51 protein-coding genes and 2 pseudogenes (1 of these 53 running past the window's edge) are annotated in these 57,671 nt (G+C 68.5%); 28 read left to right on the top strand and 25 right to left on the bottom strand.

The genetic code is table 11. The features are described 5' to 3' along the window. Positions 1-112 precede the first annotated feature (112 nt). Positions 113-1,318: an FAD-dependent monooxygenase gene (locus ACZY1G_RS27085; protein ID WP_463816532.1), complete on the top strand. Its 1,206-nt coding sequence runs from the start codon at positions 113-115 to the stop codon at positions 1,316-1,318. On the opposite strand, the gene ACZY1G_RS27090 is transcribed toward ACZY1G_RS27085, so the two are convergent. The 4 genes from ACZY1G_RS27090 to ACZY1G_RS27105 form a co-directional block, all read right to left on the bottom strand. Then, on the bottom strand, positions 1,278-2,153 hold the full coding sequence (locus tag ACZY1G_RS27090) for an HpcH/HpaI aldolase/citrate lyase family protein (RefSeq protein ID WP_463816533.1): 876 nt from the start codon (positions 2,151-2,153) through the stop codon (positions 1,278-1,280). The two genes, ACZY1G_RS27085 and ACZY1G_RS27090, sit on opposite strands and share 41 nt — an antisense overlap. A 66-nt stretch (positions 2,154-2,219) precedes the next feature. After that, positions 2,220-2,735, bottom strand: a complete 516-nt coding sequence (gene nusB / locus ACZY1G_RS27095) for a transcription antitermination factor NusB (RefSeq protein WP_463816534.1) — start codon at positions 2,733-2,735, stop codon at positions 2,220-2,222. Beyond that, positions 2,732-3,295, bottom strand: a complete 564-nt coding sequence (efp, locus tag ACZY1G_RS27100; protein WP_463816535.1) for an elongation factor P — start codon at positions 3,293-3,295, stop codon at positions 2,732-2,734. Before efp ends, nusB begins: the two co-directional genes overlap by 4 nt. A gap of 21 nt (positions 3,296-3,316) precedes the next feature. Then, on the bottom strand, positions 3,317-4,402 hold the full coding sequence (locus tag ACZY1G_RS27105) for a M24 family metallopeptidase (protein WP_463816536.1): 1,086 nt from the start codon (positions 4,400-4,402) through the stop codon (positions 3,317-3,319). A 33-nt stretch (positions 4,403-4,435) separates the two neighbouring features. On the opposite strand from ACZY1G_RS27105, the gene ACZY1G_RS27110 reads away from it, so the two are divergent. Further along, positions 4,436-5,056 carry a B-4DMT family transporter gene (locus ACZY1G_RS27110; RefSeq protein ID WP_463816537.1) on the top strand — a complete coding sequence of 207 codons (621 nt, stop codon included), beginning with the start codon at positions 4,436-4,438 and terminating at the stop codon, positions 5,054-5,056. A 15-nt stretch (positions 5,057-5,071) separates the two neighbouring features. Then, positions 5,072-5,479, top strand: a complete 408-nt coding sequence (locus ACZY1G_RS27115; RefSeq protein ID WP_463824097.1) for a hypothetical protein — start codon at positions 5,072-5,074, stop codon at positions 5,477-5,479. Here ACZY1G_RS27115 and aroB read toward each other — a convergent pair. The 9 genes and pseudogenes from aroB to ACZY1G_RS27160 form a co-directional block, all read right to left on the bottom strand. Then, positions 5,476-6,552: a 3-dehydroquinate synthase gene (aroB, locus tag ACZY1G_RS27120; RefSeq protein WP_463816539.1), complete on the bottom strand. Its 1,077-nt coding sequence runs from the start codon at positions 6,550-6,552 to the stop codon at positions 5,476-5,478. The genes ACZY1G_RS27115 and aroB overlap by 4 nt on opposite strands. A 134-nt stretch (positions 6,553-6,686) precedes the next feature. Then, positions 6,687-7,208 (bottom strand): annotated as a pseudogene (locus ACZY1G_RS27125) (shikimate kinase); the annotation flags it as partial. Then, positions 7,208-8,422 carry a chorismate synthase gene (gene aroC, locus ACZY1G_RS27130; RefSeq protein WP_463816540.1) on the bottom strand — a complete coding sequence of 405 codons (1,215 nt, stop codon included), beginning with the start codon at positions 8,420-8,422 and terminating at the stop codon, positions 7,208-7,210. The gene aroC and the pseudogene ACZY1G_RS27125, both read right to left, overlap by 1 nt. Positions 8,423-8,467: 45 nt before the next feature. Next, the gene (locus ACZY1G_RS27135) at positions 8,468-8,911 is read right to left on the bottom strand and encodes a prepilin peptidase (RefSeq protein WP_463816541.1); all 444 of its coding nucleotides are present in this window, start codon (positions 8,909-8,911) and stop codon (positions 8,468-8,470) included. Between the two features lie 9 nt (positions 8,912-8,920). After that, on the bottom strand, positions 8,921-9,757 hold the full coding sequence (locus ACZY1G_RS27140; protein WP_463824098.1) for a shikimate dehydrogenase: 837 nt from the start codon (positions 9,755-9,757) through the stop codon (positions 8,921-8,923). Beyond that, on the bottom strand, positions 9,735-10,982 hold the full coding sequence (locus tag ACZY1G_RS27145) for an endolytic transglycosylase MltG (protein ID WP_463816543.1): 1,248 nt from the start codon (positions 10,980-10,982) through the stop codon (positions 9,735-9,737). The genes ACZY1G_RS27140 and ACZY1G_RS27145 overlap by 23 nt, the downstream gene beginning before the upstream one ends. After that, complete coding sequence (gene ruvX, locus ACZY1G_RS27150) at positions 10,975-11,505, bottom strand: Holliday junction resolvase RuvX (RefSeq protein ID WP_463816544.1); 531 nt, start codon at positions 11,503-11,505, stop codon at positions 10,975-10,977. Before ruvX ends, ACZY1G_RS27145 begins: the two co-directional genes overlap by 8 nt. A 5-nt stretch (positions 11,506-11,510) precedes the next feature. Beyond that, the gene (gene alaS / locus ACZY1G_RS27155; RefSeq protein WP_463816545.1) at positions 11,511-14,207 is read right to left on the bottom strand and encodes an alanine--tRNA ligase; all 2,697 of its coding nucleotides are present in this window, start codon (positions 14,205-14,207) and stop codon (positions 11,511-11,513) included. 97 nt (positions 14,208-14,304) lie between these two features. Further along, entirely contained in the window at positions 14,305-14,694 is a 390-nt protein-coding gene (locus ACZY1G_RS27160) for a secondary thiamine-phosphate synthase enzyme YjbQ (RefSeq protein ID WP_463817158.1), read from the bottom strand. 110 nt (positions 14,695-14,804) lie between these two features. Between ACZY1G_RS27160 and ACZY1G_RS27165 the strand changes: the two genes are divergently transcribed. Then, positions 14,805-15,122 carry a GlsB/YeaQ/YmgE family stress response membrane protein gene (locus ACZY1G_RS27165; RefSeq protein WP_463816546.1) on the top strand — a complete coding sequence of 106 codons (318 nt, stop codon included), beginning with the start codon at positions 14,805-14,807 and terminating at the stop codon, positions 15,120-15,122. Positions 15,123-15,374: 252 nt separating this feature from the next. Continuing rightward, positions 15,375-15,881: an FBP domain-containing protein gene (locus ACZY1G_RS27170; protein WP_463824099.1), complete on the top strand. Its 507-nt coding sequence runs from the start codon at positions 15,375-15,377 to the stop codon at positions 15,879-15,881. A 17-nt stretch (positions 15,882-15,898) separates the two neighbouring features. On the opposite strand, the gene ACZY1G_RS27175 is transcribed toward ACZY1G_RS27170, so the two are convergent. Next, a complete protein-coding gene (locus ACZY1G_RS27175) occupies positions 15,899-17,227 on the bottom strand; it encodes a replication-associated recombination protein A (protein ID WP_463816548.1) in 1,329 nt (442 codons plus the stop codon). 9 nt (positions 17,228-17,236) lie between these two features. Next, positions 17,237-18,070: a DUF3097 domain-containing protein gene (locus ACZY1G_RS27180; protein WP_463824100.1), complete on the bottom strand. Its 834-nt coding sequence runs from the start codon at positions 18,068-18,070 to the stop codon at positions 17,237-17,239. A 49-nt stretch (positions 18,071-18,119) separates the two neighbouring features. Here ACZY1G_RS27180 and ACZY1G_RS27185 point away from each other — a divergent pair, with 49 nt between their 5' ends. Next, positions 18,120-18,740, top strand: coding sequence for a hypothetical protein (locus ACZY1G_RS27185; protein WP_463824101.1), 621 nt, complete (start codon positions 18,120-18,122; stop codon positions 18,738-18,740). Here ACZY1G_RS27185 and ACZY1G_RS27190 read toward each other — a convergent pair. Continuing rightward, a complete protein-coding gene (locus tag ACZY1G_RS27190) occupies positions 18,714-20,060 on the bottom strand; it encodes an alpha/beta hydrolase family protein (RefSeq protein WP_463816551.1) in 1,347 nt (448 codons plus the stop codon). The genes ACZY1G_RS27185 and ACZY1G_RS27190 overlap by 27 nt on opposite strands. 100 nt (positions 20,061-20,160) lie before the next feature. On the opposite strand from ACZY1G_RS27190, the gene ACZY1G_RS27195 reads away from it, so the two are divergent. Then, positions 20,161-20,787, top strand: coding sequence for a TetR/AcrR family transcriptional regulator (locus ACZY1G_RS27195; protein ID WP_463824103.1), 627 nt, complete (start codon positions 20,161-20,163; stop codon positions 20,785-20,787). A gap of 6 nt (positions 20,788-20,793) precedes the next feature. Here ACZY1G_RS27195 and ACZY1G_RS27200 read toward each other — a convergent pair whose 3' ends face one another. From ACZY1G_RS27200 to ACZY1G_RS27220, 5 genes are read right to left on the bottom strand one after another with little or no spacing between them, the layout of a single operon-like run. Continuing rightward, complete coding sequence (locus ACZY1G_RS27200; RefSeq protein WP_463816553.1) at positions 20,794-21,879, bottom strand: zinc-binding metallopeptidase family protein; 1,086 nt, start codon at positions 21,877-21,879, stop codon at positions 20,794-20,796. Then, on the bottom strand, positions 21,872-22,789 hold the full coding sequence (locus ACZY1G_RS27205; protein WP_463816554.1) for a transglutaminase family protein: 918 nt from the start codon (positions 22,787-22,789) through the stop codon (positions 21,872-21,874). Before ACZY1G_RS27205 ends, ACZY1G_RS27200 begins: the two co-directional genes overlap by 8 nt. Beyond that, positions 22,786-25,422 (bottom strand): circularly permuted type 2 ATP-grasp protein, encoded by a 2,637-nt coding sequence (locus tag ACZY1G_RS27210; protein WP_463816555.1) that lies wholly within the window; start codon positions 25,420-25,422, stop codon positions 22,786-22,788. Before ACZY1G_RS27210 ends, ACZY1G_RS27205 begins: the two co-directional genes overlap by 4 nt. Further along, a complete protein-coding gene (locus tag ACZY1G_RS27215; protein WP_463816556.1) occupies positions 25,422-28,799 on the bottom strand; it encodes a transglutaminase family protein in 3,378 nt (1,125 codons plus the stop codon). The genes ACZY1G_RS27210 and ACZY1G_RS27215 overlap by 1 nt, the downstream gene beginning before the upstream one ends. 43 nt (positions 28,800-28,842) lie before the next feature. Next, positions 28,843-29,775, bottom strand: coding sequence for a DUF389 domain-containing protein (locus ACZY1G_RS27220; protein WP_463816557.1), 933 nt, complete (start codon positions 29,773-29,775; stop codon positions 28,843-28,845). A gap of 186 nt (positions 29,776-29,961) precedes the next feature. Here ACZY1G_RS27220 and ACZY1G_RS27225 point away from each other — a divergent pair, with 186 nt between their 5' ends. The 9 genes from ACZY1G_RS27225 to ACZY1G_RS27265 all read left to right on the top strand — a co-directional run bounded on the left by ACZY1G_RS27225 (position 29,962) and on the right by ACZY1G_RS27265 (position 38,425). Beyond that, positions 29,962-30,756, top strand: a complete 795-nt coding sequence (locus tag ACZY1G_RS27225) for a DeoR/GlpR family DNA-binding transcription regulator (protein ID WP_463817160.1) — start codon at positions 29,962-29,964, stop codon at positions 30,754-30,756. After that, entirely contained in the window at positions 30,753-32,246 is a 1,494-nt protein-coding gene (locus tag ACZY1G_RS27230) for an FGGY-family carbohydrate kinase (protein WP_463816558.1), read from the top strand. The genes ACZY1G_RS27225 and ACZY1G_RS27230 overlap by 4 nt, the downstream gene beginning before the upstream one ends. A gap of 16 nt (positions 32,247-32,262) precedes the next feature. Further along, the gene (locus tag ACZY1G_RS27235) at positions 32,263-33,588 is read left to right on the top strand and encodes an ABC transporter substrate-binding protein (RefSeq protein WP_463816559.1); all 1,326 of its coding nucleotides are present in this window, start codon (positions 32,263-32,265) and stop codon (positions 33,586-33,588) included. Between the two features lie 70 nt (positions 33,589-33,658). Then, on the top strand, positions 33,659-34,522 hold the full coding sequence (locus ACZY1G_RS27240) for a carbohydrate ABC transporter permease (protein ID WP_463816560.1): 864 nt from the start codon (positions 33,659-33,661) through the stop codon (positions 34,520-34,522). After that, entirely contained in the window at positions 34,519-35,334 is an 816-nt protein-coding gene (locus tag ACZY1G_RS27245) for a carbohydrate ABC transporter permease (RefSeq protein WP_463816561.1), read from the top strand. The genes ACZY1G_RS27240 and ACZY1G_RS27245 overlap by 4 nt, the downstream gene beginning before the upstream one ends. A 10-nt stretch (positions 35,335-35,344) precedes the next feature. Continuing rightward, complete coding sequence (locus ACZY1G_RS27250) at positions 35,345-36,415, top strand: ABC transporter ATP-binding protein (RefSeq protein ID WP_463816562.1); 1,071 nt, start codon at positions 35,345-35,347, stop codon at positions 36,413-36,415. A 25-nt stretch (positions 36,416-36,440) separates the two neighbouring features. Continuing rightward, positions 36,441-37,211 carry an SDR family NAD(P)-dependent oxidoreductase gene (locus ACZY1G_RS27255; protein ID WP_463816563.1) on the top strand — a complete coding sequence of 257 codons (771 nt, stop codon included), beginning with the start codon at positions 36,441-36,443 and terminating at the stop codon, positions 37,209-37,211. 51 nt (positions 37,212-37,262) lie between these two features. Further along, entirely contained in the window at positions 37,263-38,084 is an 822-nt protein-coding gene (locus tag ACZY1G_RS27260) for a BtpA/SgcQ family protein (RefSeq protein WP_463824104.1), read from the top strand. After that, positions 38,081-38,425 carry a cupin domain-containing protein gene (locus ACZY1G_RS27265; protein ID WP_463816565.1) on the top strand — a complete coding sequence of 115 codons (345 nt, stop codon included), beginning with the start codon at positions 38,081-38,083 and terminating at the stop codon, positions 38,423-38,425. Before ACZY1G_RS27260 ends, ACZY1G_RS27265 begins: the two co-directional genes overlap by 4 nt. On the opposite strand, the gene ACZY1G_RS27270 is transcribed toward ACZY1G_RS27265, so the two are convergent. After that, on the bottom strand, positions 38,418-38,879 hold the full coding sequence (locus ACZY1G_RS27270) for a winged helix-turn-helix transcriptional regulator (RefSeq protein ID WP_463816566.1): 462 nt from the start codon (positions 38,877-38,879) through the stop codon (positions 38,418-38,420). The genes ACZY1G_RS27265 and ACZY1G_RS27270 overlap by 8 nt on opposite strands. A 95-nt stretch (positions 38,880-38,974) precedes the next feature. On the opposite strand from ACZY1G_RS27270, the gene ACZY1G_RS27275 reads away from it, so the two are divergent. Both ACZY1G_RS27275 and ACZY1G_RS27280 read left to right on the top strand, forming a co-directional pair. Then, positions 38,975-40,159: a thiolase family protein gene (locus ACZY1G_RS27275; protein ID WP_463816567.1), complete on the top strand. Its 1,185-nt coding sequence runs from the start codon at positions 38,975-38,977 to the stop codon at positions 40,157-40,159. 1 nt (position 40,160) lies between these two features. Then, complete coding sequence (locus ACZY1G_RS27280; protein ID WP_463824105.1) at positions 40,161-40,649, top strand: DUF302 domain-containing protein; 489 nt, start codon at positions 40,161-40,163, stop codon at positions 40,647-40,649. On the opposite strand, the gene ACZY1G_RS27285 is transcribed toward ACZY1G_RS27280, so the two are convergent. Further along, positions 40,639-41,031: a nitroreductase family deazaflavin-dependent oxidoreductase gene (locus ACZY1G_RS27285; protein WP_463817162.1), complete on the bottom strand. Its 393-nt coding sequence runs from the start codon at positions 41,029-41,031 to the stop codon at positions 40,639-40,641. The genes ACZY1G_RS27280 and ACZY1G_RS27285 overlap by 11 nt on opposite strands. A gap of 162 nt (positions 41,032-41,193) precedes the next feature. On the opposite strand from ACZY1G_RS27285, the gene ACZY1G_RS27290 reads away from it, so the two are divergent. Further along, a complete protein-coding gene (locus ACZY1G_RS27290; protein WP_463824106.1) occupies positions 41,194-43,788 on the top strand; it encodes a flavin-containing monooxygenase in 2,595 nt (864 codons plus the stop codon). Here the strand turns inward: ACZY1G_RS27290 and ACZY1G_RS27295 are convergent. Then, a complete protein-coding gene (locus ACZY1G_RS27295) occupies positions 43,785-44,234 on the bottom strand; it encodes a nitroreductase family deazaflavin-dependent oxidoreductase (protein WP_463824107.1) in 450 nt (149 codons plus the stop codon). The genes ACZY1G_RS27290 and ACZY1G_RS27295 overlap by 4 nt on opposite strands. Positions 44,235-44,329: 95 nt before the next feature. On the opposite strand from ACZY1G_RS27295, the gene ACZY1G_RS27300 reads away from it, so the two are divergent. The 8 genes and pseudogenes from ACZY1G_RS27300 to ACZY1G_RS27335 all read left to right on the top strand — a co-directional run bounded on the left by ACZY1G_RS27300 (position 44,330) and on the right by ACZY1G_RS27335 (position 55,574). After that, a complete protein-coding gene (locus ACZY1G_RS27300; protein ID WP_463824155.1) occupies positions 44,330-48,601 on the top strand; it encodes an AAA family ATPase in 4,272 nt (1,423 codons plus the stop codon). 54 nt (positions 48,602-48,655) lie between these two features. After that, on the top strand, positions 48,656-49,441 hold the full coding sequence (locus tag ACZY1G_RS27305; RefSeq protein ID WP_463824108.1) for a hypothetical protein: 786 nt from the start codon (positions 48,656-48,658) through the stop codon (positions 49,439-49,441). Beyond that, positions 49,438-50,622 carry a polyprenyl synthetase family protein gene (locus tag ACZY1G_RS27310; RefSeq protein ID WP_463824110.1) on the top strand — a complete coding sequence of 395 codons (1,185 nt, stop codon included), beginning with the start codon at positions 49,438-49,440 and terminating at the stop codon, positions 50,620-50,622. Before ACZY1G_RS27305 ends, ACZY1G_RS27310 begins: the two co-directional genes overlap by 4 nt. Next, positions 50,619-51,074, top strand: a complete 456-nt coding sequence (locus tag ACZY1G_RS27315) for a hypothetical protein (RefSeq protein WP_463816573.1) — start codon at positions 50,619-50,621, stop codon at positions 51,072-51,074. The genes ACZY1G_RS27310 and ACZY1G_RS27315 overlap by 4 nt, the downstream gene beginning before the upstream one ends. Then, positions 51,071-51,328 carry a hypothetical protein gene (locus tag ACZY1G_RS27320; RefSeq protein WP_463816574.1) on the top strand — a complete coding sequence of 86 codons (258 nt, stop codon included), beginning with the start codon at positions 51,071-51,073 and terminating at the stop codon, positions 51,326-51,328. The genes ACZY1G_RS27315 and ACZY1G_RS27320 overlap by 4 nt, the downstream gene beginning before the upstream one ends. Beyond that, positions 51,325-52,323 (top strand): hypothetical protein, encoded by a 999-nt coding sequence (locus ACZY1G_RS27325; RefSeq protein ID WP_463824111.1) that lies wholly within the window; start codon positions 51,325-51,327, stop codon positions 52,321-52,323. The genes ACZY1G_RS27320 and ACZY1G_RS27325 overlap by 4 nt, the downstream gene beginning before the upstream one ends. After that, the gene (locus tag ACZY1G_RS27330) at positions 52,316-52,717 is read left to right on the top strand and encodes an SCP-2 sterol transfer family protein (protein WP_463824112.1); all 402 of its coding nucleotides are present in this window, start codon (positions 52,316-52,318) and stop codon (positions 52,715-52,717) included. The genes ACZY1G_RS27325 and ACZY1G_RS27330 overlap by 8 nt, the downstream gene beginning before the upstream one ends. Next, a pseudogene (locus ACZY1G_RS27335) lies at positions 52,714-55,574 on the top strand (FAD-dependent oxidoreductase). Before ACZY1G_RS27330 ends, ACZY1G_RS27335 begins: the two are co-directional and overlap by 4 nt. A 3-nt stretch (positions 55,575-55,577) precedes the next feature. Here the strand turns inward: ACZY1G_RS27335 and aspS are convergent. Further along, positions 55,578-57,368 carry an aspartate--tRNA ligase gene (aspS, locus tag ACZY1G_RS27340; protein WP_463824157.1) on the bottom strand — a complete coding sequence of 597 codons (1,791 nt, stop codon included), beginning with the start codon at positions 57,366-57,368 and terminating at the stop codon, positions 55,578-55,580. 54 nt (positions 57,369-57,422) lie between these two features. Between aspS and ACZY1G_RS27345 the strand changes: the two genes are divergently transcribed. Continuing rightward, on the top strand, positions 57,423-57,671 hold the 5' portion of the coding sequence (locus ACZY1G_RS27345) for an SRPBCC family protein (RefSeq protein ID WP_463816577.1). 249 nt of this gene lie beyond the right edge of the window; the window shows 249 of its 498 coding nt (coding positions 1-249); its start codon is at positions 57,423-57,425; the stop codon falls past the right edge of the window.

Genomic DNA, 57,671 nt, shown 5'->3' on the forward strand with positions numbered 1-57,671 from the left:
GCCGCTACAGCGTCATCGAAGGAGGACTCAGCATCGACATCGTCGAACTGAGTACTCACCTGAAGCGCTCAGCTTGACCGTGACAGCTGCTGGCGCACAGTACATTACGGGTATGCAGAACCCCACCGTGCTGATCAACGGTGCCGGTATCGCCGGTCCATCGCTGGCGTTCTGGCTGAATCGCGCGGGCTACCGGGTGATAGTGCTCGAACTCGCGTCCGGCATCCGGCCCGGCGGCCAGACCGTGGATCTGCGGGGCACCGGCCGCGAGGTCGTCGATCGGATGGGACTGCTCGACGAGATGCGGGCAAGGGCGCTTCAACAGAGCGGCGCGGCGTGGGTGAAGCCGGATGGCAGCCGGCGGGCCGAGATGCCGGTCACCGCCTTCAGCGGCAACGGTTTGGTGTCGTCGTTGGAGATCCTGCGCGGCGACCTCGCGGCGGTGCTGTACGAGGCCACCCGCCATGACGTCGACTACCGGTTCGGCGCAACGGTCTCCGGCATCGAACAGGACGAGAGCGGGGTCATCGCAACCCTGGCCAACGGCACGCGGGTGACCGTCGATCTGGTGGTCGGCGCCGACGGGCCGCACTCGGCGGTGCGAAGAATCGCGTTCGGTCCCGAGGAGAGCTACGTTCGCCCCATCGGCGGCTATCACGCGTGGTTCTCCGCTCCCGACACTGTCGGGCTCGACGGCTGGTTCTTGCTCTACCAGGCGCCGGGCGGCCTGAACGCATCGATGCGTCCGTCGCACGACCCGGCGATTGCCAAGGCGGGGTTGGCTTTTCAGTCCGAACCGCTGGACTACGACCGCCACGACATCGACGAGCAGCGGCAGATCCTGGTCGAGCGCTTCGCCGGAGCGGGGTGGCAGTGCGATGCGCTGCTCGCCGCCGCGGGCGTCGCGGACGACTTCTACTTCGACGCGTTCGCGCAGGTAGAGATGTCTGCATGGTCGTCGGGCCGGGTCACGGTGGTCGGAGATGCCGGCTATTGCGCCTCCCCGCTGTCGGGAATGGGCACCACCCTGGCACTCGTCGGCGCCTACGTCCTGGCCGGTGAGCTCGGACCTGCCAAGCACTTCGACGCCACCCGGCTCGCCCCGGCGCTCGCGCGCTACGAGGAGGCGATGCGCCCCTTCGTCGACCGGTGCCAGGACCTGCCGCGCGGGATCGAAGGCTACGCGCCGATGCGGGAATCCGACATCGTGATCACCGCGGCGGTGATGAAGTGGTGCCAGCGGTGGCCGTTCCGGTCGATCGCCGAGAAGAAGTGGTTCACCACCGCGGATTCGATGACGCTGCCGGAGTATCGCTGAGCACGCCGAGTTTGGCGGCCAGGTCGAGGATCGCCTCGGCGCGGGCACGGGTGGGTCCGGAGCTGCCGTCGTAGTGACTGCTCGGCGCATCGAGGCGAGCCAGGGTGGCACGCGCGGCGTCGATCTCGTCGGGTGACGGGCTGAGCAACGCGTTGATCGTCCCCGTGTGGCCGGCATCCAGGCATAGCCGACCCGTCATCCCCGCAGCCTTGGTGATCTCGGTGTCTCGAGGCAGATCTGCGGCGTTGTCGCGCAGCGTGGGGCCGTCGATCGGTGCCGGCAGTCCGGCGGCCCGGCTCGCGATCACCAGGCGGGCGCGCGGATAGGCCAGCACCATCGGATCGGCGCACATGCCGGTGTCGCGGCGGAAGTCGCCGATCCCGAACGCGATTCGTGCGCACGAGCGCGCGATCTCCAGGGCGGATTCGATCCCGAGCGCGGACTCGATCAGCGCGACGACGGGCGTCCCGGCCGGCAACCGCTGCGCCGTCGAGACCACATCATGCGCGGACTCGACCTTGGCGAGCATCACTCCGTTCAGCCCCGGCGCCGCGGCCACCGCGTCCAGATCGGCGTGCCAGTCCGGTGTGCCCGCGCTGCTGATCCGCACCCAGGCCTGCCCGTCGCCGCGTAGGAACTCGGAGACCACGTGCCGGCCCGCCGGCTTGTCGGCATCGGGCAGCCCGTCCTCGATGTCGAGAACCACGACGTCGGCCTGCGACGACAGGGCACGCCAGCAGCCTGATCGCGCGGGCTCCAGCAACCAGGTCCGCGCCAACGACCAGTGTGGCCGATGGACACACTGCGCTTCAGGGAAGACCGTCACCTCTGCCATGCTCGCGGACCGGCCCGGTCAGCACCAGGTTGCGCACATTTAGTTCATGGGAGGCAATGCGAGAGTTCACCCAACCGCGCCGTCGGTGCCGTTGCTTCCGGCGCGCACTGCCGCTGCGGCCGCCCTGATCTGCGGCGTCACGAGCATGACCTGGCCGAGCACCCCGTTGACGAATCCCGGCGAATCGTCGGTCGACAGCCGCTTGGCCAGCTCGACCGCCTCGTCGACGGCGACCGGCTCGGGTACGTCCTCGGCGTGCAGCAACTCCCACACCGCAACGCGCAGGATCGCCCGGTCCACGGCGGGCAGCCGGTCCAGCGTCCAGCCCTGCAGATGCGACGAGATGAGATCGTCGATGTGAGCCCGGTGCTCGGTGACGCCACGCGCCACCGTCACCGTGTAGGGGTTCAGCGGTGCAATACCGTCTTCGTCTGCGTCGTCATCGATCCGATTCTGCGCCAACGCATTTCGCCCCTCGGCAACTTCGGCGGGGGTGATGTCGCGGGCCTCTGCCTCGAACAGCAGATCGACCGCGCGTTTGCGGGCCTGATGACGACCCCGATCACCTCGACGGTCACTCACCCATTGACCCTTCCCAGGTAATTACCGTCGCGCGAATCGACCTTCAGCTTGTCGCCGGTGTTGATGAACAGCGGCACCTGGATCTCGGCACCGGTCTCCAGCGTGGCCGGCTTGGTGCCCGCACTGGACCGGTCACCCTGCAGGCCGGGCTCGGTGTGGCTGACCAGCAGCTCCACCGTCACCGGCAGCTCCAGGTACAGGGCGGTGCCGTCATGGAACGCGATCTGCACGGGCATGCCCTCGAGCAGGAACCCCGCCAGCCGGCCGACCAGCGCCTCCGGCAGCGGGTGCTGCTCGTAGTCCTCGGAGTCCATGAACACGAAGTCCGAGCCGTCGCGGTACAGATAGGTGGCGTCACGCCGGTCGACGGTCGCGGTCTCCACCTTCACCCCGGCGTTGTAGGTCTTGTCGACCACCTTGCCCGACACCACGTTCTTGAGCTTGGTGCGCACGAAGGCAGGGCCCTTGCCGGGCTTGACGTGCTGGAACTCGACGATCTGCCACAGCTGGCCGTCGATCTGCAGGACGAGCCCATTCTTGAAGTCGGCGGTCGATGCCACGGTGGGGTGTACTCCTAGCGTCTAGAGGATCATCAGGTCCTTGCCGAACCTGGTCAGTAGTTCGGGCCCCTCCGGGGTGACCGCCAGCGTGTCCTCGATGCGGACGCCGCCGCGATCGGGCAGGTAGACACCGGGCTCGACGGTCACTGCGGAGCCAGCAAGCAGTGTACCGGCGGCTGCGCCGTTGATTCCCGGCGCTTCGTGGATCTGCAGGCCGACCCCGTGCCCGAGGCCGTGGCCGAAGTTGTCGGCATACCCCGCATCGGCGATGACCTGCCGCGATGCGGCGTCGACGGACTTGAGTGCGACGCCCGGCGCCAGCGCCTCCCGCCCCGCCTGCTGCGAGCGTGCCACCAGTCCGTAGATGTCGTGCTGCCACTGCGCGACCGGCGCCAGCACGAAGGTGCGCGTCATGTCCGAGTGGTAGCCGCCGACGAGCGCACCGAAGTCGATCTTGACGAAGTCACCGGCGGCGAGCACCGCCTCCGTCGGCCGGTGGTGCGGGATGGCCGAGTTGGTCCCGGTCGCGACGATCGTCTCGAACGACGCGCCGTCGGCACCGTGGTCGAGCATCAAGGCCTCCAGCTCATTGCGTACCTGCTTCTCAGTACGCCCGGCGCGAAGGCCGCCACGCTGCACCAGGTCGTGCAGTGCCGCGTCGGCGGCGTCGCAGGCCCGCCGCAGCAGCGCGAGCTCGCTCGCGTCCTTGACCTCGCGCAACGTCTCGATCACGCCGGCCGCGCGCACGAACTCGACCCGCTGCCCGACCGTCTCGGTCAACGTGGTGAACGCGTCGACCGTCACCACATGACTCTCGAATCCCAGCCTGCGCACCCCGGCCGCGGCCGCCCGCACTGCCAGGTGCGGCGCACAGGCACGTTCGATGACGACCTCGGCGTCCGGGGCCTGCACGGCGGCCTGCGTGCGGTAGCGGCCGTCGGTGGCCAGCACCGGCGTGTCGTCCTCGGCGAGGACCAACAGCGCCGCGTTGGAGCCGGTGAATCCGGACAGATAGCGAACGTTGACCAGGTCTGTCACCAGCATGGCGTCGAGTTCAGCCTCGGCCAGATGCTGGCGCAGCCGGTCGCGGCGGGCGGAATTGGTCACGACGGCTGACGCTACTCGCTAAGGTGAGGCCTCATGAGCAAGTGGCTGCTGCGCGGACTGGTGTTCGCCGCCCTGATGGTGATCGTCCGATTGCTGCAGGGAGCACTGATCAACACCTTCGAAACCAAGGCCGGATTGATCAGCGTCGTCCTCGTGGTGCTGTACGCAGTGGCCGTGTTCATCTGGGGTCACATCGACGGGCGCGCCGACGCCCGCGCCAACCCGGACCCGGACCGCCGCTCGGATCTCGCGATGACGTGGCTGCTGGCCGGGCTGTTCGCCGGAGTGGTCAGCGGCGCGGTCGCCTGGTTCATCGGGGTGTTCTACAAGAACCTCTACGTCGAGGGCCTGATCAACGAGCTGACCACCTTTGCCGCGTTCACCGCGCTGCTGGTCTTCCTGTTCGCGATCATCGGCGTCGGGCTGGGCCGCTGGCTCGTCGACCGCAAGGCGCCCGACGCACCGCGCCGCCGCGATGGTGACGACGACCGCGCCGACACCGACGTGTTCGCCGCGGTGCGCGACGACAGGGACGGCAGCTACGACAAGGACGACGTGCGGGACTACGACAACTCCGAGACCGAACGGCACACGTCCCCGGTCGCGGTGGCCGAGCACGACGACACCGACACGACCACACGCCGCGACAACTAGCACTCGACGCTGCGCGTGGCGCTGTTCGAGCCCGGCCCTGCCGAGCGAGCCGCCGCGCAACCGATGATCGACTGGCTCAACACGGCTCCACCGGCCGAGGTGGCGGTCGAGCTGATGGCCGCGTTCGCCGCCGGGGACGGCTCGCTGAGCCGTGACGCCGTCATCGCGTGGATCTTCCGCGATCTTCCCAAGACCCACGACAGCGGCTTCGTGAAGGTCAACACGGCAGCGTTCTATCCCGTGGCCCGCCCGGTACTCGAGGCACTGCAACTGCTCGAGCACTCCGAGCTGGTGATGTACGACAGCTGGTTCGATCAGAACTATCCGCAGCTGGCGTGGCTGGTCACCCGGCTCGGCACGCAGACGCTCGCCCGGGGAAAGGCCGCGGTGAGGCAGCGCATCGCCGACCGGACCGGCTTCTAGCGCGCCACCTCGGCGTATGCCGCCGCCAGCAGCGACGGGTCGGGCCCTTCCAGGCGACCCGGTTTGGCGAGCCCGTCGAGGACCACGAACCGCAGCACGCCCGCCCGAGTCTTCTTGTCCCCCAGCATCGATTCCATCAGCGCCGGCAGCGCGTCGGCGTCGTAACTGACCGGCAGGCCCAGCGAGGTCAGGATCGCGCGATGCCGCTCGGCGGTCGCATCGTCCAAACGTCCTGCGAGACGGCCCAATTCGGCGGCGTACACGAGCCCGACGGACACCGCGGCACCGTGGCGCCACTGGTAGCGCTCTCGCCGCTCGATCGCGTGCGCCAGGGTGTGGCCGTAATTGAGGATCTCCCTGAGCGCCGATTCCTTCTCGTCGGCGGCCACCACCTCCGCCTTGACGGCGACCGCACGCCGGATCAACTCGGGCAGGACATCGCCGCCCGGTTCCACCGACTGCTGCGGATCGGCCTCGATCATGTCGAGGATCACCGGATCGGCGATGAAACCGGCTTTCACGATCTCAGCCATTCCGGCGACGATCTCGTTGCGCGGCAGGCTGTCCAGCGTCGCCAGGTCGGCCAGCACGGCGGTCGGCTGATGGAACGCGCCGACGAGGTTCTTGCCGGCGTCGGTGTTGATCCCGGTCTTGCCACCCACCGCGGCGTCGACCATGCCGAGCAGCGTGGTGGGCACGTGCACGATGTCGATCCCGCGCAGCCATGTCGCCGCGGCGAAGCCGGCCACGTCGGTGGCGGCGCCACCGCCGAGGCTGACGATCGCGTCCTTGCGGCCGATCCCGATGCGGCCCAGCACTTCCCAGATGAAGCCGACGACCGGCAGCTCCTTGCCGCCCTCAGCGTCTGGGATCTCGATGCGGTGCGCGTCGATGCCCTTGTCGGACAGGTGAGCTCGGATCGCTTCGGCGGTCTGGGTGAGCGTCGGCTGGTGCAGGATCGCGACCTTGTGCCGACCGTCGAGGATGCGGCCGAGGTCGCCGAGCAGCCCCGTACCGATGATGACGGGATACGGCGGGTCGGTGTGGACCTCGACGGTCACCGGTTCGGTCACGGCACGTCCTTGCGTCGACACGGGGATCCTTTCCTGGCCGCCACGGCGGCGGGACTGGGCGGCGCTTCCGTCGAGGGTGCCGCCGTCAACGACATCGGGGCACGCCGCCACGACGGTCTGCGGCGGCGGCGATCGGCTCGTGCTGCAGCAGTGCTCTCCATGCGCGCGACGATGTGGCGCACCACTGCCGCCGGGTTCCGGCGGTTCGTGTTCACACGCATTGTCGCCACCTGCCGATACAGCGGAACACGCTGCGACATCAGCGTTTTGAACCTCTCGGCGCGATCGGGGCCGGCCAGCAGTGGGCGCACGGTCGAGCCGCCGGTGCGGCGCACCCCTTCGGCCGCGCTGATCTCCAGGTAGATGACCGTCTGCCCGGCCAGCGCCTCGCGCACGCCAGGCGAGGTGATCGCGCCGCCGCCGAGGGACAGCACGCCGTCGTGGGACGCCAGCGCCTCGCGGACGACTTGCTCTTCGATGCGCCGGAATTCGGGCTCGCCGTCGTTGGCGAAGATGTCGGCGATGGTGCGGCCCGTGCTCTTCTCGATCGCGACGTCGGTGTCGAGCATCTCGACCTCGAGCGCCTTCGCCAGCCGTCGGCCGATCGTGGACTTGCCCGATCCGGGCAGCCCCACGAGCACTGCCTTCGGAGCCATCAGCCCGACGCCCTGACCCCGTCGATGGCGGGCTCGCGCGCAGCCACGGCGCGCAGGTAGCTCTCGATGTTGGCGCGGGTCTCGGCCAGCGAATCGCCGCCGAACTTCTCCAGAGCGGCCCGGGCGAGCACCAGCGCCACCATCGTCTCGACGACCACGCCCGCCGCGGGCACCGCGCACACGTCGGACCGCTGGTGGATCGCCACCGCTTCCTCCCCCGTGGCCATGTCGACGGTCGCCAGCGCGCGGGGCACCGTCGAGATCGGCTTCATCGCCGCACGCACCCGGACCGGCTGCCCGTTGGTCATGCCGCCTTCCAGGCCGCCGGCCCGGTTGGTCGAGCGCATCACGCCGTCGGGGCCGGGGTACATCTCGTCGTGGGCGACGCTGCCGCGCCGGCGCGCGGTCTCGAACCCGTCGCCGATCTCCACGCCCTTGATCGCCTGGATGCCCATGACCGCGGCGGCCAGCTGGCTGTCGAGCCGGTTCTCACCACTGGTGAACGAGCCGAGGCCGATGGGAAGATTGTGGGCCACCACCTCGACCACACCGCCGAGGGTGTCGCCGTCCTTCTTGGCGGCTTCGATCTCGGCGATCATCGCCGCTTCGGCGGCCGGGTCGAACGCGCGGACCGGGCTCTCGTCGATCGCCGCGAGGTCGCTGGGCTGCGGCGGGGGCCCGTCGTACGGTGAGGAGGCACCGATGGACACGACGTGCGAGACGACTTCCACACCGAGAGCTTGGCGCAGGAACGCCCGCGCCACGGTGCCCGCGGCCACGCGGGCCGCGGTCTCGCGGGCACTGGCCCGCTCGAGGACGGGACGGGCGTCGTCGAAGCCGTACTTGAGCATGCCGGCGTAGTCCGCGTGGCCGGGCCGGGGCCGGGTCAGCGGCGCGTTACGGGCGGCGCTGTCGGCCAGCACGGCCGGATCGACCGGGTCGGCGGCCATCACGGTTTCCCATTTCGGCCATTCGGTGTTGCCGATCTCGACCGCGATCGGCCCTCCCAGCGTCAGTCCGTGCCGCAGTCCGGCCAGGATCGTCACCTGGTCCTGCTCGAACTTCATCCGGGCCCCGCGGCCATAGCCGAGACGGCGACGCGCCAGGGCGGCCGCGATGTCGGCAGAGGTCACCTCGACTCCGGCGACCATCCCCTCGACCATCGCCACCAACGCACGACCGTGGGATTCCCCTGCTGTGGTCCATCGCAACACGTGTCCCAGTTTCGCATGAGGCGGCCGAGGTCCGGAAAACGGTGATCACCCCAGCGCGGGGTCCGTCAGCACCGCCATCACCGCAGCGGCCGCGGTCAGGCACATCGCCGGCCCGTGCGGCACCGGGGTTCGCACGCCGCGCAGCGCGCGCGCCGCGCCCCACAGCCCGGTCAGCAGTGAGGCGCCGACCGCGCACAGCGCCCACGCCTGCACGCCGAACGCACCGGTCAGGCCGCCCACACCGAGGGCGAGCTTGACGTCGCCGGCGCCGAGCGCACCGGGCGCGCACAGGTGCACCGCCGCATAGATGCCGGCCAGCGACAGTGCGCCGAGCAGTGCACCCGAACCGTGGCCGGACAGCGCGGCCGCCGTCAGGATCACCGCCGCGCCGGGCAGCGTGAGCAGGTTCGGCAGGCGATGACACCGCAGGTCGTAGGCGCTCAACGCGATCAGCCAGCCCGACACCACGACGACCGCCGCCTCCCCCACCCGTCGAGGCTATGCGCCGAGAAGGACCGCCCTCATCACCTCTTTGGGGGCGGGCAACCCGGTGAATAGTTCCACCTGGGTGAACGCTTGGTTGAGCAGCATGTGCAGTCCGCTGATCACGCGGCCGCCCCGCGCGGCGACCGCTGCGGCCAGCGGCGTCGGCCACGGCTCGTAGATCGCGTCGAGCAGCACCGGCGCGCCCGCCAGCACGTCGGCATACGGCGCCACGACGTCGGCGGGAATCGTGTTCACCAGCACCTGCGCATCGGCGACAACCCCGGTCAGAGACGCTCCCTGCAGGTCACAGAAGTCGGCGGGGACGCCGCTGCGCCGCGCCACCTCGAGCACGCCGGCGGCTCTGTCGGCGCTGCGCGCGACGACGGTGACGTGGCTCGTACCGAGCGCGGCCAGGCCGGCCACGGCCGCCGGCGCCGTACCCCCCGAGCCGATCACGACGGCGCGCTCGGTGCGCGCCACGTCGGCCAGCGCGCCGATGACACCGTCGACGTCGGTGTTGTCGGCATGCCATCCGGCCCGGGACCTCACCAGCGTGTTGGCCGACCCCACCAGCCGGGCCCGCTCAGTCGCCTCGTCGGCGAACCGCAGCGCGGCGAACTTGCCGGGCATCGTGACCGACACACCGACCCACTCCGGCCCGAAGGCAGACACCATGGCCGGCAGCTGCTCACCGGTGCACTCGATGCGCTGGTAGGTCCAACCGTCGAGACCGAGCGCACGGTAGGCCGCCAGGTGCAGCTGCGGGGACCGCGAGTGGGCGATCGGCGAACCCAGCACGGCCGCCCGGCGAGCGGAACCCACCCTCTCAGCGGGCCGAGTCGAGCACACCGTTGCGGCGCGCCAACTCGATGTTGGCCAGGTGCTGCTCGTACTCGCGGGTGAACAGCGTGGTGCCCTGCATGTCGATCGTCACGAAGTACAGCCAGTCTCCCGGCGCGGGCTGTTCGGCCGCGGTCAGCGCGGGGCCGCCGGGCGAGCAGATCGGGGTGGCCGGCAGCCCGGGCCGCACGTAGGTGTTCCACGGCGTGGCCTGGGCCCGGTCCCCGTCGGTGGTGGCCACCTCGATGCGGTCGAGGGCGAAGTTGACCGTGGAGTCGAACTCGAGGGTGCGGTTCTCGGCGAGCCGGTTGTAGATGACGCGCGCCACCTTGGAGAAGTCCTGCGGTTTGGCTTCGCGCTGCACCAGCGAGGCGACCGTGAGGATCTGATAGGGCGACATGTTGAGGCTGGTGGCGGTCGTGAGCAGTCCGCTCTGCTCGTACTGCCCGGCGCTGCTGGTGATCAGCGTCGACAGGATCTCCTGCGGAGTCGCCGACGGGTCGATGTTCCACGTACCTGGCGCGATCAGGCCCTCGAGACGCCGGTGGTCGGCGCCCATCGCGGTCACCGGCCCCACCGCCCACTGGGGCACTCCCAGTGCCGCCGGGGCCGCAGTGCCCGCGATGTCCCGCAGATCCGCGGCCGAGACGCAGCGCTGGTTGTCGTCGAGGTCCACGCAGGTGGCCTTCGAGATCAGCGTGAAGATGCCGTCGGTGACCGCGTTGGTCTTGACGTCCGACACGTCGTCGAGCTGACGGCCTTCCGGGATCACCAGCTTGCCGACACGATTGGCGGGGTCGGCGAGCCGCGTCACCGCGCTCGACGCGGGGATCTCGGTACGCACCTTGTAGAAGCCCGGCTGGATCGCGGCGATCGCGTCGTTGCCGTCGGCGGCGTCGACGAACGCCTTGACGGTGGCGACGACCTTGTTGTCGAGCAATGTCTTACCGATGGCCGTCGTGGAGTCACCGTCGTGGATCTGGATGACGACGTCGTTGACGCCGCTGCCGGTGTAGTCGCTGTCGGCGTTACCGAACAGCGAGTTCCACATCCGCGATCCGAGGAGCACCGCGACGACCGCGACGACGACGACGACCGACACGGCGGTCACCGCGGCCACTCGCCGCCGGCGGCGCAGCCGGTTCTCGCGCGCACGCTGTCGGCGGGTCATCCGCTGCCGCGGCGGCCCCACCGCCAGCGGTTCGGCCCGGTCGCCGTGCCAGTCGTCAGCCATCCCTGGCCTCTCCTTGTGGGGACAGCGCCGCCCGCCGCTGGTCCAGCCAGTTCTGCAGAATCCCCACCGCCGCAGCTTGATCGATGACAGCCCGCTGGCCGCGGGCCCGGACCCCGGCCTCGCGCAGCGCGCGCTGCGCGGTCAGGGTGGTGAAGCGTTCGTCGACGAAGCGGATCGGCACCGGGGAGATCCGCTCGGCCAGCTCGTCGGCGACCTCGACCGCGTCGCGCGCCGAGGAACCGGCCCGGTCGGCCAGCGTGCGCGGGAGACCGACCACGACCTCGACGGCCTGGTACTCGTCGACGAGCCCGGCCAGTCGCTTGACGTGGCGGTTGCCGCGCCGGTCTCGGGGCACCGTCTCCACGGGGGTCGCCAGCATGGCGTCGGGATCGCTCACCGCCACCCCGATGCGCACGGAACCGACGTCCACCCCGAGCCGGCGGCCGCGTCCCGGATCCGGCGCCGCGGCCGGGTCACCGGGTCGGTCCGGTGCACGGTCGGCGTCGTTCGAGGCGTCGGGCACTCTGGTCAGCTCCGGCCGATCTCCGCGCGCAGCGCCGCGAGTGCTGCGTCGATGCCCGCAGCGCCCCGACCGGAGCCCTGCGCGAGGTCGGCTTTGCCGCCGCCGCGGCCGTTGACCGCGGCGCCCACAACGGTGACGAGATCGTTCGCCCGAAGTCCGAGGTCCTGCGCGGCCGGATTGACGGCCACGACGAACGGGACCGCGTCGTCTTCTCCTTCGGCGATCAGTGCGACGACGGCCGGATCGCTACCGAGCTTGCCGCGGATGTCCCCGACGAGGGACCGCAGATCGCCCGCCGAGATCCCACCGGCCATCCGCTGCGCCACGAGCCGCACCTTACCGACCTGTTCGGCGCCCGCGGCCGCGTTCACCGCCGCGGCACGCGCGCTGGCCAACCGCAATCGGTCGAGTTCCTTCTCGGCGGCCCGGAGCCGCTCCACCAGCGTCGCGACGCGGGCAGGCACCTCTTCCGAGGGCACCTTCAGCGTCGAGGCCAGCCCCGCCATCAGCGCGCGTTCCTTGGCGAGATGCCGGAAGGAGTCCAGCCCGACGTAGGCCTCGACGCGGCGCACACCGGAGCCGACCGACGACTCGCCGAGGATCGTCACCGGCCCGATCTGCGCCGAGCGTCCGACGTGCGTGCCGCCGCACAGCTCCAGCGAGAACGGCCCGCCGATCTCGACCACGCGGACTTCGTCCGGGTAGGACTCGCCGAACATCGCCATCGCGCCCATCGCTTTGGCCTTCTCCAACTTCTCGGTGAAGGTGTGCACCTCGAAGTCGGCTTGCACCGCCTCGTTGGTGACCTCCTCGACCTGGGTCCGCTGCTCATCGCTCAGGGCGCCCTGGAAGTTGAAGTCGAACCGCAGATAGCCGGGCCGGTTGAGGGAGCCGGCCTGAACAGCGTTGGGGCCCAGCACCTGTCGCAGCGCCGCATGCACCATGTGGGTGCCGGAGTGGCCCTGGGTCGCGCCGCGGCGCCACTGAGGGTCCACGGACGCGGTCACGGTGTCGCCCTCGACGAACTCGCCTGATTCGACGTTGATGCGGTGCGCCCACAGCGTTTTGGCGATCTTCTGCACGTCGGTGACCGCGGCCTTCGCGGCCTCCGACGAGCCGGTTCCACTGATATGGCCCTCGTCGGCGATCTGACCGCCCGACTCGGCGTAGAAGGGGCTGCGGTCCAGGATCAGTTCGACCCGCTCCTGCGCGCCCTCGCGCCCGGTGTGCGATACCACCGGCACCCGCTTACCGTCGACGAAGATGCCGAGAATTCTTGCCTCACTGGTCAATTCGTCGAAGCCAGTGAATTCGGTGGGTCCGGCGTCGACGAGCTCGCGGTACGCGCTCAGGTCGGTGTGGGCGTGCTTTCGCGCGGCCGCGTCGGCCTTGGCCCGCTGGCGCTGCTCGGTCATCAGACCGCGGAAGCCCTCTTCGTCGACGCTCAGGCCCGCCTCGGCGGCCATCTCCAACGTCAGCTCGAACGGGAAGCCGTAGGTGTCGTGCAGGGTGAACGCATCGGTGCCGGACAACACGGTGGCGCCGGCCGCCCGCGTCGATTGCGCCGCGTCGTCGAAGAGCTTCGAGCCGGAGGCCAGCGTGCGGTTGAACGCCGCCTCTTCGGCGACGGCGATGCGTGAGATGCGGTCGAAATCGTTGACCAGCTCCGGATATGACGGTCCGGTGGCATCACGCACGGTCGCCATCAGATCGGCCATGAACGCGTCCTCGATGCCGAGCAGCTTGGCGGCCCGGATGATACGGCGCAGCAGTCGACGCAGCACGTAGCCGCGGCCCTCGTTGCCGGGGCTGACCCCGTCGCCGATGATGATCGCCGCGGTGCGGCTGTGGTCGGCGATGATGCGGTAGCGGACGTCGTCGGTGTGGTTGCCCTGCCCGTAGCCACGCGGCGCGCGGGCGGCCATCAGGTCGATCGCCGGACGCAGCAGGTCGGTCTCGTAGACGTTGTCCACGCCCTGCAGAAGGCACGCCACCCGCTCGATACCCATGCCGGTGTCGATGTTCTTGCGCGGCAGCGGGCCGAGGATCTCGAAGTTCTCCTTCGAGGTGCCCTCACCGCGCTCGTTCTGCATGAACACGAGATTCCAGATCTCGATGTAGCGGTCCTCGTTGGCCTCCGGGCCGCCCTCGATGCCGTACTCCGGGCCGCGGTCGTAGTAGATCTCCGAGGACGGTCCGCACGGACCGGGGATGCCCATCGACCAGTAGTTGTCGGCCATGCCGCGCCGCTGGATCCGCTCGAGAGGCAGGCCGGCCACCTCCTGCCAGTAACCGATCGCTTCGTCGTCGTCGAGATAAACCGTGGCCCAGAGCTTTTCCGGATCGAACCCGTAGCCGCCCTGCTCGACCGGGTTGGTCAGCAGCGACCAGGCGAACTCGATGGCGCCCTTCTTGAAGTAGTCGCCGAAGCTGAAGTTGCCCGCCATCTGGAAGAAGGTGTTGTGCCGGGTGGTGATGCCCACCTCGTCGATGTCCGGGGTGCGGATGCACTTCTGGATGCTCACCGCACGGTCCCACGGTGGGGTCCTGGCGCCGAGGAAGAAGGGGACGAACTGCACCATGCCGGCGTTGACGAACAGCAGGTTGGGGTCATCGAGGATCACCGATGCGCTGGGCACCTCGGTGTGTCCGGCGTTCACGAAGTGATCAAGGAACCGCTTCCTGATCTCGTGTGTCTGCACTCCTGCTGCCCTTCGGGTCTGGTCAGCGGGGCCGATCGGCCGCCACCTGCGAATACTCGACCGCACCACAGTACCGGGCCCCTACCGTGGCAGACGTTCACCCCGACACGAAGCTGAGGCGGACACTGCGCCGGGTGTTGTCCCTGTTCAGGTCCACCAGCACCACGCTCTGCCAGGTGCCGAGCAGGGGCTCTCCGCCGCTCACCGGCACGGTCACCGACGGAGCGACGAGGCCGGGCAGCACGTGGTCGGCGCCGTGTCCGGGCGACCCGTGCGCGTGGCGGTAGCGGTCGTCTCGGGGCAGCAGGCGCTCGAGCGTGTCCACCAGGTCGTGGTCGGAGCCTGCACCGGTCTCGATGATGGCCACCCCGGCGGTGGCATGTGGGATGAAGACATTGCACAACCCGTCACCGCGGGAGGCGCAGAAATCGCGGACGTCGTCGGTCAGATCGACGGTCCGTCGGCGGCTGGTGTCCACCTCGAGCACGTGAGTGTCCATTGCGCCGACCCTACGGAAATCGTCAGCCATTGACGCGTGCGTTTATTGCCGACCGGGCTCGGGTAGCCACCGCTGAAGCCCCAACTCTTGGAGGAACCATGACCGTCACCGGTATCTTCACTGCAATTCTCATCGGCATCGTCGTCGGCGTCCTCGGCCGGCTTGTGCTGCCGGGTAAGCAGCCCATCGGGATGCTGCTCACCATCTTGGTGGGCATCGTGTCCGCGTTCGTGGGTACTGCAATCGCTCGTGCGGTCGGAATTCCGACCGCCACCAACGGGATCGACTGGATGGAGCTTCTCGTCCAGGTCGTCGTCGCCGCGCTGGGCGTGGCGCTGGTGGCCTCGCTCATGGGCCGGCGGCGCAGCCGCACCGGTTTGATGGGCGGAGGCCGCCGATCCGGAATCCTGCGCTGACGCGTTCGACTCCGTTCGTGGTGATCCCGGCTGGGCCCCCGACCAGTCGGGATCACCCCCGTTCTCAGGCAGGAAATCCGCTGGCCCCCAACGGGGCCGCCCGCTAACGTGTGCCCAGTGAACATCCGAGTCGAGGAGGTCGTCGGCGCTCCCGCCGACGTCAGATGACCGCGCCCCGTCGCCGACCTGCGGGTCGGCGACACAGTCGTTTCCTCACTCATCTGGTGCGCCGCGTGCGCACCGCCTCCTCGGATGGATTCCTTCATGCACGCCTACACCCGCGCCCAGATCCTGGGCGCATTCCGCGGCGCGACCCGCAGTGAGATCAAAAAGGTCACCTTCGCAACCGATTTCGACGCCGTCGACTTCGATGCGCTGGAGTTCTACGGCTGGACCGACCCCAAGATCCCGCGCCGGGCCTACCTCGTCATCGAAGACCCGGACGGGCCCGTCGCACTCCTGCTCACCCGGGCAGCCGCCACGCCACGGGGGCGCGCCATGTGCACCTGGTGCACCGACGTCACACTCCCCGCGGAGGCCGTGCTCTACACCGCGCGTCGCGCCGGCGCGGCGGGGCGTAGGGGCGGCACCATCGGCACATTGGTGTGTGCGGACTTCGGGTGCTCGCGCAACGTGCGGCGGCTACCGCCGGCCTTTCACAAGGGCACCGACCTGGACCTGATCCGGGCCCAGAGGGTCGATCAACTGCGCCGCAAGGTGCGGGGATTCGTGGACAGGGTGCTGGCCCCCAGCGATTAGTGCCGAGTCAGCAGATCTCATCGTCTGCGGCGAATGATGGCACGTAGCTTCTCCACCCGGGTCGCGATGTCACGTTCGGCGCCATGGGTGGTCGGCCGGTAGTAGTCCACGCCGACCACGTCGTCCGGCGGATACTGTTGCGAGGCAACACCACCCGGTTCGTCATGGGCATACTTGTAGCCGACGGCGTTGCCCAGCTTCTGCGCACCCGAATAGTGCCCGTCACGCAGATGCGCCGGAACGAGACCCGCCTTGCCGGCCCGGATGTCGGCCATCGCCGCTCCGAGTGCGGTCGTGACGGCGTTGGACTTGGGTGCGGTGGCCAGATGCACTGTGGCGTGCGCCAGCGTCAACTGCGCCTCGGGCATCCCGATCAGCGCAACGGTCTGGGCGGCGGCCACAGCCGTCGGCAGCGCAGTCGGATCGGCCATCCCGATGTCTTCGCTGGCCAGGATCATCAGCCGGCGTGCGATGAACCGCGGGTCTTCCCCCGCGACCAGCATCCGCGCCAGGTAGTGCAGCGCGGCGTCGACATCGGAGCCGCGCACCGACTTGATGAACGCGCTGACGACGTCGTAGTGCTGGTCGCCGTCGCGGTCGTAGCGCACCGCCGCCTTGTCCAGCGATTGCTCGATCACCTCGACGGTGATGCTGCCGGACTCCGCCGCGACCTCGAGCGCGGTCAGGGCCCTCCGCGCGTCACCCGCGGACAGCTGCACGAGGAGGTCGAGCGCCTCGTCGGTGATCGGCACCTTTCCGGCGAGTCCCCGCTCGTCGTCGAGGGCGCGGCGCAGCACTGCTGTGATGTCCTCGGGGGTCAATGGCTGCAGCTGCAGGATCAGCGAGCGGCTCAGCAGTGGCGCGACGACCGAGAAGGACGGGTTCTCGGTGGTGGCCGCGACGAGCAGCACCACCCGGTTCTCCACCGCCGCGAGCAGCGCGTCCTGCTGGGTTTTGGAGAACCGGTGCACCTCGTCGATGAACAGCACCGTCTGCTCGCTGCGGCGCAGCAGCGCCACCCGCGCCTCTTCGATGACGGCGCGCACCTCTTTGACCCCTGCAGACAGGGCCGACAGTGCCTCGAATCTGCGGCCGGTGGCCTGCGAGATCAACGACGCGAGGGTGGTCTTGCCGGTACCGGGCGGCCCGTAGAGGATGACCGACGCCGCACCCGAGCCCTCGACGAGCCTGCGCAGCGGCGAGTTGCCGGCCAGCAGGTGCTGCTGCCCCACCACTTCGTCGAGCGATGCGGGCCGCATCCGCACGGCCAGCGGAACCGCCGCCCCGACCAGCTGCGCATCAGTGGGCGCGCGCTCGCCGGGAACGTCGAACAGGCTGTCGGACACGATCCCTGCTTACACGGGTGCGGTGACGAAGTCGATGAGCTCCTCGACGCGGCCGATCAGCTCGGGTTCCAGGTCGGTCCAGTCCCGTACCCGACCGCGGATCTTCTGCCATGCCGCCGCGATGTCGGCCTGGTCGCGGTGCCGCCAGCCCAGCGCTTCACACACGCCGTGCTTCCAGTCCTGGCCTTTGGGCACGACGGGCCAGCGCGCCACCCCGAGCCGCGCCGGTTTGACGGCCTCCCAGATGTCGATGAACGGATGTCCGACCACGAGCGTGTGTTGACCGCCGGGGCCCCGGCGCACCTGCTCGGCGATGCGCGCCTCCTTGGAACCGGCGACCAGGTGGTCGACCAGCACACCCAGGCGCCGGCCCGGGCCGGGCCGGAAATCGGCGACGATCGCCGCGAGATCGTCGACGCCGCCCAGGTATTCGACGACCACGCCTTCGACGCGCAGGTCCTCGCCCCACACCTGTTCGACGAGTTCGGCGTCGTGCCGGCCCTCGACGTAGATGCGGCTGGCCAGTGCGACTTTCGCGCGCGCGCCGGCGACGGCGACCGACCCCGACGCGGTGCGCGTCGGCGCCGCGGGAGCGGCCTTTTTGGGTGCGGTCAGGATCACGGGCTTGCCGTCGATCAGGTAACCCGGCCCGACCGGGAACGGTTTGGTACGGCCGTGCCGGTCCTCGAGGGTCATGCGGCCGTACTCGACCCGCACCACCGCACCGACGAAACCGGTCTGTGCGTCCTCGACGACCATCCCGATCTCGATCGGCTGTTCGGTCGAGCGGGGCTTGCGGTGCGGGTTCTGCGCCAGGATGTCGGCGCCGTAACGATCGGCCACCGGGTGATCGTAGGGAGACAGCAGCCTTCTGGCGTTTACCATCGCCCGTGTGTTGCTCGATCGGGCTACGGCGGAGGGTATCGCCGAGGGCCGCATCACCTGCGTGCTGCGGCGTTGGGACGCTCCGCGTGCCAAACCCGGCGGCACCCAGCGCACCCAGGCCGGCACGATCCGCATCGACGACGTCACCGAGCTTCCCGGCCGCCGCCGCGTGACCGCCGCGCAGGCCCGCGCGGCGGGGTATCCGGATGCGAAGACCGCCAACGCCGACCTGGATCGCCGCCCCGCCGCGCACACCTACGTGATCGCGGTGTCGTTCCTCGCTCCCGACGAGCGCCCCGATCTTGCCGCCGACGACGCACTCTCAGCTGATGACGTCGCGACCATCGCGGCACGCCTGGACCGGTGGGACGGCGCCGCTGAGCAGCCGTGGACCCGGGACTACCTGGCGACGATCGGCGCCAACGAAGGCGTGCGGGCACCGGATCTGGCGGCCGGCTTCGGAATGGACGTGCCACGGTTCAAGCGCCGGGTGCGCCAGCTCAAGGGATTGGGCCTGACGATCAGCCTGGACGTCGGTTACCGGCTGTCGCCCCGAGGCCGAGCATTCCTCAGCTCAGCTGGATCGGCTGCTCGTCGGGGATCAGACCGCCGCGAGGTGTCGTCGTAGCCAGTCCTGCGAGTAGTCCAGCCATTGCCGGTAGTGCCCCATGGCGCAGTGGTCGTCGTCGGGATAGAGCAACAGCGTGGCGTCGCGTGCGGCGTCAGCCAGGTCGATGGTGTCTTGGGTGCGCAGCAGCGTGTCGTGGCTGCCGTTGATCGCCAACAGCGGAATCGTGATGTCGGCGTAGCGATCTCGAATGGACAACCTGCGCAGTGCACGAACGAGGGCGATCGGGTTGGTGACACCGAGGGTCTGCGCCAGTGCGTGGATGATCACGTCGGGCATGCCGAAGCCGCCGCGGAAGGAGTGGTGGGTGGGTGCGCCGCACGCCACGGCGCACGCGAGCCGGGAGCCGGTGGCGGCCATGCGGGCCGCCCAGTACCCCCCGAAACTGACACCGACGAACGCGATGCGATCGGGGTCCAGGCGGTCGTCGGAGGCGAGGCGGTCGATGACCGTGCGGTAGATCGCCTCCGAATTGGCGCTCATCGGCTCGGTGTAGGCGTAGCTCCCGGGCATCTCCATCAGGAACGTCGCCAGTCCCGCTCCGCGGTAGCGCAGCAGCGCCACGGCGAGTTCCTGGACCGTGCCTTCCAGACCGTTGGTGGTCAGCACGACGGGATGGGGACCGGGCGTCGCCGGGAGGATGAGCCATCCGCGCACCGTCTGACCGCTGCCGGCGGCGACCTCGACCTGTTCGACCTGCACGTCGATCGCCGGCGCAAGGGTCTGCACCAGGACGTCGAACAGACGCCGGGATCGGTGGTAGGCGGCCATCCGATGCGGATCGTGGCCGGGGAAGGCGCTGACCTGGTAGTACGTCAGCGCCTTCACCCAGGCGTCGATCGCAGCGAACGCGGCGGAGACGCGTGAGCGGTCGGCACCGTCGTGGTCGGTGAGCAGGGCATCGATCGCGTGAACGCTCGGCTGCGGCCCGTGGTCGGCGAACAGGGCCGCGCCGGGGCTCAGGATCTTCTGCAGTACGCCTATCTGACCTCTGGTGATCGATCCGACGGCGTCGAGATCGGGCACCTCGGTGTACCCGTAGCTCTGACCGAGGTCGCGGAGCGCGGCGTTACACCGCCGAAGATGCTGTGCGGCAATGTGATTCCAGTGAACACACCATCGGTCGGCCTTGAAAGAGCGTGCCGCCCCGATCTGCTCGGCGAACTCGCGCGAATCGAGACCGCCCATGTTGGCGTAGCGCAGGACGAACAATCTCGGCAGGAAGGGTGCCGCTCCCCGCCAGCGTGCGACCAGGTTCGTGGTGCGTGTCATCGCGCAGGTGGTGACCAGGAGCTTGTTCCGCACAGTGACCGTGGACATGCCGATCCCTTCGACGCACACCGGAACAATTGTTCCGAGGTTAGCATCGACCCAGCGGCGAGCGGAACAATCGTTCCGCCTGATCGAGGATGGGTCGACGATGACGAGGTCTCACGTCGAGCAACGGTTGCTCGACAGCGCGGAGGAACTGTTCGCCGCGCGCGGGTACTTCGGTGTCAGCGTCAGAGACATCACCGACCACGCCGGCACCCGGCTGGCAGCGGTGAGCGAGCGGTTCGGCGGCAAGGAAGGGTTGTTCCGCGCGGTGGTCCTCCGCCGTATCCGGCCCCTCAACGAGGACCGCCGCATGCGCCTCGCCGCTATGCCCACGAAGGCGTCCCACCACAGGCGCCTCCGCGCACTCGTCGACGCGTTCGTCGAGCCGATGCGGGAGCGGGCCGGAGATGCCGGGTGGGACAACTACTTTCGCCTCATCGCCCAGCTCGCGAACTCCGGACACCCCATCAGGTCGCTGATCGCCGACGAGTTCAATGCGATTGCCGCCGACTTCATCAGCGCCCTACGCGATCTGTTCCCGACCTCCGACGACGCCGCCGTGCATGACGCCTATCTCCACATGGTCGCAGCGACCCTTCACACCTATTCCAACAACATGCGGCTCGACAGCCTCACCCTGGGCCGGATGCACACCGACGACATCGAGCAGCGTCACCACGCGCTCGTGCGCTTCGTCCTCAGCGGCATCACCGGCATCACCCGCACCTAGCGCAGTTCAGGCCAGCTGCTGGCTCTGCTCTCCCGCCGGAGCGCCGACCTCCGCGAGTTTCGCCGGGCTGGAGGTGATTTCGTCGATGACGGTGTGGATGAACCGCATCTTGTCCAGCACCGGAGCCGGTAACACGAACGGATACAGGTCCTCTTTGCCCATGGAATGGTTGACCATGTTCAGTGCCCACGCCAGAGGCAGCCACATCTCGATCATCGTGTCGAATCCACTGGGGCCCAGCGCCCTGCGGTCGAAAGTCGCTGCCGCCGGTGCCATTCCAAACGCCGCTGCGGTGTCCAGGGTGTCGCGGATGTGGAGGTAGTGTGCGAAGGTCTCCGCCCAGTCCTCGGCAGGGTGCATTGTCGCGTAGGACGACACGTAGTCGGCTTCCCAGCCGACAGGAGCCCCCTGGCTGTAATGGCGGTCCAGCGCCTCCTGGTAGTCGGCTTCGGGATCACCGAACAGCTCGCGATAGCGCTGCAGATACGCATCAGAGGTGCCGATCAGCCGGTACTGGTAGTAGTGACCGATCTCATGGCGGAAGTGCCCGAGCAGCGTGCGGTAGGGCTCGTCCATCGAGATGCGCAGCTGCTCGCGGTGCACGTCGTCGCCCTCAGCCAGATCGAGGGTGATGATCCCGTTGTCGTGCCCGGTGAACACCTTCTCGAACTGACTCGACAGCAGATCGAAAGCCAGCCCGAACTGGGGGTCCATATCGCGGCCGACAATCGGGAGTTTCAGCTCGTGCAGCTCGACGATCAGGCGGCGCTTGGCCTTCTCCGCGGCGGCGAACGCTGCCAGCGCGATGGTGTCGGCGTCGTTGGGCCGGGTCCGTGTCAGCGCGCACGAGACGCACAGCTTGGCGATCGGGCCCTTCTCCACCAGCCAGTTGCATTCGGCGAGGTGCAGGTTCGCGCACAGCTGGAAACGCGTCTCGTCCACCGCGCCGGCATGCTCGCTCTCCGCGGGAGGGGCGATCACCAGCAGTGCCATGTCGTCGAGCGAAAAGCCCAGGGCGCTGCCGCAATTGAGGCAGACCGAGTTCTCGAACGCGAGCCGTTGCCCGCAGTTGGGGCAGGTGAAATCACGCATTGAGCGTTTCTCCCTCATAGGGCGCGACATCCACCGACACGTCGATGGTGCTGCTTTCGGAGTCGGTGTAGATGATGCCGCGCAACGGCGGCACGTCCGCGTAGTCGCGGCCGAAACCGACGGTGACGTAGCGCTCGTCGACCATTTGATCGTTCGTGGGATCCAGTCCCAGCCACACGTTCTGTGGCGTCCATACCGACGCCCAGGCGTGCGTCGCGTCTATCCCGACCATTCGTTCCTTCCCCGGCGGCGGATCGGTGGCCAGGTAGCCCGATACGTAACTCGCCGCCAGTCCGTTGGCGCGCAGGCAAGCGATCGCGAGCCTCGCGAAGTCCTGACATACCCCCTCCCGCGCCTCCAAAACCTCGCTCACCTGGGTGGAAACAGTCGTCGACCCGGACTTGTACGTGAAATCCGCGTAGATGCGCGATGTGAGGTCGCGCAGTACGTCGATCAGCGGCCGCCCGGGGGTGAACGTCGGTGCGGCGTACTCCCGCAGCGCGTCGGTGATTTCGGGGGGCGTCAGATCGAGCGTGAACTCGCTCGCCAGCGCCCCCTCGGGGCCGACGGGCCGGGCGATCTCCCACGGCGCCCGGGCTGAAGGCCCCTGGTAGACGTCCGGCGGCGGCGGTGACACCTCGACGACGGAGCGGCTGGTGACGCTGAGCCGGTGGTGCGGTCGGATGATGTGGAAGTACGAGCTCACGTTGCCCCAGCCGTCGCGGCCGGTCGAACTGTCGGCTGCCTCGGGGTCGAGGACCAGCTCGTGGAACAGGCATTTCTGCCGGGACGAGTCGCGTGGGGTGAGGAAGCCGCGACCGTAGGAGCTCGTGACGACGTCGGAGTACGTGTACACGGTGCGATGCGTGACGGCGTACCGACGGACGCTCGCTGCTCGTGGTTCGCTCACGCCGGCACCACGCGGCGCTCGTTCGGCCCCCACAGCGGCTGCATGTCGCCGGGCAGTGCCAGATGTGTGGCGGTGATGACGTCGGCCAGCTCGCGCAGCGCCGCGTGCAACCCGGTCAGCAGCCCGTCGAGCTCCTCACGGGTGCCGTCGGCGGCGACGTCGTCGAGGTCGTCGGGCTCGATGCGGCGCAACCGCATCGCGATCTCGTCCACCAACCGTTCCGGCCGTGACGATCCCGACGATGCGGGTAGCGATTTCAGGTGCGCCCGCAGCCGGTCCAGCTGGAACACCAGCGATCTCGGGTTCTCAGCGTCGAACAGCACGAGTTCGGCCACCCCGGCCACACTGATCGTCCCCGGGTTGCGCCGACGGTAGATCACCAGTGACTCGCACACCGCCAGCGTCGATTCGATGACCGTCAGTTCGGCATCGGGTGGGCGCGCGGTGGTCAGAGTCGCCCGCAGCAGCGCCGTGAGCACCTGCGCCCGCTCGATGCGCTTGCCGACGTCGAGCATGGTCCAGCCGACGTCGTGAACCATGGATTCGGCGATGACGCCGGACAGCGCCAGGAGTCCGGCGAGGGCGACGGTGTTGGTCGAGGACAGGAACGCCTCCCCCTCGCTGCCCGACTCGGGCGGGCCGTCGCCGGCCTGCAGCAGAGTCCGCTCGAGCGTCGAGAGCAGCATCCAGGTGTCATTGGACATCTGATCACGCACAGCGCGGGCCGCCGACCCCAATCGCTCGACCGACTGGGCCAGCGATCCGGGGCGGTGCCGGTCGGCGGTCAACGACCACAGCGTGGTCGGCGCGGTGGCCACCATCTCGTGACGATCCGACCCTCCGGTGTCCGTTCCGGTGATGTCTCCCAACGCGGACAGCAGGACCGGAACGCACTGACTGCCGTCCATCGCCTGGCGGCGCCGGAATTCGTGATACCGCTCGCGCGTGACCGTCAGCAGACGCGCCGTGTGCTCGGCACGTTCGGCATAGCGACCGATCCAGAACAGGTCCGACAACACGCGCGGGGAGCTGATCTCGTGCGTCGGGCTCGCCGTGAGCGGGGTCGGCAGCGTCGACTCCTCGGGCGGCGGCGTCACCACGGTCTCGGCGGTGACACGCGCCGGGGTACGCACCCAGACGTCCTTGGCCGCAACGTTGTTCAGATCGTAGGCGGCAGATCCGGCCGCCAGCAGATAGCCGAGCCCGCCGATCATCGGCGCGTACCCACCCCGCTGGGACACGGTGAAAAGTCGCATACCGACCCGCGACAGCGACAGTCCGCCAGGAAGGTAATCGGCTGGCGCCGAGGAGAATTCGGGAAGTTCCTGGCCCACCCACTGCCATGGGGTGGCAGCGATGCGCGCCGCCAGGTCCTCGCGCTGCACGGCCGACAGGTCGGGACCGACGATCGGCTCGCCACCGGTGACCGGCCGGATCACCAGCGAGGACAGATGCGTCAGCAGATGTGATCGCTCGACATCGATTCCGCCCCAGTACATCGGTGCGCTCGGCAGCAGCGGGGTCTCGCCGAGCAGCGCCTCGGCGAGCGCGGGTAGAAAGCGCATGACGCCCGGACTTTCCAGCACGCCGCTGCCCAGAGTGTTGACGACGGTCACCGCCCCGCGGCGCAGAACCTCCACCAGGCCGACCACGCCCAGCCGCGAATCGGCCCGCAGGTCCAGCGGATCGGCGTAGGACGCATCGACCCGGCGCAGCACCACGTCGACGCGCTTGAGCGTGCCCATCGACCTCATCCACAGCCGGCCGTCTCGCACCACCAGGTCGGCGCTCTCCACCAGCGGCACGCCGAGCACGCCGGCCAGATACGCCTGATCGAACGCGGTCTCGGAACGGATGCCGGGGCTGAGCACCACAACGGTGGGTTCCTCTGCCGATTCGGGTGCCGCATCGACCAACGCCAACCGCAGCGCCTGCGCCCAGGGTGACGCCGGCTGCGGCCCGACCTCTTCGTAGAGGTCCGGGATCGCGTGGGCGATGACGCGCCTGTCGGCCAGCGCGTAACCCGCGCCCGACGGGGCCTGAGTCCAGTCGGCGTTGACGACGAACTCACCTGAGGAGGCTCGGCTGATGTCACAGCCGTGCAGGAACAACTGATGCCTGCCGGGAATCTGGATGCCCTGGGCGGCACGTACGTAGCCCTGATGGGCGAACAGCAGCTGCGGCGGCAGGATTCCGCCGGTGATGGTGCGCCGCTCACCGTAGAGATCGGTCAACACCGCATCGAGCAGGCGCGACCGCTGCACCAGCCCGGCTTCGAGCCGATTCCAGTCGTCTGCCGAGACGATCAGCGGCAGGGCATCCAGTTGCCAGGGGCCGGGCACCGCCGACTCGTCCTCGGTACGGATGTAGGTGATGCCGTCGTTGTCGACCAGGTCGCGCACCACCGTGCGCAACCGGTCCAGACCCGCCCGGCCGCGCTCGGTCACGCATTCGGCCAGCTCGTGCCAGTCGGCCCTGACTTGCCCTGCGGCGTCGAACAATTCGTCGTAACCGTTCGCCGGGGTGCCGGCGGTGCTGCGCACGTCGAACAGCGTCTGCTGGGCCCGCATCGCGGCGTAGGGCACCAGCGGATCGTCGTGGCTGGGTGAACTCAGCCCGGTCGGTACGGTCATCAGGAGAGCACGGTACGCACTCGCCGCATGTCGAGGATCCCCGGTGCGCCCACGTCGGTGGCCTGCCGGGCCTGCTTCTCGCGCAGATCCTGCAGATCCACCGCTCCGGCGGTGAATCCGGTGGCCTCGAAGCGGCGTCCCCGCCGGGACTCGGCCTCTACGGCGTTGACCGGCGGACTGTCGTAGGAGCGTCCACCGGGGTGCGACACGTGATAGGTGCAGCCGCCCCTGGCCACACCGCTGGCGGTGTCGACCAATTCGAAGCGCAGCGGGCCGTCCACGGTGATGGTCGGGTGCAGCGCACTCGGCGGCTGCCAGGCGCGATACCGCACGCCGCCGACCTGGACGTCGGCGTTGTCGGTGGCCAGCATCGGGATGGGATGTCCGTTGACGGTGACCACGAAGCGCTGCCGGTCGGCGCCGATGAGCCGCACCTGCAGGCGTTCCACCGAGGAGTCGACATAGCGCGCGGTGCCACCCGCGGTGGCCTCCTCGCCCAGCACGTTCCACGGTTCGATGGCGCCGCGCAGCTCGATCTCCGCACCGCCGAACACCGCGGTGCCGATGCGGGGGAAGCGGAACTCCGTGAACGGATCCAGCCAGCTGGTGTCGAATTCGATGCCGTGAGCGCGCAAGTCGGCCGCGACTTCGGCGATGTCCTGAATCACGAAGTGGGGCAACAGGTATCGGCCATGCAGGTTCGCGCCGTGGCGAATCAGCGGGGCGCGCAGCGGCTTCTCCCAGAACCAGGCGACCAGGGCGCGCACGAGCAGGGACTGCACCATCGCCATCTGCGGGTGCGGCGGCATCTCGAAGCCGCGCAGCTCCAGTAGGCCGAGCCGGCCGCGAGGGCTGTCGGGGCTGTAGAGCTTGTCGATGCAGAACTCGGCGCGGTGGGTGTTGCCGGTGATGTCGGTGAGGAGGTGGCGGAGAGCCCTGTCGACGATCCACGGCGGAGCGGAGCTCGCGGAGCGACCATGTTCTGGAGCGGAGCTCGCGGAGCGACCATGTTCCGGAGCACCCTCCTCGCCAGCGGCCAACCGGGCGATCTCGGCGAAGGCGATCTCCAGCTCGTAGAGCGACTCCGGGCGACCCTCGTCCACCCGGGGTGCCTGCGAGGTGGTGCCGATGAAGCGTCCGGAGAACAGGTACGACAGCGCGGGGTGGCGCTGCCAGTACGTCAGCAGCGACACGAGCAGGTCGGGCCGGCGTAGCAGCGGCGAGTCGGCGGGAGTGATGCCGCCGAGGGTGATGTGGTTGCCGCCACCCGTACCGCCGTGTGTGCCGTCCACGTCGAAGGATTCGGTGGACAGGCGGGCCAGCCGGGCATGGGCGTACAGCGTCTCGAGCTGGTCGCGCTGCTCGGCGAAGCTGCTCGATGGCGCCACGTTGACCTCGATCACACCCGGATCGGGGGTGATCGTCATCGACTGAACACGCGGATCGGCGGGCGGTCCGTACCCCTCGACCACCAGCGGGCAGTCGAGCGCTGCGGCCGCCGCCTCGATGCGACCGATCAGGTCGACGAAGTGGTCGAGTTCCTCAGTGGGCGGCAGGAACACGTAGAGGATGCCGTCGCGGATCTCAGCCACCAGCGCCGTGGTCGGCACCGCGTCGGCCTCGGTGATCTCCGCGGATTCTTGGCGGCCCGCCCGCAGGGGGCCGGTCGTGCGCGTGGGGTCGGCGTCGCCGCGCGGAGGCGGCGGCGGCTGCCAACTGATGGAGGTCAGGGGCAGTCGCAGGCCGGCGGGAGAATCGCCTTCGGACAGCACGATCCGCCCCCGCCGCAGCGTCCAGTCGGCGCTGGCCCAGCCGGCGTCGTCGTCGCGACGGTGCAGCGGGAGGACGAACGCGGCGGGTTCGCTGACCGGCTCGTCCAGCTTGGCCAGCAACTGCGCACGCGCCCATGCGCTGTCGGCGGCCAGATCCTCGCCCTCGGCGACCGGCAGCCCGGCGGGGCGGCGCACCGCCGCGGCCAGCCTGCTCAGCGGGTCCTCGTAGGCGGGCCGGACCTGGCTGCGCGGCAACCCGAAGTCGTCGGCGATCGTCGCGAGCAGCCGCTGCGGGGCATCCGGAGCGGCCTCCGATCCGGTCGGCTGCTCCGACCACGGGTCGGCCAGCAGCGCGGGATCGCTCCACAGTGACTCGCCGTCGGTACGCCACAGCAGTGCGATCTGCCAGCGTGGCAGAGGCTCCCCGGGGTACCACTTGCCCTGACTGCGTTGGACGAGCCCCTGCGGCGCCCACACCGCCTTGAGTCGGGCCGCCAGATCCGAGGCGCGCTGACGCTTGTGCGGCCCGTCGGCGTCGGTGGTCCACTCCGGGTCGGTCTGGTTGTCGATGGAGACGAACGTCGGCTCGCCACCGACCGTGAGGCGGACGTCACCGGCGGTCATCCGGTCGTCGACGCGACGCCCGAGGGCGTTGATCGCCCCCCACGTCGCCTCGGTGTAGGGCAGCGTGACGCGAGGGTCTTCGTGCACCCGGGTGACGACGTTGCTGAACTCCAGCGTGGTCTCGCAGGGTTCGGTGGCGCCGGTGATCGGGGCCGCCGACTCGGGGTGCGGGGTGGCTGACAGCGGGATGTGACCTTCACCGGCGAACAGACCCGAGGTGGGGTCGAGTCCGATCCAGCCGGCGCCGGGGATGTAGACCTCGGTCCAGGCGTGCAGGTCGGTGAAGTCCGCGGCCGGACCCGACGGACCGTCGAGGGCCTCGACGTCGGAGGTGAGCTGGACCAGGTAGCCGGACACGAATCGGGCGGCCAGGCCCATCTGGCGCAGGATCGAGACCAGCAGCCAGGCCGAGTCGCGGCACGATCCGATGCCGGTGCGCAGCGTCGTGTCCGGGGTCTGCACTCCGGGTTCGAGCCGCACGCTGTAGCCGACGTCGGCGTTGACGGCGCGGTTGAGAGCCACCAGGAAGTCGATGGTGCGCGTGCCGTCGGCCACCGAGAAGTTGGACACCCACGCCTCGACCAGGTCGCCGGGCCCGGAGCCGGCATTCTCCTCGTCGACCGGCCGCAGGTAGGGCTTGAGATCCTCGGCCAGGGCGCGCGGATAGGTGAAGCCGACCTTTTCGGCGTAGTCCTCGATGAAGAAGTCGAAGGGGTTGATCACCTTGAGGTCGGCGATGAGCCCGACGGTGATCGTCAGGCTGCGGGCCCGGGTCGGGAACACGAGCCGAGCCATGAAGTTGCCGAAGGCGTCCTGCTGCCAGTTGATGAAGTGGTCATCGGGCTCGACGGTGAGCGAGTACGCCTCGATGGGCGTGCGTGAGTGCGGCGCCGGACGCAGCCGGACGACATGTGGGAACACTTCGACGAGCCGGTCGAACGTGTAGCTCGTGCGGTGCTCGAGGGCAACCTTGATCCCCATAGCGCTAGATCCCACCACACCGCCTGCGGCGGCGCAGGTTGCGTCAGGTCTGCGCGCGTCGGGGAATGAGGTTGGTACGCGGGCGAAGCACGAGCACCAACACGCACGCGATCACGATCCCGACGAGGTTGACCGCGAGCTGGGTGGCCGAGCGGGCTGCCATCCCCCAGTCCCCCAGCACGCCTGCGACCGCGGTGAATCCCGCCGCGGGCACCGTCGTCACCGAGATGAACACCCCGACCAGGGCGGCCGATTTCGCGGACACCAGCGACAGCATGCCCGCCGCGCCGGCCAGCAGCGCCACCACGAACGAGATCGGTCCGACCTGGAAGATGAAGTCGACGTCCTCGACATCGCGGACGGCATCGAGGTCGACCCAGCCCACGGCGTGGGCTGCGATGGTCAGCACCGCCGTGACGCCCATCGCGATCGGAAATCCGACCAGCAGCGCGATCGCCGCCCTGCGCGCCAGATCGACCCGGCGTTGCACGAGCGCGACCGACACCGCTGCCAGGGGGCCGAACTCGGGTCCGAGCACCATCGCGCCGACGACGGTCACCATGGAGTCGGTGACCGCACCCACGGCGGCCAACAGGCATGCCAACGTGAGGAAGAGCACGAATGTCACCGACAGTGTGGACTCCTCGCGGGTGCGGCCGATGAGTTCGTCCCACACCACCGCGTCGGCGGGGTCCCCTTCGGCGTCGTCCTCGGCCTCGTGGGCTCGGGTGGACAGCACCGTGTCGAGAACGGTCAGCAAGATCGCGCCCCGATGCTGCGCGTCGAGGTCTTTGAGGGACTTGATGACGTCGTTGGCGCATTCGCGGGCGATCACCGCGGTGATCTCGTCTCCCCCTGAGGGCTCCACGGCGGCGCCGGGGTGGATCAGGATGTGGGCCACGCCGACCTGTCGGCGCAGGACGGCCACGACGTCGTCGCGCATGTCCGTGGGCACGATGACGCGCAAGTCCAGCACCGGCGCCAGTTAACAGGCGCGCGGCCGCCGCCGGAACGGGTTGAGAACAATTCGCCGCTAAGTGTGGCGAGTGCACACGACCCTGTTATAGATTCACACTCCATCGCCGCTTTTCGACGGCAGGTCTACGCGAGCAGGAGAGATTTCTGTGAATTTTGAACAGAAGCCGCCGGCGCGATCGTGGACGTGAAGACCCGGCGCGACCAGATCGAGCAGCGGGTGCGCACCGCCCGCGAGATCACCTACGCCGACCTCGCCACCGAGTTCGACGTCTCGGAGATGACGATCCGCCGCGACGTGGAAGCGCTCGAGGCCAGCGGCGTCGTGCGGCGCGTCGTCGGCGGCGCAATCGCGCTACAGGGCAAGGACACCGAGCCGTCGTTCGCGACGCGGATGGCCGACGCCGCGCAGGAGAAGATCCACATCGCCGACGTCGTCGCCGATCTGATCGGGGTGAACGAGACGCTGATCCTCGACTCCGGCAGCACCGCGCTGGCGGTGGCGAACTCCCTGCGCGGACGTGCACTCGGCCTGACCGTCGTGACGCCGAGCGTCCTGGCTGCGCTCGCGCTGGTCGACGAGCCGGACACCACGGTGGTCCTGACCGGTGGCGAATTGCGTTCCGGCGAGCTGAGTCTGATCGGCGCCGCGGCCGAAGACACGCTGGCCAACTACAACTGCGATACCTACGTGATGGGCGTGGCCGGCATCGACAGCGAGCGCGGGATCTCCGACTATCACCAAGCCGAGAGCCGGGTGAAACGCGCAGCCAGCCGGCGCGCCGACCGGGTCATCGTCGCGGCTGACAAATCGAAGCTCGGTCGCGTCACCTTCGTCAGCATCACCGCGCTCTCCAGCGTTGCCACCATCGTCAGCGACGGTCCCCCGGACCACCCAGCGCTGGTCGCCGCCCGCGACGCGGGTGTCGAGGTGATCTGCGTGAGCGCCCACCGGGACACCCCCGCGTCGGAGGCCCGATGAGCCGCTACACCGTCGGCATCGACATCGGCACCACCGGCACCAAGACCGTGCTGCTGGACACCGAGAGCGGCATCGTCGCTACCGCCACGCGCGACACCGCCCTGCACTCCGATGCTCCGGGGTACGCAGAAGCAGATACCGAGCAGTGGCACAGCAACGTCATCGAGTCGGTCCGCGAGGTGCTGCACACCGCCGGCATCCCCGCCGAGGGCGTGGGCGCGCTCGCGACATCCGGCATGGTGCCCGCCGTGGTGCCCGTCGACGACACGGGACGTCCGCTGCGCCGAGCCATCCTCCAGAACGACGCACGCGCCCACCGAGAAGTGACCGACCTGGCCGCCGCGCTCGCTGACACCGACCTCGTGCACCTCACCGGGTCGGCTCTCACCCAACAGTCGGTCGCGCCGACGACCGTGTGGCTGCGGGACCACGAACCCGAGACCTCTGCCCGCACGGCGCACTGGGTGGGCTCCTACGACTGGGTACTGACGGCGCTCGGCGCTCCCGTTCACGTCGAGGAGAACTGGGCCATCGAGTCCGGCCTGTTCACCCTCGATGGGCAGCTCGCTGAGATGGTCCTCACCGCAGCCAAACTCGACCCCGCCACCCTGCCCGCGGTGCGGCGTCCCGGCACCCAGGTCGGCGAACTCAGCCAGGCCGCCGCCGAGGCCACCGGACTGCGCGCGGGCACCCCCCTGGTGGTCGGCGGAGCCGACCACGTGCTGTCGGCGTTCGCGGCCGGGGTCAACGGTCCGGGCGACGCCCTGGTGAAACTCGGTGGTGCAGGAGACATCCTGGTCGCCAGCGATACTCCCGTCGTCGACGAGCGCCTCTACCTCGACGCCCACCCGATGCCCGGACACTGGCTGCCCAACGGCTGCATGGCCACCAGCGGCAGCCTCATCCGGTGGTTCCAGTCGCTGGTCGGCGGCACCGCGAACGACACAGCGCTGACCGACCTCGACGACGAGGCTGCGCAGCAGCCGCCCGCCGAGATCCTCTGCCTTCCCTACTTTCTCGGCGAGAAGAGCCCGCTGCACGACCCCGATCTGCGGGGGGTGTTCGCGGGCATGCATCTCGGCCACGGCCGCGCCGACATGTACCGCGCCGTGCTGGAGGCCATCGCGTTCGGCTTCCGTCACCACGTCGACGTCTTCGCCGAGATCGGGATACCGCTGACCCGCGTGATGATCACCAACGGCGGGTCGAAGTCCACGCTGTGGAAGCAGATCCACGCCGACGTCCTCGGCATGGAGATGAACCCCGTGCGCGGGCACCCCGGAGCGTCGCTGGGTGCCGCGGTGATCGCGGCCATCGGTGTGGGTGCCCTCGACGACTGGTCCGACGCCGCACGCTTCATCACGCTCGACGAGCCATACGTCCCCGACCCCGCCCGCCGCGAGCGCTACGACACCGCATACGCGGCGTGGCGCGATCTCGGTGCCGCGGTGACCCCGATCTCCCACGCGCTGGCACGCACCACCCGATGAAAGGAGCACCACCGCAATGAGAGTCACGCAAACACCCGCACACCGGCGGCGGAGCCGGACCCTTCGCTCCGCCGCCTTCACGCTGTTCGCCGTTCTCGCCCTCGCCCTCTCCGCGTGTGCGGGCAGCGGCGGCCCGGAACAGTCGCAGGCGACCGGCACCGGCGAGGTGGCCAAGGACACCTCGGGCACCGTCCGCATCCTCATGGAGAACGTGCCCGACACCGACATCGTCAAGTCGATGGTGGCCGACTTCAACAAGACCTTCCCCGACATCAAGGTCGACATCGAGTCGCTGACCTATGACCAGATGCGCGACAAGCTGGTGTCCTCGTTCCAGTCCTCGACACCGAACTACGACCTGATCGTCGTCGACAATCCGTGGATGGTCGACTTCGCCAATGCGAAGTTCCTGCAGCCGCTCGACGCGCGCATCGACAGCACCCCGGATTACGACGCCGCCGACTTCTTCAAGCCCCTGACCGACATCACCACCGTCGACGGGGTGCGCTACGGGGTGCCTTTCTACAACTACGCGCTCGGATATCTCTACAACACCGACGATCTCGCGGCCGCCAACCAGCAGGTGCCCTCCAACCTGGACCAGCTGGTGAGTGTCAGCAAGGCGCTCAAGACCCCCGAGCGCGCCGGGATCGCGATGCAACCGCAGCGCGGCTACAAGATCTTCGAAGAGTGGGGCAACTGGCTCTTCGCCGCGGGCGGCTCCATCTACGGCGCCGACGGCAAGGTCACGCTGAACACCCCCGAGGCCAAGCGTGCCCTCGAGGCCTACATCGACACCTATCGCACCGCGGCACCGCCGAACAGCCTGAACTGGAGCATGGACGAAGCGCAGCGCTCGGTGTCGGCCAACCAGTCGGCCTCGATGATCAACTACAACTGGCAACTACCCGCGATCAACGAGCCCGGCTCCGGACCGGCGGCAGGCAAGGTCAAGCTGGCGCCGATCCCCGGCGGCAAGCAGGTCCTGGGTTCGTGGAGCTGGGCGATTCCGGCCAACTCCGCCAGCTCCGACGCGGCGTGGGCGTTCGCGTCCTGGATCACCGCCAAGCCCAACGACGTGACCCGCGTCGAGAACGGGGGCGCCGCGATCCGCAAGAGCACGTTGTCCGATCCCGCTGTGCTGCAAGGCAAGTACGGTGCCGACTACTACAAGACGGTCGAGCAGCTGCTGGCCGATTCGGCGCCGCTGAGCCAGGGGCCCAGCGGTGAGGAGATGATCCAGGCGGTGGGCACCGAGCTCAACGAGGCGGTGGCCGGCACCAAGAGCGTCGACGACGCCTTGGCCGCCGCGCAGGCCGCCGCCGAGAAGATCCAGGGCTGACAGCCGGGTCTTGGAGAACCGGAAGCCGACCACCCCACGAAAGGAGCGCAGACCTGCCATGTTTCTTCCCTTGAGGTTCGAACAGGGCATGGTCACCCCCCTCGTCGCCCTTTTCGTCGGGGTGGTCGGTTTCCCCCTCGGGTACGCCGCGTACCTGTCGGTCACCGACTACAAGCTCACCGACCGCGGCGCGCCGCGGATCGTCGGCGCCGACAACTACGCCGCGACGTTCGGTGACGCCGCCTTCTGGCATGCGTTCGGCACCACCGCCCTGTTCGTGGCGGTGGCCGTCGGGCTGGAACTGCTCCTCGGCCTGGCGATAGCGCTGTCGCTTCAGAAGCAGCGCTGGGCAAAGGATCTCACGCGCTCGATGCTGTTGGCTCCGATGTTCATCACCCCGATCGCGGTGGGGCTCACCTTCCGGTTTCTGCTCAACGACCAGCTCGGCGCGATCCCGGAGCTGCTGCGCGGGCTCGGCATCTCGTATGACTTCTTCGGGCCCGGCCGCGCACTGTTCACGATCGCGTTCATCGACGTCTGGCAGTGGACACCCTTCATGGTGCTGCTGCTGCTCGCCGGCCTGGAATCGATCCCGCGCGAACCGATGGACGCCGCGCGGGTGGACGGCGCGAGCGCCTTCTACGTGCTGCGCCGGGTCACCCTGCCGCTGCTGGCACCGGTGCTGGTGGTCGCGATCCTGCTGCGCTGCCTCGACGCGATGAAGGTGTTCGAGTACGTGTTCGCCACCACGCGCGGCGGACCGGGCACCGAAACCGAGACGCTGCAGTACTTCATCTACCAGACCGGCATCCAGTTCTTCCGGCTCGGCTCGGCGTCGTCGATGGCGTTCGTCGTGCTGGTGGTGGTGCTGGCCGTCATCGTGGTCGCCTTCCGACGCATGGACCGGGCACGGGAGAGGACGCAGACGCGATGAGCCGCTTCTCGATCCTCGGGGTGCTGCGGGTGACGCTGCTGTGGGCAGCCGGCATCACCGTCGCGTTCCCACTGCTGTGGATCGCCCTGGCCAGTGTGAAAACCCCTGCGCAGCTGGATGATCCGTTCCTGCTGAACTTCACCCCGACGCTGGCGAGCTGGCGCAACGTGCTGGCCTCGGACATCCTCGGCGCAGCCGGACGCAGCGCGCTGGTTGCCCTGGTGACCGTCGGCATCAGCGTCGTGGTCGGCAGCATGGGGGCCTATGCCATCGCCCGGTTCCGGGCGGGCGGCACCCTGACCCGGTTCGGGATGCTCGCCGCCCAGGTGCTGCCTCCGGCGGTGCTGGTGTTCCCGTTCCTGACGATGGCCTACGCGCTGCGGCTGACCGACACGCTGGTGCCGGTGATCTTCGCGCACCTGAGCTTCGTTCTGCCCGTGGTCACCTGGTTCCTGATCGGCTTCTTCGAGGCGGTACCGCGCTCACTGGAGGAACAGGCGCAGGTCGACGGCTTCACCCGCTTCGCCGCGTTCCGCTTGGTGGTGCTCCCCCAGGTGCTGCCCGGGATCGGCGCCTCGGCGATCTTCGGATTCACTCTGTCGTGGAACGACCTGTTCTATGGCCTGATCCTGGCGCCGGGCAAAGCGGCGATCCTTCCGGTGGCCATCGCCGGATTCAACACGTTCCGCGGAGTTCAGATCGGCTCGATGAGCGCGGCGATCCTGATCGCGGTGATTCCCGTCGTCGTCGCGAGCTTCTTCATCCAGCGCAGGTTGGTGCAGGGCATCAGCGGCGGCGCGGTGAAGTTCTAGGAAGGCATTCATGGCGCAGGTCCGATTCTCCGGTGTCACCAAGGCGTACGGAAACGCCTCGGTAGTAAGCGATCTCGATCTCGAGCTGCCCGACGGGTCGTTCACCGTGCTGGTCGGCCCATCGGGTTGCGGCAAGTCGACGTCGCTGCGCATGCTCGCAGGACTGGAGACCGTCACCTCAGGCACCATCACGATCGGCGAACGCGACGTCACCCATCTGCAGCCGCGTGATCGCGACATCGCGATGGTGTTCCAGAACTATGCGCTCTACCCCCACCTCAGCGTCGCGGAGAACATCGCGTTCCCGCTGCGGGCCACGCGCACGCCGCGCCGCGAGGCGCTCGCTCGTGCCGGGGAGATCGCCGAATCGCTGGGTCTGGCGCAGCTGGTGTCCCGCAAGCCCAAAGATCTCAGCGGCGGTCAGCAGCAGCGGGTCGCGATCGGCCGGGCCATCATCCGCGAACCCTCGGTGTTCCTGTTCGACGAGCCACTGTCGAACCTCGACGCGAAGCTGAGGGTGGAGACCAGGACCGAGTTGCTGCAGATCCAGCGGCGGCTGGGGATCACCTCGGTGTACGTCACCCACGACCAGGAAGAGGCGATGACGCTCTCGGACCGGATGGTCGTGATGCGCAACGGCCGCGTCGCCCAGCAGGGGCCGCCGCAGGAGGTCTACGCCCGGCCGGTCGACACGTTCGTCGCCACCTTCGTCGGCAGCCCCAAGATGAATCTCCTCGACGGCGAGTTCGGAGGCCGAAACTTCCACCTGGCCAACGGTTTCGCGTTGACCACCGACCAGTCCGGGGTGACCGGCCCGGCCCGCCTCGGGGTGCGACCCGACGACCTGCAGCTCACCCCCATCGATATCGACGCCGCTGGCGAGGACGGGGCCCGGGTCGTGCTGATCGAGAACCTCGGCCCCCGCGCCATCGTCACGATCGACGCGCGAGGCACCGAGATCACCGCCGTCGTCGACGGACCCGCATTGGCGGGCATCGCCGAAGGCACGCCGGTCGCACTGTCGGTGCGCTCCGGCGCCACCCATCTCTTCGACGCCGCCACCGGGCAGCGAACCGCGTAGGAACACGAGAGGAAAACAACACCTGATGAGCAGAACCGTCGTGGTGACCGGCGCCGGCTCGGGCATCGGGCGCGCGATCGCCCGTGAACTCGCCCAGCGGGACTGGCGGGTGATCGTCACCGATGTGGACGCCGATGCCGCCGCTGCTGTGGCGCGCGCACTGCCCGACACCGAGGCCGGACACGAGTCGGCCACTCTCGACGTCACCGATGCAGCCGCCGCGTCCGCGCTGGCCGCCGACGTCGCCGAACGCCTCGGCCTGCACGCCTGGGTGAGCAACGCCGGCATCTCGTTCATGCATCGCTTCCTCGACGCACCCGTCGAGCGCTACGAGCAGACGATGGCGGTGAACCTCAAGGGCGTGTTCGTCTGCGGCCAGGCCGCGGCGCGGGAGATGGTGCGCAGCGGGGTGGCCGGCGCGATCGTCAACACCGCCTCGATGGCGGGCAAGCAGGGCCGCGTGCCGTACCTGTCGGACTACGTCGCCTCGAAGTTCGGCGTCGTCGGCCTCACCCAGGCGATGGCCTACGAACTCGGCGAGCACGGCATCACCGTCAACTGCGTCTGCCCGGGATACGTCGAGACACCCATGCAGTCAAGAGAATTGGAGTGGGAGGCGCATCTGCGCGGCACCACCCCAGACGGCGTGCGCGACATGATGCTCGCCGACACCCCGCTGGGGCGCCTCGAGCAACCCGAGGATGTCGCGCGCGCGGTCGCGTTCCTGCTCTCCGACGACGCCCGGTTCATCACCGGGGAGGCGTTGGCCGTCAACGGCGGCGCCTACATGGACTAGGCGCCGACCGCCCCCTCTCTTCGTCATCTGCACAACAGAAAGGCACTTCACGTGACCACCACCTGGCTCGACGAGGTCTTCGGCGTCACCAAGCCCGTCATCGCCATGCTGCACCTGTCCGCACTGCCCGGGGACCCCGGCTACGACTCGGCCGGCGGCATCGCCGCGGTGCTCGAGCGGGCCCGCACCGAACTCGACGCGCTGCAGAGCGGCGGGGTCGACGGGATCATGATCAGCAACGAGTTCAGCCTGCCGTACCTGACCAAGACCGAACCGATCACCGCGATCACGATGGCGCGCATCATCGGCGAGCTGCTTCCCGACATCACCGTGCCGTACGGCGTGAACGTGCTGTGGGACGGGCGCGCATCGATCGATCTCGCCGTCGCCACCGGGGCATCATTCGTGCGGGAGATCTTCACCGGCGTCTACGCCAGCGACTTCGGCCTGTGGAACACCAACGTCGGTGAGGTGGCCCGCCATCGGGCCCGCGTCGGCGGCGCCGGGGTGAAGTTGCTGTTCAACATCGTCCCGGAATCGGCGCAGTACCTGGCAGACCGAGATCTCGCCGCGATCACCCGCACCACGGTGTTCGCCACACTGCCGGATGCGATCTGCGTGTCGGGAGCCACGGCCGGCTCCCCGACCGACACCGAGGCTCTCAAGGTGGTCAAGGACGCCGCGGGCGACGTGCCGGTGTTCGTCAACACCGGCGTGCGCGCCAACAACGTCGCGAGCCAGCTCGCCATCGCCGACGGCGCCGTCGTGGGCACCTACTTCAAGAAGGACGGGGTGTTCACCAATCCCGCCGAGACGTCGCGGGTGGAAGAACTGATGGCCGCGGCCAAGGAGTACCGGCGGGCCCTGCGGTGACCGCGTTGGAACCCAACGGCGTGCTGCGCGCGGCGCACGTCCCGGTGGAGCTCGTCGACGTGCCCGCCGACCAGAGTGTGGCCGGGCGGCCGCAGACCGGCAGCGTCGAGCTCGGCACCCTCGGCGAGGTCGAGGTCGGCATCTGGGAGATGACCGAGGGCATCATGACCGACGTCGAGAGCGACGAGATCTTCGTCGTGCTCACCGGCCGGGCCACCGTCGAATTCGCCGACGGCACAGCGCCGTTGACGCTGGTCCCCGGTGATGTGGTGCGGCTGGCCGAGGGATCACGGACCACCTGGACCGTGACCGAGCGGCTGCGCAAGGTCTACCTCACCTGACCGTCAGGGCCAGCTCATCGGGGGGCACCACATGCCCCTTCTCGCAGACGATCTCGACCCCCGCCTGCGCCCCGCACCCCAGGTGCCGCAGGCGCAGCGCCGGGTCGCCGAGATGTTTGCGACCCCACTCGAACATCGCCCACACCACCGGCATGAACTCTGTACCGGCGTCGGTAAGCACGTACTCGTCGCGTACCCGCTGACCCGGTTCGCGGTAGGGCTGCTTGGCCAGCAGGCCGGCATCGACCAATTCGGAGAGCCGGGCCGAGGTGGCCGCCTTGGTGATGCCGACCCTGCGGGCGAAGTCGTCGAACCGGGTGGTGCCGTAGAAGGCCTCGCGCATGATTAACATCGCCGACTTGGTGCCGACCAGGCCCATCGTCTTCTCGATCGGGCACTTGCCGATGGCCGACCACGCGTCGCGGTCGGCCAGCGGCCCTTGCAGCACTGTCATACAGATCACTCCCCTGCTGGGTTGTTGTCGGTGAACTCAGGTGTTACATCTGAGTATAGAGAGCAGTACTCAGAGTCGAGTCTCCAGGAGGACCCATGTCCGAATACTCAGATCGCGATGCCGTCATCGTCGGCGCGGTGCGCACACCCGTCGGCAAGGGTAAGGCCACCGGCGCGCTGCACGAGGTCCTCCCCGCCGATCTGCTGGCCCACAGCCTGCGCGAGGTCGTCAGCCGCACCGGCGTCGATCCGGTCGAGATCGACGACGTCATCGCAGGCGCGGTCACCCAGGCCGGCGACCAGGCGCTCAACATCGCCCGCAACGCGCTGCTGGGCGCGGGATTTCCCGAGTCCGTCCCTGGCACGACGGTCGACCGCCAGTGCGGTAGCAGCCAGCAGGCCATCAGCTTCGCCGCCCAGGGAGTACTGGCGGGTGCCTACGACATCGTGATCGCCGCCGGCGTCGAGTCGATGAGTCGGGTGCCGATGGGTGCGGCGGTGCTGCCGGGCAGCAGCCCGTTCGGCGACGGCATGGCGCAGCGCTACCCCGACGGCCTCGTGGCGCAGGGCATCAGCGCCGAGCTGATCGCGGCGAAGTGGAACCTGTCGCGCACCGAGCTCGACGAGTTCTCCGCCGAGAGCCATCAAAAGGCGGCGCGCGCCGCCAAGGACGGTCTGTTCGACGCCGAACTCGCGCCGATCGCCGGCTTGACCCACGACGAGATCGTCCGGCCCGACACGACGGTCGAGACGCTGGCCGGGTTGCGGCCGGCGTTCTACAACGAGGCGATCGGGGCGCGCTTCCCGCAGATCGGCTGGCACATCACGCCCGGCAACAGCTCACCGCTCTCCGACGGCAGCGCCGCGGTGATGATCACCAGCGGGGCGGCCGCGCGCCGCCTCGGCCTGACCCCGCTGGCGCGCATCCACACCACGGTCGCGGTGGGCTCCGACCCGCTGTACATGTTGACCGGCGTGATCCCCGCGACCGAGAAGGTGCTGGCGCGCTCGGGCCTGTCGCTCGCCGACATCGACCTGTTCGAGGTCAACGAGGCGTTCGCGCCCGTCGTGCTGGCGTGGGCCCGCGACACCGGTGCCGACCTGTCTCGCACCAACGTCAACGGCGGTGCGATCGCAATCGGACACCCGCTGGGCGCCAGTGGCGCGCGCATCATGACCACGCTCGTCAACGCCCTGGAGCAGCGCGGGGGTCGCTACGCCCTACAGACGATGTGCGAGGGCGGCGGCATGGCGAACGCCACGATCATCGAGCGGCTCTGACATGCCGACCGAGACTCGCTTCGAGGGAGTCCGGGTGCGCTACGACAGCGCCAAGAGTCACGACGACCTTGTCGCCGCGCTGCTCGCCGACATCGGCGAGCAGCCGGTGCCGATCACCGAGATCGGTGCCGCGGGCGGCGATTGGCAGGCCTATCGGGATCGCGTGGAACCCTATGTCGGCCCCAGCGGTTTCATGCTGTTCTCTGCACTCGATCACGGCGCGTGGATCACCAAGGCCGGTGTCGAGCGCAAGGTCCTGCGGGTGATCCTCGGCAACCCGTTGATCGCGATCACGATGCTGCGCCACGACCAGACGGCCGGTCTGTTCGTTCCGGTCGAGGTGCTGATTCTCGACGAAGACGGCGGCAGCAGCCTCACCTATGTCAGACCGTCGTCGCTGATGCTGGTCGAGTCCGACGCGGAATTGCGTGCTGCCGCCGAGGCACTCGACGACAAGCTGGCGGCGTTGGCCGCGAAGGTCACCTCGTGAGCTCGAACAGCGGAATCACCCGGCTCGTCTTGGCCTGATACTCCCCGAACTGGGGCGCCTTCTCGACGACGCGCGGGTACAGCGCGTCGCGCTCCTCGCGCGGCAGCTCCCTGGCCGTCGCGTCGTAGGACTCCTCGCCGATCTCGACGTGGACCGACGGGTGAGCGCGCAGGTTGTGCACCCACGCCGGCGCCTTCGGCGCTCCACCCATCGAGCCGGCGATCAGGATGCGGCCGTCGATCTCGAAATACACCAACGGGGACAGCCGCGGCTGCCCCGACTTCGCGCCCGTCGTGGTCAGCAGCACGATGGGCGACCCCTCGAACGGTCCACCGACCTTGCCGCCGTTGGCGCGGAACTCCTCGACGACCTGCCGGTTCATCTGGTTCAGCGCGTCAGCGTTGTTGACCAGTTCTTCTGAGTTGAATTCTTCTGTGTCACTCACACCGGGTCACGACCCGCTGGGCGGACGATCTATTCCCGGACGAGCTCGAATTCGCGCGAAACCATTTCATTTCCCGTGACGGCGGCGGACGATGGGGTGATGACCGGGAGCGTTTCGCCCGTTGTCGACATCGTGGTGGTGGGCGCAGGCATCGCCGGGCTCTACGCTGTCCATCGCTTTCGGTCTGCAGGATTGACCGTGCGGGTGTTCGAGGCCGGTGACGACATCGGCGGCACCTGGCACTGGAACCGCTATCCGGGCGCCCGAGTGGACATCCCGAGCGTGGACTACATGTTCACGTTCGACCCGGACTGGCAGCGCGACTGGCAGTGGTCGGAGAAGTACGCCACCCAGCCGGAGATCCTGCGCTATCTCGACCACGTCGCCGACAAGTTCGACCTGCGTCGCGACATCGTGTTCGACACCCGTGTCGATGCGGCCCGCTGGGACGAGCGGCAGTCCGTGTGGCATGTCCAGACGGGCTCGCAGATCACGACGTGCCGGCACCTGGTGATGGCGACCGGATGCCTGTCCATCCCGAAAGATCCTGACATCCCCGGCATCGGAAGCTTCGCCGGAGCGACCTACCACACCAGCCGCTGGCCGCGCGACCCGGTCGACTTCACAGGGCAGCGCGTCGCCGTCATCGGTACGGGATCGTCTGGCATCCAGTGCATTCCGCACATCGCCCGACAGGCACGCGAGCTCGTCGTCTTCCAACGCACCCCGAACTTCTCGCTGCCTGCCCATAACGGACCACTGGCGCCGGCCAAGCTCGAGCAGGTCCGCGACGAGGCCGCCTACCGCGCGGCCGGCCGGCTGTCGTTCGGCGGTGTCCCCATCGAGCGCACGATGACTCCCACCTTCACGGCATCCGAGGAGCAACGGCGCCAGCGCTACGAAAGAGCCTGGGAAATCGGCGAATTGCTGGAGCTGCTCAACGTCTACTCCGACGTGATGTCGGATCCTGGAGCCAACCGTGAACTCGCCGAGTTCTTCCGGGCGAAGATCAGGGCCGCGGTCGACGACCCGGAGACCGCGGAGGCGCTGTGCCCGACCGGGTACCCCATCGGCGCCAAACGCGTCTGCCTCGACACCGACTACCACGCCACCTTCAACCGCGACAACGTCCGACTCGTCGACCTGCGCCGCGACCCCCTGCGTTCGGTGACGGCTTCGGGAATCGCCACCGAGCGCCAGTCTTTCGACGTCGACGCGATCGTCTTCGCCACCGGCTTCGACGCCGTCACCGGCGCCGTCCTGTCCGTCGACATCGTCGGTCGCGACGATCTGACACTGCGGCAGGCATGGGCGCACGGCCCCCAGACCTACCTCGGACTCACCGTGGCCGGATTCCCGAACCTGTTCCTCGTCACCGGTCCGGGCAGCCCGTCCGTGCTGTCGAACATGGCGGTCTCCATCGAGCAGCACGTCGATCTGGTCACCGAGCTCGTCACGGGGTTGGGCAGCAACGGGTTTCACACCATCGAGCCCACCGAGACGGCGGTCGCGGGGTGGATGCAGCATGTCGACGACTGCGCCTCCATCACGCTCTTCCCGCAGGCCGACTCGTGGTATCGCGGCGCGAACATCCCCGGCAAGCCATCGGTGTTCATGCCATACACCGCGGGAGTCGACTTCTACCGAGCGGCGTGTGACGAGATGCTCGCCGGGGATCTGCTGGGCTTCCGCCGCACCGGGCCGTCCGGGCAGAGATGTCGCGACGGGGTGATCCGCCGATTGCAGCCCGACGTCCACATGGTTCTCGAGCAGATGGCACTGATGGATTTGCCGCCGTTGGAGTCGATGTCACCGCCTGACGCCCGCGCCACGTTGGGCGCGATCATCGCGACGTATCCCCCGGGCCCGGCGGTGGCCGACGTCGTCGACGGCGTGTATCCGGGGCCGGCCGGGAACATGGCCTACCGCCTGTACCGACCGCAGTCCGCCGGCCCGCACCCGGTCGTCCTCTACTTCCACGGCGGGGGGTGGGTGCTCGGCGACTCGACGTCCGACGACGGTCTGTGCCGCGATCTCTGCGTCCGCACCGGGGCGGTCGTCGTGTCGGCGGACTACCGGCACGCCCCCGAAGACCGATTCCCGGCTGCCGTCGACGACGCCGTCGCCGCCGCCTCGTGGGTGGCCGACCACGCTGCAGACCTCGGTGGCGACCCGACACGCATCGTGGTGAGCGGGTGGAGTGCGGGCGCGGGTCTCGCCGCAGTGGTCACCCAGGTGGCGCGGGACTCCGGTGGACCGTCCCTCGTGGGACAGGCGCTCATCGCACCGGTGACCGACACCGACACGAACCGCACGTCCTATGCCGAGTGCGGTTCCGGTTACGACCTGGACGCCTCGCTGATGCGGTGGTTCTTCGACCAGTACTGCGACCCGCCGAACCGGTGCGACCCGCGGATCGCGCCGCTGCGCGCGGCGGACCTGCGCGGTCTGCCGCCCGCGGTCCTCGTCACCAACGAATTCGACGTCCTGCGGGACGAGGGCGAGTCCTACGCCGCGGCGCTGGCGGCGGCCGGCGTTCCCGTCGACCACATCCGAGCCCGCGGCCACACGCACTGCTCGCTCAGCATGGTCGGACTGGTGGTGTCCGGTGCACCCGTGCGCGAGCAATTCGCCGAAGCGATCACCAGAATGCTCACGAGGACGCCGGCGGGTGTGCTGCCCGGCGTCGATTAAGGGCGCGTCAGCTCGAACAGCGGGATCGTCCGCGACGTGTTCGCCTGATAGCCGGCGAACACCTCGGAGTACTCGACGACCTTCGGCCACATGGCGTCACGCTCGTCGGCGGGCAGTTCCCGCGCGACCATGTCCCACGTCTCGGTGCCGACCTCGATCCGAGCCCGCGGGTTGGCCCGCAGGTTGTGCACCCACGCCGGGTTGTTGGGCGCCCCGGCATACGAGCCGACGATGATCATCTTCTCGTCGATCGTCAGATACGCCAGAGGGGAGAGCCGCGGCTGCCCCGACTTCGCGCCGACGGTGTGCAGCAACAGCAGCGTGCCACCTGCGAACGGACCACCGACCGTGCCACCGTTGGCGCGGAACTCCTCGACGATCTTTCGGTTGAAGTCGTCGAGTGCCGCGGTGTCGGAGTACATCTTCGTCTTGTCGATCTCGCTCATACGCGCACCATATCGGCCTGCGATGCAGAGACTGTGTCAATAGCATGAGGCAACCGGTTGCGCAGACAAGGAGGCGCGGCACCGTGGACGTTCCGTTGCTCGACATCGACGGTCGCGTCGTCGGCAGACGGCGCGAACTCGCCGAGTTGCGCGACGCTGTCGAAGATGCGGAGCGCCGCGGCGGCACCTGCGTCCTGCTGCGGGGCGCCCCCGGAGTCGGCAAGTCGACGGTCTTGCAGGCCTTCGGCGACGAAGTCGCCTCGCGTGACTGCATTTTCGCCTACGGTCGCTGCCGCGAGGGCGCGCCGTCCCCCTACAGTGCACTCGGCGATGCCCTGAAAGAGCTGGCAGAGAACATGGAGGCGATGCCGGCCGCCGAACGGGACCGGTGGCGGACCAGCCTGACGCAGGTCTCGACGTCGTTGCCCGGAGTCCTCGCCGAACTCGTTCCCGGCCTGACCGCCTCGCTCGGACCGGCCGCACCTGTGCCCGATGTCGATGCGGCCGACGCACGCCATCGCCTGCACCGCGCGGCCATCCAACTGGTGTCGGTGACCGCGCGGTACCGCACCGTGGTGTTGGCGGTCGACGACCTGCAGTGGGCCGACCGAGATTCGCTGCTGTTGCTCGTGGAGTTGCTGGCGGTGGCGCCGCGCAACGTTCTCGTCGTCGGCACCCATCGCACGGGCGAGTTCGACGCTGAGGCGGACTTCGCGTCGGCCACGATCGTGGACCTGTCGCTGATGAGCGTCACCGAGACCGAAGAAATGCTCGCCGCCGCGGCCGGTGATGGCGCGGAACTCGCCGACGTCGCCGCCGAGTTCCACCACCGCACCGGGGGCAACCCGCTGCAGATTCGCCAGCTCCTGCACCGCGCGCAACACGACGGGGCCCTGATCCCGCCCGATGACGGTCGACGGCCGGGGTGGGACCTGCGCGTGTTGGCGTCGATCGAGGTGTCGGCCACGGAGGCCGAGTTCGTGGGCAACCATCTGCGACTGCTGCGTCCGATGGACAGGGCCGTTCTCGGTGCCCTGGCGTTCATCGGCGGCGAGTTCGATCTCTCCGACGCGATCGCCGCGGCCGGACAGCCCGCCGAGGTGGTGTCGCGCGCGCTGTGGTCGAGCATGGAACTGCGGGTGATCGAGGCGCTGGACGAGCACGGTCGCCGAATCGGCAACGCGATACGCCGCGATGCCCGGTACCGCTTCTGCCACGATCGGGTGGCCGAGACCGCCCGCGCCGGGATGTCGGACGACGATCGGCGGGCGGCGCACCTGCGTCTCGGCCGCCGGCTGACCGGCCTCGGCGATGCACGGTTGTTCGAGGCCGCCCGCCATCTCGGTATCGGGGGGTTGAGCCTGCCCGAGAACGACGAGGAGCGGCTGACGTTCACCGACGTGCTCGGACGCGCCGCCGCTCGAGCGCGCGCGCAGGCCTCGTTCCCCCTGGCGCTCACCTACTGCCGAGCCGGTCTGGAGCTGCTCGGCGCCGATCGGTGGACCGCGCACTTCGCCACCACCCGCGAGCTGTACCTCAATGCCGCCGACGCGTCCTTGCTGGTGGGTGACTACACCGGGCTGCACGCGCTGCTCGACGAGGCCTCTCCGCACCTGCCCGAGCCGTCCGACCACCTGCGGCTGGCCTATTTGCGGGTCAAGAGCCTCTTCGCGGTGGACCGTCCACAGGAGGCGATGGACGCCGGGCTGCGCGCGCTGTCCGAGTTCGGTGAGCCCATTCCCACCGACGCAGGCAAGCCCCGGATGGCCAATGCCGTGTTGCGTATGCGGTGGGCAATGAGCCGGTGGAGCAACGCGAAACTGTTGGCCCTGCCACGGTGTGACGATCCCCTCGTGGTGGAGAAGCAACGCATGGCGGTCACCCTCTGCCACGAGTCGTACAACGTGCGGCCCAATCTCTTCCCGCTGCTGGTCCGAAAGCAATTGGGACTCATGCTCGCTCACGGGCACACCCGGTCATCTCCTCGCGTACTCGCCAATTACGCTCTGCTGCTGGTGATCCTGGGCGACACCGTGGGTGCGCAACGGTTCGGCGAAGCCGGGATGGCACTCACCCAGCGGCCGCAGTACCGAGCCGCAGTTCCCGAGACCACCTTTCTCTACTACTGCTTCGTCCGGCACTGGCGTCATCCGGTGCGCAGCGGATTGGGGGACCTGCGCGAGGCAGTCACGGCGGCTCTCGATCAGGGCGACCAGGAAATCGCGGGATTCCTCGCCGCAACGCTTCTCTCGCAGGCGTTCTGGGCGGGCACGCCGTTGGGTGACATCGACATGCTGGCCCGCTCTCTGATTCCCGACGTGCGTTCGCTACCCGTGCCGAAAAGGCTCCTGCAGGCGATGCAGCAGATGGCCCTGAATCTGATGGGCCGGTCCGATGACGTCCTGTTGCTCGCCGGTGAGAGCGGTTACGACGAACGCGAAGTCCTGCCGGCGGCCGAACGCGAGGGCGAGCAGGTGATTCTCAACAATGCGGCGATCAACCGCCAGGGCCTGCACTTCTGGTCGGGCGACCACGCCGGCGCCGTCGAGGCGACCGAAGAGATCATGGCGCACCCTGACGGGATGGTCGGCTCAGTCATCGCTCCACTCGTGCACATGATCGGCGCGCTGAGCATGATGGCCGAGAACCCACGGGGTCGGTCCACCGCACACTTCGTGCGGCGGACGCTGGCGATGTACCGCAAGGCTGCCGATGGAGTTCCGGAGAACCACGCAGCGGCACACGCTCTCGTCGAGGGGGCGTGGGCACGGACGCGCGGGAAGTACGACGCCGCCGAACGGCATCTGCATCAAGCCATCCAGCTCGCTCAGGACCACAACCTGCCGATGATCAGCGCACGTGCCCACGAGGAGGCGGCAGACGTCTATGCCGAGACTGGCCGTACGACCTTCCGGGACCACATGCTGCACTCTGCGTACCAGACGTGGGTAGGCCTCGGGCTCACGGTCAGGACGGACTGGCTCGCCCGCAAACACCCGTGGCTGCTGGGCCGCGAGCTGGTGCGATCGACGACAGCCGGTGTCGACCCCGTTGTCGCACACCAACTTCTGAGAGCCTTGTCCGGAGCCGGAACCGAAGAGGACGTGAACCGCATCATCCTGCAGTCGGTGGCCGACACGACGGGTGCGGGCACAGTGCTCCTGCTGACCGGTCCGGCAGAGGCGCTCGTGGTGCGGGCGTGGTATCGCGACGGCCGCGTCCGCACCGGGGTTGGCGCCGAACCGTCGGACGCCGAGCTCGTCAACCGGGCGGCTCGCAGCAACGATCCACAGGCATCTGACGCGTCGGATCGAGCGCTGGCCGTGCCGATTCGACTGCACGGCAACCTGGTCGGCGTCATCTACGCCGAGCACGAGAGGACCGGCGACCGCTTCACCACAGGTGAACGAGAGGCGCTCGCCTTCCTGTGCGCTCAAGCCGCCGCACCGCTGTGGAACCTCCAATTGGAGGCTGCGCTCCGTGCAGCCGACGAATACCGGCAGTCGCTCATCGATGCCCAATCCCGATTCGTCCCCAATGAGGTTCTGCGCATCCTCGACATCGACGATCTGCGCCGCGTGCGCGCGGGTCATCGGGTCGAGCGGGAGATGACCGTGCTCATCAGCGACATCCGCGGCTACACCACGATGCTCGAGGACATGGACATCAACGAGGCAGGCGACCTCGCGATGGGTTTTTTGCGCGCTGTGGAGCTGCCCATCGTCAGCTGCAACGGTTTGGTCCAAGACGTCCGCGGTGACGAGATCCTCGCGATCTTCGAATCACCATCCGACGCTCTCCGGGCGGGTCTGGCGATGCTGCGCGCGTTGCGCGAACACAACGAGGAACGCGCGGCGCGCGGCTCAGAGGAGCTCCGAGTGGGGATCGGAATCAACACCGGCATGGTCGGTGTCGGATTGGTCGGCGGCGTGAACCGCATGGTTCTGACGGTGATCGGTGACGCGGTGAATCTCGCGGCACGCATCGAGAGCCTCACGAAGCGTTATGGATCCGCTGTGCTGATGTCCGATGCAACGCAGGCGCGGCTGGCAGATTCGGATCGCTTCGACATCCGCCGGATGGAGCGCGTCATGGTGGTCAACCGACGCCGCCCGGTGACCATTTTCGAGGTGTACGACGATGATCCGGACCCCGTGAGATCTGCCAAGCGTGCCGCTCAGGCCGTCTACGACGAGGCGTTCACCCTGTTCGACTCCGGCGAGGTCGAGGGTGCCCACCGAGCGTTCACCCGGTGTCAGGAGTTGCTTCCGGACGATCCGGTGGCGCCTCTGCACCTCGCGCACTGCGACGCGATGGCGCGCGGCGAGATGCGTCCGGGCCAAGACGTGATGCTGCAGCAGAAGTGAGCACTATCCATCGGTCATCTGGAGTGTCATGATGATTTTCACAGGGGGGCAGACATGTATCTGAGTGCGCAGCAGCTGGCCATGGCGAATCAGGCTGTGCTGGAAACCTTCGAGAACTGTTGTGTTGCCTGGCAGTCGATTCCCCGTTGGGACACCGGCGATCCGTCGCGCACCGAGGTGCCGGCCGACGATGTCAACGCCGCGCAGCCCGGCGTGATCGCGGTCGGAGCGGGTTGGTCCGTCCCTTTCGACGTGACTCTGGCCACCGCGACCTCCTCGTCGCCCACCGCGCTGCTCAACCTCGCCATCAAACGCGCTGGCGACCTCGCAGCGCTAGTCGACCAGGACGTTGCCGTGGCGCTGGCAGGCAACTCCGCGCCGGAGATCCTCGACACCACAGACGAGGGCACGCTCCTCGGCAGCCTCATCGATGCGCGTGTACTCGTCGAGCAGGGCGGCTTCCGCGCTCCAGGTTGCCTGCTCACCAATACCAGCGGCCTGAAGGTGCTGAGCAAGTTCGTCGGCGGCTATTCGATCCTCCAGTCCCTGCTCGATGGGGCGAACATCGGCTCGTTGCATCGCGTGGAGCAGCTCGAAAACCCCATCGCAAACAATGATCCCGCGCGAGCCGTTCTCGTGGGCCGCCGTCAGCGCATAGCACAGGGCGCCGCCGGAGACGCCTCCCCCGGCGAAGAGCCGGTGGACCTCGCGGTCACGGTACCCCCGAGCCTGGAAGTGGTCGGGGAGAACGGCGACAACAAGCTCCGTCTTGCGGTGCGCGTGAAAGCTGTTCTCCGAGTCAAGGATTCAAGCGGCCTGGTTTTGCTCAGCGCGCCATGACAGTGATCGACCCGGATACGTCCGCGGCCCCACGCGCCGGCAATTCGCTCGACGATTACCTCGAACTGTGCAAAGGGGCCTGTGACGCGGAGATCGGTCGCCTCTTCGGGGCCGACCAGCCCGCGGTCGGGGGGTTGTACGAGCTGGTCCTCGACTACCCCCGTCGCGGGGGCAAAGCGTTACGTCCCTCGCTCAGCATCGCCATGTGTCTCGGCCTCGGCGGCCACCTCGACGCCGTGCTGCCGACTGCAGCCACCCTCGAGCTCTATCACAACGCTTTCCTCATCCACGACGACATCGAAGACGAATCATGGTGGCGGCGCGGCAAACCCACCCTCCACATCGACCACGGCATCCCGGTGGCCGTCAACGTCGGTGACGCCATGCTGTCGCTGTCCCTGCAGCCCCTGCTCGACAATGTCGAGCGCATCGGTCTGGGTCCTGCCCTGCGTGTCCTGCGTGCCGTGTCGCACATGACCCGCCGAACGGTCGAGGGCCAAGCGATCGAATTGGACTGGGTGCGATCCAACGCCTGGCACCTGGACGACTCGGATTACCTCACGATGGTCGAACTGAAGACCAGCTGGTACTCCTTCATCACGCCTCTTCAGGTGGGTGCGATCGCCGCCGGCGAGAGCGCCGGGCGACTCGCGCCTCTGGAAGCCCTTGGCCGGCACCTCGGGGCCGCGTTCCAGATCACCGACGACCTGCTCAATCTGCGTGCCGACCCCGACGTCTACGGAAAGGAGATCGGCGGCGATCTCTGGGAGGGCAAGCGCACGTTGATGCTTCTGCATGTGTTGCGCCGCGCCCGCCCGTTCGATCGGGAACGCGCCCTTCACATCCTGGCCAAGCGTCGCCCGACCACCGACAGTGAATCCGGCCTGCTGGAACTCCTGGACAAGCTGGCGCGACGCGGTGAGCTCTCAGGCAGCGGCCGCGAATCCATCCGCATGTACCTGAGCGCACAACATGTCTCGGACCCCAAGACACTCGACGACATCCGGTGGCTGCATCGACTCATGGTCGACGTGGGGTCGCTGGAACACGCCAAGAAGGTCGCCGCTCACCACGCACGCGAAGCTGCCGCGATCCTCGCCGATCTCGACTGGCTTCCGCCGAGCCACCACCGCGACGCTCTTGTCAGCGTCGTCGATTATGTGCACTGGCGGACCCGGTGAAACCCGAGGAACTGATCGCCGCGCTCGCCGAGTTGGAACGCGTCCGCGAATCCGTGCTGGATCTGGTCGAGCAACAGGCCCCAGGACTGCACCCGCAACCGCCTGAGGAGTCCGGCGCCCACCGCACCACCTACGAACTGCTGCTCGGACTGCGCCGCGCCGTGCTCGGCAGTCCGGCGGCCGCTCGCCACGTCCACGACGTCCTCGTCGCTCAGGGGCGCCGCTACGCCGAGACACCGGAGGGAGCACAGCTGCGCGACGCACTCGCGTCATCGGAAGCGGTCGAAAACCTACGGATGGTCTGGGAGACCGTGAGCCTCAACGTGCTCGACGGTCCCGCGCAGCCGGGTTGCCCGCCGGATGCCTGGGCGACCCTGTTCGCCGACACCGTCGTCGCCGACGGCCTCGACGATGCGGTTCTGTCCCGGTTCCGGCCAGAAGGCTTCGCATGACGCTCTCTGATCCCCGCCCGGCGCTCGCCGAACACAGCTCGCTCATCGGCTACCTGATGGGTGTCGTGGCGGCGGCCAAGGCGGTCGAAGCGCTCGCATCTGACACTGGCCACCAAACCCTGAGTGCGGCTGATGACTTCGTTCACATGCTGGTCGGGGTCGCGAGCCTGGGCAGGTCGATCGAGAACCTCGCCTCTGTGATGCCTGGTGACGACATGCCGGCGGTGCGGGAACCCACGAGGTGGCTGCGGTGACGGCGACACTCTCGCGCAGCGACTTCATCCGCGCGCCGTTGCTGGCCCGAGCGGATCCGAGTGATTACAAGGAATGGCAGCACTTCATCGTCCATGGACCGGACTGCCATGTGCTCATCAACTTCAGCCTCAGCGGCGACTTTTCGTCCAGAATGATCGTCATCGCCCTCGATCGACGGTGGACCGGAGCCGTCGAACGCTTCGACGCATCGTCGGTGCAGGTATCCCCCGATCTCGGCGAGCTGACGATCGGAACCAACGGCGTGCGAGTGACCCCTGACGGCTACCAGGTGTCACTCGACCTACCCCGCAGCAGAATTCACGGACAGCTGACGTTCACCCCCAGAAGCCGACCGTTCGTGGTCAACAACCAGGCGGTCGGTGAGGGCCGGATGAGTTGGCTGTTCGTGCCGCGCCTCCACGCGGCGGGCCGGCTCCACATCGACGGCCGCGACATGGTCTTCGACGATGACCTCGCCTACCACGACCACAATTGGGGACGCTTCCGATGGGGCGGTGATTTCGGCTGGACCTGGGGCACGATCGTGCCCACGGAGCGCGACAACCCATGGTCGATCGTAATGCTGCAGATGACCGATCGACGGCGTCTGCGGTTCACCTCCCAAGCGGTGTACGTATGGCACCGGGACGAACCTGCCGCGATGCTGCTGCGCTCCGCGGTCACCACCCGGGTTCACGGCGCGCTGTCGCGCCCGCCCGACTGCACGCTGCCGCCAGCATTGGGCCTCGTCGTCGACGGCAGGGTGCCGGGCGTGCCCGAACGCCTGGAGATCTTTGCGGAGCGTCACGGCGACACCGTGCACGCCGACGTCCACCCCACCTCCTACGCGCGACTGGCTCATCCGTCCGACGTTGCGCTCGACGCGTGCACGGTTCTCTGCGAGGCCGGCGGCACCGCGCGTGTCACAGGCAACGTCGGCGATCAGCGCATGGATTTCGACGGTGCTGCGGTATTCGAGTTTCTCTATGGCTGAACCGGTCTCGTCTCTGTTGCGCCGGTCGGTGGAGCACCTCGCCGAGGCGGTTCCAGCCAGCTATCGACTCATGGCGGACGCACTCGGACCACTCGTGGTCGCACTCGAGGTGGACGGCGAACGGTTCTCGCTGATCGGCGGCGGCCGACTGACCGTCGCTGACGGACCGGCGCGCGCGAATGTCCGGATCGCCACCAGCCGAGCCGTCATCGTCGCCGTCCTCGACGCTGAAACGAGCCTGCAGGATGCCATCGACATCGGCACCGTGGACGTCAGAGGATCGTTGAACGACGTTGCGCGCACTCACGACACGCTGCGCGCCTACGTCCACGCCGCCGCGCGCGCTCCCGCGCAGTCCGAGTTGATCGACGCGTTGCGGGCGGACCCGACATGACACGGCCGATCACCACACCGGCGTCGCACGACCAGCGTCCCACGGTCGCGGTGCTCGGCGCGGGCATCGCTGGTCTGACCGCCGCCCACGAATTGGCCCTACGCGGCTTCGACGTCACGGTCTACGAGTACCGCGAGGACGAGCGCAACGGGCTCGCGACCGCGCCGCCGGGCATGCATCCGCCGGTCAAACTCGGAGGACTTGCCGCATCGCAGTTCTCGACAGCGGGCACCCACGATGGCAGCCCCGCGGAACTGAGGCCGTTCCCCGGTCGACGGGGCACCGCACAACCACCGGGGTGTGCAGTGGCCGGTGAGCATGGTTTCCGGTTCTTCCCCGCGTATTACCTCCACATCTGGGATCTGCTTCAACGAATCCCCGTCTACGAGTGTGCCGATGCGCAGATGTCCCGGTGGCAGTGCACCTCGCGGACCGTGATGGACAACGTCCGCCGGGTGATCACCCAGGGCACAACGGTTCCCGGCCAACCCTCGCTCGTCTTCCCGCGGGAACGACCGCGCAGCCTGGCCGAGTTCTTCAGCGTCGTCGCTCAGCTCAGGAAGCTCGGCTTGCCCGCCGAGGACATCGCGTATTTCCAGAGCCGACTCCTCCGTTTCCTCGTCACCAGCCCGCTGCGGCGCGGCGCTGAACTGGAGAACGTATCGAGCTACGACTTCTTCGTCGGCAAGGACAGCACCGGCCAGCCGCAGTACACCTACTCCCCCGACTTCGACCGCATGCTTCGCGACATGCCCCGGGTGCTCGTTGCCTTCGACCCGAATTGGGGTGACGCGCGCACCAACATCGTCAGCTATCTGCAGCTATTCCTGAACATGGATCGCCACGACGACAAGGCCGACGGGGTCCTCAACGGACCGACGAGTGAGGCGTGGTTCGACCATTGGTACCGGCATCTTCTCTGCCTCGGGGTTCGATTCGTGCATGCGGGCGCCGAGGATCTGGAACCGCCCGCGATCGACCTCACCCAGCCTGCTCATCTGCGGGCGCGGGTTCGAATCAGGTTGACCGACGGCACACGACTGGCCCCCGACTACACCGTCGTCGCGGTGGATGCGCCTGCGGCGGAATGGCTCACGTCGTCGTTGCGCGACGCCGGTACCGGCGGAACGGTGGCAGGGCTGGACGGCTTCGCCACTTCGGTTCCGCCACCTGAGGAGCCGCTCCAACCCCAGCAGACGCGCCCGCCACACCGCCGGAACCCCTATCTGATCGACGAGGTGGGCCGAGTGCCGTGGGACCGGTTCCAGACCATGACGGGGATCCAGTTCTACTTCGACACCGAGTTCCAGTTGCTGCGCGGACACATGTACTACGCCGGCTCGGAGTGGGGCCTGTCCTCGATCAACCAGCAGGGCCTCTGGGAGAAGCAGCCGCAGTTGTCGCGCGACGGCCACATCTCCGTGATGTCGGTCGACATAGCCGATTTCAACACCCCGTCCACGTATCTCGTCGACGAGCTGGGCCGCGGAAAGACGGCGCGCGACTGCACACCGGACGAGATCGCCGCCGAAGTCTGGCGGCAATTGACCACGGCCCTGACCAACGACGCCGCCAACGGGCCGGACGCGTTGCTCCCGCGGCCGGTCTGGTACGCCCTCGATCGAGGGCTCCGCACAGCCCGGCCCGGTCAGAGCGCCGGCCGCGTGGTGGGCAACGAAACCCCGTATCTGGTGCCCATCGTCGGCGACTGGGAGAACCGTCCCGGTGGCGATCCGTGGAATCCGCACGGGACGTCCATCGTCTACGAGTTCGCCTACAGCGACTGGTGCGCAGACGTGGAGACACGGCATGTGTGGCAGGCGCGTCACGGGGGCTACCAGGTCCATCACAACTCGGTGGTGTTCGCGGGCACGTGGAACCGCACGTTCACGCGATTGACGTCGATGGAAGCGGCGTGCGAGTCGGCCCGGCACGCGGTGAACGCGATCCTGGACCACTACGTGTGGGTCGAATCGGGCGGAGTGGACGAGCGGGAACACACCACGCTGCCGTGGCGGTTCCCGTACGGCTTCCTCGACCAGGGGTTGTCGAGTCCGGTCCGCATGCCGACACCGGCCGGCGACTACTGCTACATCTTCGACATCGAGAACCGCGAACCTGCCGATACCCGGCCGCTGCGCATCCTCGATTCGCAATACTTTCAGCAATCGCTGCCACACCCACTGGACACCCTGATCGCACCCTTTGGAGGTCGAACATGACCGTGCCGGCCGACGACAACCACCAGCTGCAGGCCCATCTGCAGGCCTGGCGCCAACTGCTCGACGCACTGGCAGCGCTGGCTTCCACCGTCCCGAACCTCGGGCCGAGCATCGGGCCGAGCCCGGCGATGCCACTCGGATTTCCGCCGGCACCTCCCTCAGCCGATCCCACGCATCAGCTGTTCGGCTACATCCACGCCTGGCGCAACTACCTGGAGCAGTCAGTGGGGACTGTCAGCCGCGAACCGGGGAGCCGGGAGTCCGCGCCCACCGAGGACGGCTCGGCCCACGCCGAATCTCCGCCACGGCGCGGAGAGCCCGTCCCACCCGACGATTCCAGCGCCAGCAGATCGTCCAGAGCGTCCGCGTCACCATGGCCGCCGAACCGTCGGGCCGAACCGCCGAGCGACGAGTACGGAGGGCAAGTGTTCGGACCCGCCCCGCTGATCGGCGGCGAAGACGGGAGCCTGAACGTGCGTTCGGGCACACCGAAGCAGGCCGCTGTCATTGCCCGGGGGCAGCGGATCGCCAGACCGCCGGCCATGGAGGCCGCGGGCCCGACCACACCGGTGCCCGACCTGAGCGCCGTGACCCAACAATTCAGGGGACTCGCCGGACGCGCCGGCCTCGAGTGACCGCTACTTGGACTCCGGCTTGGCGTCGATGCCGGATTCCTTGCGCTGCTGCGGCGTGATCGGCGCGGGCGCATCGGTCAGCGGGTCGACCCCACCGCCGGACTTCGGGAACGCGATCACTTCGCGAATCGAGTCCACCCCGGCGAGCAGCGCGACGATCCGGTCCCAGCCGAACGCGATACCGCCGTGCGGCGGCGCGCCGAAAGTGAAGGCGTCCAACAGGAATCCGAACTTGTCGGCGGCCTCGTCGTGGTCGATGCCCATCATCGCGAACACCCGCTCCTGGATGTCGCGGCGGTGGATACGGATCGAGCCGCCGCCGATCTCGTTGCCGTTGCAGACGATGTCGTAGGCGTTGGCCAACGCCGAGCCCGGATCGGTGTCGAACGTCGCCTCGGATTCAGGCGTGGGCGCGGTGAACGCGTGGTGCACCGCGGTCCAGGCGCCCGACCCGACGGCGACGTCACCGGATGCGGTCGCGTCGTCGGCCGGCTCGAACAGCGGCCAGTCCACCACCCAGGTGAACGCCCACGCGCTCGGATCGATCATGTCGAGACGCTTGGCGATCTCGATGCGGGTGGCGCCCAGCAGCGCCCGCGCCGCCTTCGGCGTACCCGCGGCGAAGAACACGCAGTCACCGGGATTCGCGCCGACATGGGCGGCCAGGCCGGCACGTTCGGTCTCGGACAGGTTCTTGGCGACCGGACCGGACAGCTCCCCGTCATCGCCGACCAACACGTAGGCCAGCCCCTTGTGGCCACGCTGCTTGGCGAACTCCTGCCAGCCGTCGAGCGTGCGCCGCGGCTGCGCGGCTCCGCCCGGCATCACCACCGCACCCACGTAGGGGGCCTGGAACACCCGGAACGGCGTGTCGGCGAAGTACTCGGTGCACTCCACGAGCTCCACCCCGAACCGCAGGTCGGGCTTGTCGCTGCCGAACCGCCGCATCGCCTCGGCGTAGCTGATCCGCGGCAGCGGAGTCGGCAGGTCGTAGCCGATCAGCGCCCACAGCGCCCGCAGCACCTCTTCGGACACCGCCATCACGTCGTCGGCCTCGACGAAGCTCATCTCCATGTCGAGCTGGGTGAACTCGGGCTGGCGGTCGGCGCGGAAGTCCTCGTCGCGGTAGCAGCGCGCGATCTGGTAGTAGCGCTCCATGCCCGCGACCATCAGCAGCTGTTTGAACAGCTGCGGGCTCTGCGGCAGCGCGTAGAAGGACCCAGGCTGCAGGCGGGCGGGCACCAGGAAGTCGCGGGCACCCTCGGGGGTCGAGCGGGTCAGCGTCGGCGTCTCGATCTCGACGAAGTCGTGGTCAGCAAGGACTCCGCGGGCGGCGGCATTCACCCTGGAGCGCAGGCGGATTGCCTGCCCCGGGCCCTCGCGGCGCAGGTCCAGATAGCGGTACTTCAGGCGCGCTTCCTCGCCGGCGGTCTCGTCGAGCTGGAACGGCAGCGGTGCGCTCTCCCCCAGCACCGTCAACGACGTCGCGTTGACCTCGACCTCGCCGGTGGCGATCTCGGCGTTGGCATTGCCCTCGGGCCGGATCTCGACGACGCCGGTGACGGCAACGCAGAACTCCGAGCGCAGCCGGTGCGCCTGCTCGAGGACCGCCCCGTCCCGGAACACCACCTGGGCAACGCCTGATGAGTCACGCAAGTCGATGAAGATCACGCCGCCGTGGTCCCGGCGGCGCGCCACCCATCCGGCCAGCGTGACCGTCTGACCGGCGTCGGCGGCACGCAACGATCCGGCGGTGCGGGTACGCAGCACGAAGTACTCCTCAAAGACGGTGATGATCGACAAACCAGTCTAGAGGTGGGGTCTTCCGGCCTGACTAAGGTGCTGGCTATGCACGCCTGCGAACGCGTCGGCCTCGAGTTCCTGGACTCCGCGCCCTACCGCATCGTCAGCACGGTCGACCTCGCGATCACTCCGGAGCAGTTGTTCGAGGTGCTGGCCGACGAGAACTCCTGGCCGCACTGGGCCACGGTGATCACCAAGGTCACCTGGACCAGCCCGCCACCGCGCGGCGTCGGCACCACCCGCACCGTCGAGATGCGCGGTGGGCTCAGCGGCAAGGAGGAGTTCCTGGCCTGG

The organism is Mycobacterium sp. IDUB_5 (assembly GCF_055419565.1).

Excerpts from the sequence above, each read along its gene's own strand:
- ACZY1G_RS27085 (WP_463816532.1), top strand. The coding sequence starts at position 113 with ATGCAGAACCCCACCGTGCTGATCAACGGTGCCGGTATCGCCGGTCCA.
- ACZY1G_RS27090 (WP_463816533.1), bottom strand. The coding sequence starts at position 2,153 with ATGGCAGAGGTGACGGTCTTCCCTGAAGCGCAGTGTGTCCATCGGCCA.
- ACZY1G_RS27110 (WP_463816537.1), top strand. The coding sequence starts at position 4,436 with ATGAGCAAGTGGCTGCTGCGCGGACTGGTGTTCGCCGCCCTGATGGTG.
- ACZY1G_RS27145 (WP_463816543.1), bottom strand. The coding sequence starts at position 10,982 with ATGGCTGACGACTGGCACGGCGACCGGGCCGAACCGCTGGCGGTGGGG.
- ACZY1G_RS27165 (WP_463816546.1), top strand. The coding sequence starts at position 14,805 with ATGACCGTCACCGGTATCTTCACTGCAATTCTCATCGGCATCGTCGTC.
- ACZY1G_RS27170 (WP_463824099.1), top strand. The coding sequence starts at position 15,375 with ATGGATTCCTTCATGCACGCCTACACCCGCGCCCAGATCCTGGGCGCA.
- ACZY1G_RS27190 (WP_463816551.1), bottom strand. The coding sequence starts at position 20,060 with ATGTCCACGGTCACTGTGCGGAACAAGCTCCTGGTCACCACCTGCGCG.
- ACZY1G_RS27195 (WP_463824103.1), top strand. The coding sequence starts at position 20,161 with ATGACGAGGTCTCACGTCGAGCAACGGTTGCTCGACAGCGCGGAGGAA.
- ACZY1G_RS27200 (WP_463816553.1), bottom strand. The coding sequence starts at position 21,879 with ATGCGTGATTTCACCTGCCCCAACTGCGGGCAACGGCTCGCGTTCGAG.
- ACZY1G_RS27210 (WP_463816555.1), bottom strand. The coding sequence starts at position 25,422 with ATGACCGTACCGACCGGGCTGAGTTCACCCAGCCACGACGATCCGCTG.
- ACZY1G_RS27215 (WP_463816556.1), bottom strand. The coding sequence starts at position 28,799 with ATGGGGATCAAGGTTGCCCTCGAGCACCGCACGAGCTACACGTTCGAC.
- ACZY1G_RS27230 (WP_463816558.1), top strand. The coding sequence starts at position 30,753 with ATGAGCCGCTACACCGTCGGCATCGACATCGGCACCACCGGCACCAAG.
- ACZY1G_RS27235 (WP_463816559.1), top strand. The coding sequence starts at position 32,263 with ATGAGAGTCACGCAAACACCCGCACACCGGCGGCGGAGCCGGACCCTT.
- ACZY1G_RS27245 (WP_463816561.1), top strand. The coding sequence starts at position 34,519 with ATGAGCCGCTTCTCGATCCTCGGGGTGCTGCGGGTGACGCTGCTGTGG.
- ACZY1G_RS27250 (WP_463816562.1), top strand. The coding sequence starts at position 35,345 with ATGGCGCAGGTCCGATTCTCCGGTGTCACCAAGGCGTACGGAAACGCC.
- ACZY1G_RS27255 (WP_463816563.1), top strand. The coding sequence starts at position 36,441 with ATGAGCAGAACCGTCGTGGTGACCGGCGCCGGCTCGGGCATCGGGCGC.
- ACZY1G_RS27270 (WP_463816566.1), bottom strand. The coding sequence starts at position 38,879 with ATGACAGTGCTGCAAGGGCCGCTGGCCGACCGCGACGCGTGGTCGGCC.
- ACZY1G_RS27275 (WP_463816567.1), top strand. The coding sequence starts at position 38,975 with ATGTCCGAATACTCAGATCGCGATGCCGTCATCGTCGGCGCGGTGCGC.
- ACZY1G_RS27280 (WP_463824105.1), top strand. The coding sequence starts at position 40,161 with ATGCCGACCGAGACTCGCTTCGAGGGAGTCCGGGTGCGCTACGACAGC.
- ACZY1G_RS27285 (WP_463817162.1), bottom strand. The coding sequence starts at position 41,031 with ATGAACCGGCAGGTCGTCGAGGAGTTCCGCGCCAACGGCGGCAAGGTC.
- ACZY1G_RS27290 (WP_463824106.1), top strand. The coding sequence starts at position 41,194 with ATGACCGGGAGCGTTTCGCCCGTTGTCGACATCGTGGTGGTGGGCGCA.
- ACZY1G_RS27295 (WP_463824107.1), bottom strand. The coding sequence starts at position 44,234 with ATGAGCGAGATCGACAAGACGAAGATGTACTCCGACACCGCGGCACTC.
- ACZY1G_RS27305 (WP_463824108.1), top strand. The coding sequence starts at position 48,656 with ATGTATCTGAGTGCGCAGCAGCTGGCCATGGCGAATCAGGCTGTGCTG.
- ACZY1G_RS27310 (WP_463824110.1), top strand. The coding sequence starts at position 49,438 with ATGACAGTGATCGACCCGGATACGTCCGCGGCCCCACGCGCCGGCAAT.
- ACZY1G_RS27320 (WP_463816574.1), top strand. The coding sequence starts at position 51,071 with ATGACGCTCTCTGATCCCCGCCCGGCGCTCGCCGAACACAGCTCGCTC.
- ACZY1G_RS27330 (WP_463824112.1), top strand. The coding sequence starts at position 52,316 with ATGGCTGAACCGGTCTCGTCTCTGTTGCGCCGGTCGGTGGAGCACCTC.